47 protein-coding genes and 3 pseudogenes are annotated in these 57671 nt (G+C 69.5%); 27 read left to right on the forward strand and 23 right to left on the reverse strand.

The window, feature by feature from the left end; all coding sequences use genetic code 11:
- The 3 pseudogenes from IPN47_20460 to IPN47_20470 form a co-directional block, all read right to left on the reverse strand.
- Positions 1-980, reverse strand: a pseudogene (locus IPN47_20460) (MATE family efflux transporter).
- A gap of 12 nt (positions 981-992) precedes the next feature.
- Positions 993-1588, reverse strand: a pseudogene (locus IPN47_20465) (DUF2239 family protein).
- A gap of 96 nt (positions 1589-1684) precedes the next feature.
- Positions 1685-2590 (reverse strand): annotated as a pseudogene (locus tag IPN47_20470) (SDR family oxidoreductase).
- 263 nt (positions 2591-2853) lie between these two features.
- Here IPN47_20470 and IPN47_20475 point away from each other — a divergent pair.
- Together IPN47_20475 and IPN47_20480 are read left to right on the forward strand one after the other, a co-directional pair.
- A complete protein-coding gene (locus IPN47_20475; protein MBK9410372.1) occupies positions 2854-3963 on the forward strand; it encodes a carboxypeptidase regulatory-like domain-containing protein in 1110 nt (369 codons plus the stop codon).
- A gap of 159 nt (positions 3964-4122) precedes the next feature.
- Complete coding sequence (locus IPN47_20480) at positions 4123-5058, forward strand: TonB-dependent receptor (GenBank protein MBK9410373.1); 936 nt, start codon at positions 4123-4125, stop codon at positions 5056-5058.
- Between the two features lie 161 nt (positions 5059-5219).
- Here the strand turns inward: IPN47_20480 and IPN47_20485 are convergent, their stop codons facing one another.
- Positions 5220-6101, reverse strand: a complete 882-nt coding sequence (locus IPN47_20485; protein MBK9410374.1) for a phosphatase PAP2 family protein — start codon at positions 6099-6101, stop codon at positions 5220-5222.
- Positions 6102-6151: 50 nt separating this feature from the next.
- On the opposite strand from IPN47_20485, the gene IPN47_20490 reads away from it, so the two are divergent.
- Positions 6152-6958, forward strand: a complete 807-nt coding sequence (locus IPN47_20490) for a Cof-type HAD-IIB family hydrolase (protein MBK9410375.1) — start codon at positions 6152-6154, stop codon at positions 6956-6958.
- A 2-nt stretch (positions 6959-6960) separates the two neighbouring features.
- Entirely contained in the window at positions 6961-8421 is a 1461-nt protein-coding gene (locus tag IPN47_20495) for a glycosyl hydrolase (protein ID MBK9410376.1), read from the forward strand.
- 168 nt (positions 8422-8589) lie between these two features.
- On the opposite strand, the gene IPN47_20500 is transcribed toward IPN47_20495, so the two are convergent.
- Positions 8590-9162, reverse strand: a complete 573-nt coding sequence (locus IPN47_20500) for a hypothetical protein (protein ID MBK9410377.1) — start codon at positions 9160-9162, stop codon at positions 8590-8592.
- Positions 9163-9472: 310 nt separating this feature from the next.
- On the opposite strand from IPN47_20500, the gene sseA reads away from it, so the two are divergent.
- Both sseA and IPN47_20510 read left to right on the forward strand, forming a co-directional pair.
- Positions 9473-10339: a 3-mercaptopyruvate sulfurtransferase gene (gene sseA / locus IPN47_20505; GenBank protein MBK9410378.1), complete on the forward strand. Its 867-nt coding sequence runs from the start codon at positions 9473-9475 to the stop codon at positions 10337-10339.
- Positions 10340-10425: 86 nt separating this feature from the next.
- A complete protein-coding gene (locus IPN47_20510; protein MBK9410379.1) occupies positions 10426-11088 on the forward strand; it encodes a biliverdin-producing heme oxygenase in 663 nt (220 codons plus the stop codon).
- Here the strand turns inward: IPN47_20510 and IPN47_20515 are convergent.
- The 10 genes from IPN47_20515 to IPN47_20560 form a co-directional block, all read right to left on the reverse strand.
- Positions 11018-13204, reverse strand: coding sequence for a GAF domain-containing protein (locus tag IPN47_20515; protein ID MBK9410380.1), 2187 nt, complete (start codon positions 13202-13204; stop codon positions 11018-11020). The two genes, IPN47_20510 and IPN47_20515, sit on opposite strands and share 71 nt — an antisense overlap.
- A gap of 167 nt (positions 13205-13371) precedes the next feature.
- The gene (gene hisE / locus IPN47_20520) at positions 13372-14097 is read right to left on the reverse strand and encodes a phosphoribosyl-ATP diphosphatase (protein MBK9410381.1); all 726 of its coding nucleotides are present in this window, start codon (positions 14095-14097) and stop codon (positions 13372-13374) included.
- A gap of 14 nt (positions 14098-14111) precedes the next feature.
- Positions 14112-14888, reverse strand: coding sequence for a histidinol-phosphatase (hisN, locus tag IPN47_20525; GenBank protein ID MBK9410382.1), 777 nt, complete (start codon positions 14886-14888; stop codon positions 14112-14114).
- Entirely contained in the window at positions 14885-15670 is a 786-nt protein-coding gene (gene hisF, locus IPN47_20530) for an imidazole glycerol phosphate synthase subunit HisF (GenBank protein MBK9410383.1), read from the reverse strand. Before hisF ends, hisN begins: the two co-directional genes overlap by 4 nt.
- Positions 15670-16257, reverse strand: coding sequence for an imidazoleglycerol-phosphate dehydratase (locus tag IPN47_20535; protein MBK9410384.1), 588 nt, complete (start codon positions 16255-16257; stop codon positions 15670-15672). The genes hisF and IPN47_20535 overlap by 1 nt, the downstream gene beginning before the upstream one ends.
- Positions 16258-16332: 75 nt before the next feature.
- Positions 16333-17046, reverse strand: a complete 714-nt coding sequence (locus IPN47_20540) for a 1-(5-phosphoribosyl)-5-[(5-phosphoribosylamino)methylideneamino] imidazole-4-carboxamide isomerase (protein ID MBK9410385.1) — start codon at positions 17044-17046, stop codon at positions 16333-16335.
- Positions 17043-17657, reverse strand: coding sequence for an imidazole glycerol phosphate synthase subunit HisH (gene hisH, locus IPN47_20545; GenBank protein ID MBK9410386.1), 615 nt, complete (start codon positions 17655-17657; stop codon positions 17043-17045). Before hisH ends, IPN47_20540 begins: the two co-directional genes overlap by 4 nt.
- Positions 17650-18711: a histidinol-phosphate aminotransferase family protein gene (locus IPN47_20550; protein ID MBK9410387.1), complete on the reverse strand. Its 1062-nt coding sequence runs from the start codon at positions 18709-18711 to the stop codon at positions 17650-17652. Before IPN47_20550 ends, hisH begins: the two co-directional genes overlap by 8 nt.
- Positions 18712-18770: 59 nt before the next feature.
- Positions 18771-20108 (reverse strand): histidinol dehydrogenase, encoded by a 1338-nt coding sequence (gene hisD / locus IPN47_20555; protein ID MBK9410388.1) that lies wholly within the window; start codon positions 20106-20108, stop codon positions 18771-18773.
- Entirely contained in the window at positions 20105-20971 is an 867-nt protein-coding gene (locus IPN47_20560; protein MBK9410389.1) for an ATP phosphoribosyltransferase, read from the reverse strand. Before IPN47_20560 ends, hisD begins: the two co-directional genes overlap by 4 nt.
- Before the next feature lie 339 nt (positions 20972-21310).
- Here IPN47_20560 and IPN47_20565 point away from each other — a divergent pair, with 339 nt between their 5' ends.
- Genes IPN47_20565 through IPN47_20580 form a run of 4 tightly spaced genes read left to right on the forward strand, consistent with a single transcriptional unit; the run spans position 21311 to position 24661 of the window.
- A complete protein-coding gene (locus tag IPN47_20565; protein MBK9410390.1) occupies positions 21311-21835 on the forward strand; it encodes a hypothetical protein in 525 nt (174 codons plus the stop codon).
- A 21-nt stretch (positions 21836-21856) separates the two neighbouring features.
- Positions 21857-23566, forward strand: coding sequence for a hypothetical protein (locus IPN47_20570; protein ID MBK9410391.1), 1710 nt, complete (start codon positions 21857-21859; stop codon positions 23564-23566).
- 11 nt (positions 23567-23577) lie between these two features.
- Entirely contained in the window at positions 23578-24009 is a 432-nt protein-coding gene (locus tag IPN47_20575; protein MBK9410392.1) for a hypothetical protein, read from the forward strand.
- 40 nt (positions 24010-24049) lie between these two features.
- Positions 24050-24661 carry a bifunctional (p)ppGpp synthetase/guanosine-3',5'-bis(diphosphate) 3'-pyrophosphohydrolase gene (locus IPN47_20580; protein ID MBK9410393.1) on the forward strand — a complete coding sequence of 204 codons (612 nt, stop codon included), beginning with the start codon at positions 24050-24052 and terminating at the stop codon, positions 24659-24661.
- Between the two features lie 101 nt (positions 24662-24762).
- Here IPN47_20580 and ispG read toward each other — a convergent pair whose 3' ends face one another.
- The gene (gene ispG, locus IPN47_20585; GenBank protein ID MBK9410394.1) at positions 24763-25983 is read right to left on the reverse strand and encodes a flavodoxin-dependent (E)-4-hydroxy-3-methylbut-2-enyl-diphosphate synthase; all 1221 of its coding nucleotides are present in this window, start codon (positions 25981-25983) and stop codon (positions 24763-24765) included.
- An 84-nt stretch (positions 25984-26067) separates the two neighbouring features.
- On the opposite strand from ispG, the gene IPN47_20590 reads away from it, so the two are divergent.
- The 4 genes from IPN47_20590 (at position 26068) to IPN47_20605 (ending at position 30470) form a co-directional block, all read left to right on the forward strand.
- On the forward strand, positions 26068-26616 hold the full coding sequence (locus tag IPN47_20590) for a hypothetical protein (protein MBK9410395.1): 549 nt from the start codon (positions 26068-26070) through the stop codon (positions 26614-26616).
- Between the two features lie 258 nt (positions 26617-26874).
- A complete protein-coding gene (locus IPN47_20595; GenBank protein MBK9410396.1) occupies positions 26875-27084 on the forward strand; it encodes a cold-shock protein in 210 nt (69 codons plus the stop codon).
- Between the two features lie 221 nt (positions 27085-27305).
- Entirely contained in the window at positions 27306-27839 is a 534-nt protein-coding gene (locus IPN47_20600; protein MBK9410397.1) for a nuclear transport factor 2 family protein, read from the forward strand.
- Positions 27840-27941: 102 nt separating this feature from the next.
- Complete coding sequence (locus IPN47_20605; protein ID MBK9410398.1) at positions 27942-30470, forward strand: zinc-dependent metalloprotease; 2529 nt, start codon at positions 27942-27944, stop codon at positions 30468-30470.
- 116 nt (positions 30471-30586) lie between these two features.
- Here IPN47_20605 and gltS read toward each other — a convergent pair whose 3' ends face one another.
- The 3 genes from gltS to IPN47_20620 all read right to left on the reverse strand — a co-directional run bounded on the left by gltS (position 30587) and on the right by IPN47_20620 (position 36165).
- The gene (gene gltS, locus IPN47_20610) at positions 30587-31801 is read right to left on the reverse strand and encodes a sodium/glutamate symporter (GenBank protein ID MBK9410399.1); all 1215 of its coding nucleotides are present in this window, start codon (positions 31799-31801) and stop codon (positions 30587-30589) included.
- Positions 31802-31942: 141 nt separating this feature from the next.
- Positions 31943-35284: a S8 family serine peptidase gene (locus IPN47_20615; GenBank protein MBK9410400.1), complete on the reverse strand. Its 3342-nt coding sequence runs from the start codon at positions 35282-35284 to the stop codon at positions 31943-31945.
- A 317-nt stretch (positions 35285-35601) separates the two neighbouring features.
- Positions 35602-36165 carry a fasciclin domain-containing protein gene (locus IPN47_20620; protein ID MBK9410401.1) on the reverse strand — a complete coding sequence of 188 codons (564 nt, stop codon included), beginning with the start codon at positions 36163-36165 and terminating at the stop codon, positions 35602-35604.
- Positions 36166-36631: 466 nt separating this feature from the next.
- Here IPN47_20620 and IPN47_20625 point away from each other — a divergent pair, with 466 nt between their 5' ends.
- Together IPN47_20625 and IPN47_20630 are read left to right on the forward strand one after the other, a co-directional pair.
- Entirely contained in the window at positions 36632-37888 is a 1257-nt protein-coding gene (locus IPN47_20625; protein ID MBK9410402.1) for a hypothetical protein, read from the forward strand.
- 46 nt (positions 37889-37934) lie between these two features.
- A complete protein-coding gene (locus tag IPN47_20630; GenBank protein MBK9410403.1) occupies positions 37935-39524 on the forward strand; it encodes a PDZ domain-containing protein in 1590 nt (529 codons plus the stop codon).
- Positions 39525-39619: 95 nt separating this feature from the next.
- On the opposite strand, the gene argH is transcribed toward IPN47_20630, so the two are convergent.
- Together argH and argR are read right to left on the reverse strand one after the other, a co-directional pair.
- Entirely contained in the window at positions 39620-40981 is a 1362-nt protein-coding gene (argH, locus tag IPN47_20635) for an argininosuccinate lyase (protein MBK9410404.1), read from the reverse strand.
- Positions 40982-41405: 424 nt separating this feature from the next.
- Complete coding sequence (argR, locus tag IPN47_20640; protein ID MBK9410405.1) at positions 41406-41864, reverse strand: arginine repressor; 459 nt, start codon at positions 41862-41864, stop codon at positions 41406-41408.
- A gap of 208 nt (positions 41865-42072) precedes the next feature.
- Between argR and IPN47_20645 the strand changes: the two genes are divergently transcribed.
- The 3 genes from IPN47_20645 (at position 42073) to IPN47_20655 (ending at position 45145) form a co-directional block, all read left to right on the forward strand.
- Positions 42073-43032: an N-acetyl-gamma-glutamyl-phosphate reductase gene (locus IPN47_20645; GenBank protein MBK9410406.1), complete on the forward strand. Its 960-nt coding sequence runs from the start codon at positions 42073-42075 to the stop codon at positions 43030-43032.
- Entirely contained in the window at positions 43029-43832 is an 804-nt protein-coding gene (gene argB / locus IPN47_20650) for an acetylglutamate kinase (GenBank protein ID MBK9410407.1), read from the forward strand. Before IPN47_20645 ends, argB begins: the two co-directional genes overlap by 4 nt.
- 125 nt (positions 43833-43957) lie before the next feature.
- The gene (locus IPN47_20655; protein MBK9410408.1) at positions 43958-45145 is read left to right on the forward strand and encodes an acetylornithine transaminase; all 1188 of its coding nucleotides are present in this window, start codon (positions 43958-43960) and stop codon (positions 45143-45145) included.
- A gap of 106 nt (positions 45146-45251) precedes the next feature.
- Here IPN47_20655 and IPN47_20660 read toward each other — a convergent pair whose 3' ends face one another.
- A complete protein-coding gene (locus tag IPN47_20660; protein MBK9410409.1) occupies positions 45252-45896 on the reverse strand; it encodes a hypothetical protein in 645 nt (214 codons plus the stop codon).
- A gap of 151 nt (positions 45897-46047) precedes the next feature.
- On the opposite strand from IPN47_20660, the gene IPN47_20665 reads away from it, so the two are divergent.
- The 3 genes from IPN47_20665 to IPN47_20675 are packed head-to-tail and all read left to right on the forward strand — an operon-like array spanning position 46048 to position 50412.
- Positions 46048-47640 carry an alkaline phosphatase family protein gene (locus IPN47_20665; GenBank protein MBK9410410.1) on the forward strand — a complete coding sequence of 531 codons (1593 nt, stop codon included), beginning with the start codon at positions 46048-46050 and terminating at the stop codon, positions 47638-47640.
- Positions 47641-47642: 2 nt separating this feature from the next.
- Positions 47643-48263: a Smr/MutS family protein gene (locus IPN47_20670; protein ID MBK9410411.1), complete on the forward strand. Its 621-nt coding sequence runs from the start codon at positions 47643-47645 to the stop codon at positions 48261-48263.
- Between the two features lie 43 nt (positions 48264-48306).
- The gene (locus tag IPN47_20675) at positions 48307-50412 is read left to right on the forward strand and encodes a M20/M25/M40 family metallo-hydrolase (GenBank protein ID MBK9410412.1); all 2106 of its coding nucleotides are present in this window, start codon (positions 48307-48309) and stop codon (positions 50410-50412) included.
- A 91-nt stretch (positions 50413-50503) separates the two neighbouring features.
- Here the strand turns inward: IPN47_20675 and IPN47_20680 are convergent, their stop codons facing one another.
- The gene (locus IPN47_20680) at positions 50504-52687 is read right to left on the reverse strand and encodes a hypothetical protein (protein ID MBK9410413.1); all 2184 of its coding nucleotides are present in this window, start codon (positions 52685-52687) and stop codon (positions 50504-50506) included.
- A 255-nt stretch (positions 52688-52942) separates the two neighbouring features.
- Here IPN47_20680 and IPN47_20685 point away from each other — a divergent pair, with 255 nt between their 5' ends.
- The 5 genes from IPN47_20685 (at position 52943) to IPN47_20705 (ending at position 57607) form a co-directional block, all read left to right on the forward strand.
- Positions 52943-53386 carry a sulfurtransferase gene (locus IPN47_20685; GenBank protein MBK9410414.1) on the forward strand — a complete coding sequence of 148 codons (444 nt, stop codon included), beginning with the start codon at positions 52943-52945 and terminating at the stop codon, positions 53384-53386.
- 554 nt (positions 53387-53940) lie between these two features.
- On the forward strand, positions 53941-54513 hold the full coding sequence (locus tag IPN47_20690) for a hypothetical protein (protein ID MBK9410415.1): 573 nt from the start codon (positions 53941-53943) through the stop codon (positions 54511-54513).
- 31 nt (positions 54514-54544) lie between these two features.
- On the forward strand, positions 54545-55270 hold the full coding sequence (locus IPN47_20695; GenBank protein MBK9410416.1) for a hypothetical protein: 726 nt from the start codon (positions 54545-54547) through the stop codon (positions 55268-55270).
- A gap of 15 nt (positions 55271-55285) precedes the next feature.
- The gene (locus IPN47_20700) at positions 55286-55927 is read left to right on the forward strand and encodes a hypothetical protein (protein MBK9410417.1); all 642 of its coding nucleotides are present in this window, start codon (positions 55286-55288) and stop codon (positions 55925-55927) included.
- Positions 55928-56098: 171 nt separating this feature from the next.
- A complete protein-coding gene (locus IPN47_20705) occupies positions 56099-57607 on the forward strand; it encodes a hypothetical protein (protein MBK9410418.1) in 1509 nt (502 codons plus the stop codon).
- The last annotated feature ends 64 nt before the right edge of the window (positions 57608-57671 follow it).

Raw genomic sequence — 57671 nt, forward strand, 5'->3', positions numbered from 1 at the left:
AGCAGCATGATCGCGCTGCTCAGCTTGACCGATTCCACGAACGTGCGACGTGCGCGTTCCGGAGTGTCCTGCCGCGAAGTTCTGTCCGGCAATGGGGCGGCCGCGAAAGCGACCGCCATGCCCGGCAGGAGCACCGCCTCCAAGACCCGCGATCCGACGCCGTAGCCGGCCTGCGACGCCGCACCGAAGTCGCGGATGATCCAGTAGTTCACGGCCATCGACAGGAACATCAGGAAGAACTCGGCCCCAGCCGGAACGCCGATGCGGAGCAGGCGTCCCCGCACCTGAGGCGGGCGCAGCAACGTCCGGTTGAACGCGACCGACTTCTCCACCCGGCGAAAGTACGTGAAGAGGAGGGCGACCCCCACCACGACCGAGATGGTGCTCGCGAGTCCGGCACCCACCACGCCTAACGGGTGCCCCCGTCCCCATCCGGCAATGAGGACAGGGGCGAGCGCCGCGTTGAGCACGACGGTGAGCATCTGGACGACCATCATCGGCTTGGCGATCCCACTTCCGCGCAGCGCCGAGCCCATGGAGACCAGGGCGAACTGCATGGCGAGGGCAGGCAGGAAGCCGAACAGGTACGCGCGGTGCCGTTGCGCACCGTCTCCGCATCGGCACTGACCGTGCGCAGGTAAAGCGCCCGACAAGGGAAAGCCCGGCCGAGCGTGAGGGCGGCGGCGTGCCGCGAGCAGCACGCTCTGGTTGAAGACGAGGTTCGCGTCGGCGCGATCCTTCCGGCCGGCGGCGTGCGAGATGAGGACCATCGTCCCGACCCCCAGCACCTGCGTGAGGGCGATGACGATGAACTGGAGGTTGCCGGCAGCTGCAACACCGGCGATCGCGGCGTCGCCCAGTCGCCCGACGAAGTACAGGTCGATGAAGTAGTACGCCGTCTGGAAGACCATGCCGATGGCGAGTGGTGCCGCCATTCGTACGATGTGCGCCGGGATGGATCCCTGCGTGAGGTCGCGCATGCAGGGCGAGGACTAGAGAAAGGAGGCGTCGGCGAGATGGCGCGCGTGGTCGCGCAGGTCGCGAGGCCATGGGTCGGAGAGCGCAGCAGGCGTTCGCGGTCGCCGGCAAAGAGCGCGCGCGTGGCATCCTCGAAATGCGGCTGGTTGCCGAGCACGGCCGACATGAAGCGATACGCCGACTCCTGCGCGCGACGGACGCGGTCGCGCGAGACGCTCGCGCTTCGCGCCTGCTCCACCAGTCGACGGAGCGCCGCGGAGGCGCCTCCCGGTTGGGTGGCCAGCCAGTCCCAGTCGCGCGGCAGCATCGTCACCTCGCGCGCGACCACGCCCAGCTTGGGCCGGCCCGGTCCCTGCGGCGACTCGGTCGACTCGTCGTCGTCTCCGGGCGCCGGGGCGAGGGTCGCCGGCGCGGCGCCGACGGCGCGCGGGGTCGACGTCGACCGGCTCGCTGGTGACGGCGTCGAAGACGAGGACGGGGCCGCCCACGCCGCGTTCTGGGCGCCTGCACGGCGAGGGCGGCATTCGGCGAAGTCGCCCTGTACGCAATCAGTTGGTCGCCAGCAAAGGCGATGATCGGATTCGAAGTGCCGAGAGAGCATCGATCGCATCCACAGGCAAGGAGGTGCGATGATATTACCCGGATAAATCTCGAAGTCAATATCATCCGGGTTTTATTATCGGCGAGCGACGCCCAGCCCTCCTACTCAATTGCGAACGCGAAGCGTCGACCGTCCGCCGTCCACGCCAAAGATCTGGCCGGTGATCCAGTCGGCCTGATCTAGGCAGAAAGTCAGCGAGTGCGGCGACATCGTCGGGAGTGCCTAGCCGCTCCAAGGGGTGACTTCGCCAACGCCGTCGTCACCTGCTCGCTGCCGAGGAGTCGCTGCGCGAGTGGCGTCGCGGTGAGCGACGGGGCGATGGCGTTCACGCGGATGTCGGGCGCCAGCTCGGCGGCGAGCGAGAGCGCCAGTCCGTTGACGGCGGCCTGGCCATCCCAATGGAGGCGTGCATGGCAAAGGCCTGCGAGGCGGCAACGCTGGAGAAGAGGACGATCGACGTGCGGCCATCTCCCTTCCTGAGCGCGGCGAGCGCGCCCTGCACGGCGAGTGCGGCGCCGACCGCATTCACCTGGAAGTCGTGGAGAAAGTCATCGTTCGTGAGGCGCGCGAGTGGCCGGAGGTTGATGGTCCCGATGGCGTAGACCAGGTCCGTGGCAACACCTCGCCGGCCTCTGCCGACGCGCGTGCGGCGAGTGAGGGGTCGGTGACATCGCCAACGGTCCACGTGGCGCCCAACTCGGCGGCGAGCTCCTCGAGCGGTTCTTGGCGACGCCCCACGAGGTGCAGGCGATCCCCACGCGCATGCAGGCGTCGCGCGATGCACGAGCCAATACCGCCAGCGCCGCCGTAAATGAGTACAGTGCGAGACAACCAGACCTGCCAGCGAAGGGGAATGCCCACGTGCCTGACGAGGGCGCCGCGTTGACGCGCGGTTGCACCCGCCACACTACACGAGCGGGCGAACGCGTGAGCGCACGCTTCGGTTGCCGGCACGGCTACCACGATCCCGCTTGGACCGCACGGGGACGTCGCGGTGATGTGTGCGAACATGCCGCGCCACGAACGCGACCACGCGTCAGGCGGAACAGCGGTGCCGGTGGACGACGTTCAAGGGGAGCGCGTGCGATGCGTGGCACGCCGACCCATCCTCTCGCCGTCCGTACCTCGCCGTGCCATTCCAGACTCGCGCCGCGTTCGTCGCGGCGCTTTGTTCAGCGTCCCCTGGTTCCCGTGCGCCCCGCTCACGGCCAGGAACCCACGCCCGCCAGCCGTCCCGCCGAGCCGGGGTCATCTCGGGCCGCGCGTTCGATGCGGTGACTGAAGCGCCGCTCGCCGGGGTGACGATTCGTGTCATCGGGCAGGAGGCGGCCACGCAGTCGGATGACGCCGGGCGCTTCACGCTCGTGAACGTGCGTCCTGGCGTCGTGCAGCTCGAGGCGCGGCGCCTGGGCTACGCGCCGCTCATCAAGGCCGATGTCGCCGTCAGTGCGGGGAAGCCGGTGGTGGTGAGCCTCGCGCTCACGCGCCTGCAGGTGCAGCTGGAGGCGGTCACGGTGCGCCCCAGCGCCTTTCCGTCGCAGCCGCCAGCCGCAACCCCGGTCTCGAGCACGACGCTCTCGTCCGAGGAGCTGCGCCGCACGCCCGGGGCGTCGGAGGACGTGCTGCAAGCGCTGTCGATCGCCCCGGGGATCGCCACCACCACCGCCGGGCGCAACGACCTGTTCGTGCGTGGCGGCGCTGCGTACGAGAATCTCTTCGTCGTGGACAACATCGAGGTCCCGAACATCAACCATTTCGGGACCCAGGGGAACACCGGGGGGCCGCTCTCCCTCATCAACATCCGGTTCATCGACAACGCGACGCTCTCGGCAGGGGGCTTTGGCGTGCGCTACGGCGACCGCCTTTCGTCGGCGACGGTGCTCACGCTGCGCGAGGGGAACCGTGAGCGCGTATCGGGCGAGGTGAACCTCGCCGCGTCGCAGTATGGCGCCATCGTCGAGGGGCCACTCGGCAGCAAGGCGTCGTTCCTGTTCAACGTGCGGCAGAGCTATCTCGACCTGCTCTTCAAGGCGTTCGGACAGTCGTTCATCCCCCGCTATACCGACGCGGTCTTCAAGGCGACGTGGCGGCCGACCACACGTGACGCCATCTCGTTCCTGACCATCGGGGCCGTCGACCAGGTGTCGTTCACCAACGACGACGCCGATCAGCGCGTGGACAACTCGCGCATCCTGTCCCCCTCGCAGCGGCAGTATTTCTCCGGCCTCACGTGGAAGCGCCTGTTTGGACGTGGCGTGGCGACGACCACGCTGGGACGTACCTACACGCGCTATCGCACGGCGCAATTCGACTCGCTTGCGCCGCCGCAGAAGATCTTCGAGGCCAACACGGGCGAAGGGAGAATTCGTTGCGCAGCGACGTGACCTGGCAAGTGTCGCCCTCGCTCGGCTTCGATGCGGGGAACATCGCAAAGCTGGCCAGCGTGCTGCGCTACGACGTGACGATCCCGGGCGTCCTGCGGCGCGATGCGGGTGGGAACACGCGCCCGTTACGAGTGGACACGACATTCCGTGCCTTCCGCAATGCGACGTACGTGCAGGGGACGTGGCAGGCGACGCAGGCGTTGGCGGCTGTCGGGTGGGCTTCGCGGGGACTACTACGACTTCCTGTCGGAGTCGTTCGTGCTGTCGCCGAGGGCGAGCGCGACGTGGGCCGTTGATGCCGCCACCTCCGTGACGCTGTCGCTCGGCCGCTATCACCAGCCGCCGCCGTTCATCTGGCTCATCGGCGATCCGTCCAACGGTTCGACGCTTGCCCCGCTGCGCGCTGACCAGGCGGTGGTGGGGCTGCAGCGCGTGGTGGGGCGCGAATGGCGCTGGCAGCTCGAGGGGTTCGTGAAGCGCTACACCCAGTACGCGGCCCGCACCTTTCGCCCAAACGCCGTCCTGCAGCCGTCGGGATTCGACGACGTCTTCACCGACATCCCCTTTGGTCTCGAACCGGTCTCGTCTCGCGGTACGGGGCGCGTGTGGGGGGGCGAGGCGCTCGTGCAGAAGAAGCTCGGCCAGGTGCCGGTGTATGGCGTGGCGAGCGTGAGCTACAACCACACGTCGTTCACGGGGCTCGACGGGTCGTCAACGCGTGGTGCCTTCGACACGCCGATCGTTGCCAACGTCGTCGCCGGATGGCGTCCCAATGCGCGATGGGAGCTGAGCGGACGCATGCGCGCCGCGACCGGCCTTCCGGTCACGCCGTACATCGAGCGCGGCGGGGATGCCGGGACGCTCGACTTCACGCGCTACAATGCGGAGCGCCTCCCCTCGTTCTTCTCGGTGGATGCGCGTGTCGACCGACGCTGGCGCGTGGGGCGCACGCAGCTCGTGACCTTCATGGACATCCAGAACGTGAACGCGCGCGAGAACGTGACCGGGCTCCAGTGGGACCCGCGCGAGCAGCGCGTGGACCGCTCGGTGGGACTCAAGGTGCTGCCGACGATCGGGGTGAATTGGGAGTTCTAGTCGCCGTCGAGGGCCGTGCCTAACGCGCGCTGCCCGGCGCATGCCAAACCTCGCTCCCCGGTGGAAGGCGTCGTCATCCACCGGCCCCGATGCGGTGGGAGGATGCCAGCGGACGCGCAGCCGCATCGGCAGGCGGGAGGCTCCAGGGCGCGAGCGGCACGCTAACTGGGCGGCGCGCCTCGGGACGGGTTTAACGACAGGCCGAACTGCACGCCCCCCTCTGCCCCGGGAGCCACGCGCACGGGAAGCAGCCAGCGCTCCAGGCGGTTGCGGGGGTGCGCCCGCCCCCACCGTGCCACCACGCCGCCCGTCAGCGTGCCTAACGCGGCACCGGCCACGACGTCGCTCGCCCAGTGCTTGTCGTGGTAGATGCGCGAGAGCCCCACGAGGGTGGCCCCGGTGTACAACAGCGGCACGGCCACGCGCGCGCTTCCGGGCGCCGTGGCCCGCCACTCGGCGGAAAGCGCGCTCGCCGCGGCAAAGGCGGCCGACGTATGGCCGGACGGCATCGCGGTGTATCCCTCGCGGTGGCCGTGCCACCACTGGAAGTCGGAGGGGTCGCGCCCCTCGGAGACAAACGGACGCGCACGACCTGCGACATACTTCCCCAAGGTCGTGAGCGCCCCCGTGACGACGATCGCCTCGGTGACGCGGAGCCCTGCGGTGGCCAGCACCGGGCGATGCGCGACACGCCCGATGGCAAAGGCCGAAAGGCCACCGAGCAGGACACCGGGTTGCCCGGTGTACCGAAAGACCTCGGCGGTATTGCGCAGGGTCCGGTTGTCCTGCACCTCGCGCCGCTGGGCAGCACGGGCGACCCCTCGGTCGTTGTGGTACGCCACCGTGGCACCGAGGGCAAAGGCGCCGAGCATCGCGGCGTCGCGGCGACGGAAAAGCACGCCGTCAGATGCAATCCGGCGCGTGGAATCGCCACTGGCCTGTGCGACGAGCGGGGCGGGGAGCGAGAGCGCCAGCGCGGCGGCGAGCGCTACGCCCGACACCGGTGCGGCGCGGAGGGATCGAAGGGAGCCATGAACGGTCACCCCTGCACGATGCCACGCGTCGATCCCTCGCGCCATTAGCTTCCCTCCCCATGATCCGACTTCTCTGCGCCGACGTCGACGGCACCCTCGTTGGCGCCAACGGCGTCGTGCACCCCGATATCTGGCCCGCGGTCGACCGCGCGCGCGCCGCCGGCATTCGCCTGGCGCTCTGCTCCGGCCGCCCCGCATTCGGCATCACCCGCGACTACGCGGAGCGGTTGGCTCCCGATGGCTGGCACATCTTCCAGAACGGGGCGAGCGTGGTGCGCTTCCCCGACGGGCGCACGCACTCGGTTCGGCTCGATCCCACGCAGGTGCAGGCGCTGATCGCGCGAGCCCGCGCCACCGGGCGCACGCTCGAACTCTACAGCGATCTGGACTACGCCGTTGAAGAGGACTCCGAGAGCACGCGACAACACGCCGACCTGCTGGGAGTTGAGTTGACCCCGCGCCCGCTCGAGGCCTTCGACCAGGCGGTCGTGCGCGCGCAGTGGATGGTCCCGCGTGCGCTGCACGATGAGCTGCTGGCCGAGACCTACCCCGGGATCGAGATGTGGCCCTCGACGTCGCCGCTCATGCCCGACACGCTCTTTGTCGCCCTGCTCCCGATCGGGGTGAGCAAGGGGACGGGGGTGCAGGCGCTGGCCGAGGAGTATGGCGTGCCGCTCGAGGACATCATGTTCGTGGGCGATGCGTGGAACGACATCCCAGCGTTGCAGCTGGTGGGACACCCGGTGGCGATGGGCAACGCCGAACCGGAGGCGCTCGCCATCGCCCGCCACGTGGTGGGGCATGTCGACGACGGTGGACTGGCCGCCGCCCTCGACCTGGCGGTGCGGCTGCGGGAGGACGGGTGAGCGTGTCGCGTACGGCGGCGCTCGCCGCCAGCGGACGTCGCGCCATCGTGGCCGCGGTGCTGCTGGCGGCCTTCGGCTGCAGCGCCGCCGGCCGTCACACGACGGCGCCTGCCCTGGTGGAGTCGTGGCTGACGACCCCCGACCGCGCGCAGCTCCTCGCGCGCCAACCCGACATCACGTCCGCGGTGGAGCCGCCCGACACCCTCGGAACCGGGGCCACGCGCATCGAGGTCGACACGGCGCAGACCTTCCAGTCGATGGTCGGATTCGGTGCCGCCCTCACCGATGCCTCCGCCTGGCTCCTCCAGACGCGCCTGTCGCCAGCGCAGCGCGAGGCGCTCCTGCAGGAGCTCTTCTCTCCCGACAGCGGGATCGCCCTCGGCATGGTGCGCCTGACGGTCGGCGGCTCGGACTTCTCGCGAGCGCACTACACGTTCGATGACGTTGCGCCTGGCGAGCGTGACGATGCGCTCCGTCACTTCGACATCGCCCCGAACCGCGCCGATGTGATCCCCCTCATGCGGCGCGTGCGCGCCATCAACCCGGATCTCTGGGTGATGGCGACGCCGTGGAGTGCGCCGGCGTGGATGAAGAGCTCGGGGTCGCTGTACAAGGGGACGCTCCGCCCCGACGCCTATGCGGCGTACGCCGAGTACCTGCGACGCCTCGTCGACGCGTTCGCCGCCGAGGGGGTGCCGATCGCGCTGCTTAGCGTGCAGAACGAGCCGCATAACGAGCCGGCCGACTATCCCGGGATGCGCCTCACCGCGGACCAGCGTGCCGATTTCGTGGCGCACCACCTGGGGCCGCTCTTTGCCCTCCGTCAGCTCGCCACCCAGGTCGTCGACTGGGACCACAACTGGGATGCCCCCGAGTCGCCGCTGGGGGTGCTCGCCGACTCGCTGGCGCGCCGCTATGTCAGCGGCGTGGCGTGGCACTGCTACGCGGGAGACGTCGCGGCGCAGTCGCGGGTGCACGACGCGCATCCCGACAAGGACACCTGGTTCACCGAGTGTTCGGGAGGGGCGTGGGCGCCCAACTTCGGCGACAACCTGAAGTGGAACGTGCGCACGCTGATCGTCGGCGCCACGCGGCACTGGGCGCGCGGGGTGATGCTCTGGAACCTGGCGCTCGACGAGCGCCACGGCCCGCACGCCGGCGGCTGCAACGACTGCCGCGGCGTCGTCACGATCGACTCGGCCACCGGCGCGGTCACGCGCAACGAGGAGTACTACGCGCTTGCACACGCCTCGCGCTTCGTGCGCCCGGGCGCCGTGCGCATCGCCTCGTCCAGCGGCGTGAACGACATCGAGACGGTCGCCTTCCGCAATCGTGACGGCACGAAGGTGCTCATCGCCGCCAACTCGGCGGATGTGGCGCGCACGCTCGCGATCCAGGCAACGGGGGGGCGGTTCCCCGTCACGCTGCCGGCCGGTGCCGTGGCGACGTATCGCTGGCGCTGATGCGCCGGAGATCGTTCGCGGTGGCAGATGCGTGGTCGCAGATGCGCGGTCGCAGATGCGTGGTCGCAGATGCGTCGCCACGAATCGGAACGCAACGCGCCGTCGCCCGAACGGTGGACGGCGGCGCGCAGCTGCGAATGCACCCGCCTCGAGGCGGACGCACCCCGCCTAGTGTCCCGCGCCCTGCTTCGGAAAGACCGGGGCGAAGACGATGTACGGCGTCCGGGGGCGCTCTCCGGGCGGCAGCGCCGCGGGGGCCTGCGTCCCCGCGGGGCCGAGTCCGGTCACATACGCGTAGAGCGCCGAGAGGTCTTCGTCGGTCATGTGGTGCAAGCTCGGCCAGGGCATGGGTGGGAGCGAATTCCGCGTGCGCACCATCTTGATCCACTCCTTCTCGGGGAGTTCGCGCAGCTTCAGGCGCAGGTTGGCGGGATAGCTCGTCCCCCACGGCCCGTTGAATCCCATCGCGCCGCCCACCAGCAGCGACGAATCCGCGAGTTTGGCCCCCGGCTCGAGATAGCCCGGCGAGTGACAATCGTGGCATCCTCCGATGGCCACGAGGTACTTGCCGCGCGCGACCCGTGCGGCTGGCGCGCGGCCGGCCCCGTCGTGACTCGCGGCCGCCGACACGGTCGCCGCCTCGGCGTTGGCGGGGACGGAGGACGAGCAGGCGGTCGAGAGCGAAAGGGCGAGGATGGCGGCCAGCGAGGGCGCGGCGCGCAGGAAGGCAGCGTTTAGCATGACGAGGCTCCAGGAAGTGGTGTCGAGTGCATGCAAGCCTACACGCCGACAACCACCCGTTCCTGAGTCATTCGACCCATCGCCACAACGTGGGAGGGCGACCGTGTGCGGACGGCGCCACGCCATCGCCTCGCTCCGAAACACGTCCCCTCGGCGCTGCGGCACCGGGCCGCTGCGGCGCGCGCGGGCGACGGGGGGCGAGCGCGTTCGAGCGCGCTCGACACGCGGCGAGGGTTCATCGGCCCACGGCAGCGCGGCAGAGATGGGTCGGCAGACTGGCGATTGTCATGTTCCCGCCCATCTTCCTCGCATGCTGTCACGGTCGCTTCCGACTCCGCTGGTCTCCACCGCCTGGCTGGCCGAACACCTCGCCACTCCTGGGCTCAAGGTCGTCGACGCCAGCACCTATCTCGCCTCCGCGGGGCGAAACGCGCGCGCCGAGTACGACGCGCAGCACATCCCCGGCGCCGTCTTCGCCGACATCGACTGGCTGAGCGACGAGACCTCGGCGCTCCCGCACACCATTCCGCGTGCCGCGCAGTTTGCCGAGCGCATCGGATCGCTCGGGATCTCGAGCGACGACGCCGTGGTCGTCTACGACGGCTCGGGGCAGAACTTCAGCGCGCCTCGCCTGTGGTTCATGCTGCGGGCCTTCGGGCACGCGCGTGTCGCCGTGCTCGATGGCGGCTTGCGACGCTGGATGTTGGACGGGCACTCGGTCACCGCCGATGTGACCCCGCTCGCCCCCGCGCCGTTCACGGCGCGGCTCGACGCGGCCCGCCTGCGCGACGCGGCGGCGGTGTTCGCGAACATCGGCACGGGGGGCGAGCAGGTCGTTGATGCCCGGTCAGCCGGTCGCTTCGAGGGGACGGAACCTGAGCCGCGCGCCGGCGTGCGCGGTGGGCACATCCCCGGCAGCCGCAACATCCCCTACGCTCGGCTGGTACGCGAGGACGGGACCCTGCGCCCCGACGCTGAGCTACGCGCCATCGTGCACGAGGCGGGGGTCGACCTCACGCGCCCCGTCGTTTGCAGCTGCGGCTCCGGGGTGACGGCGTGCGCGGTCATCCTCGCGCTCGATGTCCTGGGCGCCACACACACGGCCGTGTACGACGGAAGCTGGACCGAATGGGGGGGACGCAGCGACACTCCGGTCGAAACCGGCCCCGCCCGTTAGGCGCGCTGCGCCCCTTCAGCGCGTCGCGCACTCCCAGCGCGTCACGCCCCGCCCCCGTCTCCCGCCACCGACCCCGCGACGTCACCATGCCCACCCCCCTGTCCCAACGCCTCCGCCACGAAACGGCGACGCTGCATCGCCAGGCCGAGCGCTCGGGGATCATGCTCGGGCTCCTGCGCGGGCGCCTGGACCGCGGGGACTACGTGCTGCTGCTGCGCGCGCTGCACGAGGTGTACACCGCCCTCGAATCGCGCCTCGACGCCACGGCGTCGTTTCCCGATGTCCGCCCGTTCTACGACCGGCGACTGCACCGCGTCGCGTCGCTCGCCGCCGACCTGTCGTTGCTGCATGGTGTCGGGTGGGAAGACGAAGTCGCGGCCGGCAATGCGGCGCGTGAGTACGCCGATCGCATCCTTTGCGCGACGCCATTGCAGCTGGTGGCGCATGCGTACGTCCGGTATCTGGGCGACCTGTCCGGCGGCAAGGCGTTGGGGCAGGTCGTCGCGCGCGCGCTTGCACTCCCCAACGGCGACGGGACCGCGTTCTATCGCTTCCCGGAGATCGCCGACGCCGAGCAGTACAAGGATCGATTTCGGGCGGCACTCGACGCCTGGCCGGTCTCCACCACCGAGGCCGACGGGGTGGTGCGCGAAGCGCAGGAGGCCTTCCGCCTGAACGTCAGGGTGTTCGAGGGGGTTGCGACGCGAACAGCACCATCTGACGCGCCACCTCTGCCGCCCGGCGCGTAAGCGACTCGATACTGCGCAGCGTGACCGGCTGAATCGCCTCCGCCACCGGACCGCTCAGGCTCATCACGGCGGTCCGGGCATTGGCCAGCACCGCGGCCATCATCTCGTCGAGCTCCGCGACCCCCGAGAGGCTGGCCAGCGTCCCGCCGGACGGTCCGGACTGCAGGGCCTCGCTCAGGCGCTCCCGCGCGGCCTCGGCGGCGCGGCGCGCACTCAGGTCGGTGAAGATGAGCATCGTGCCGAGGATGCCACCCTCCGGGCTGGGGACTGCGTCGGCACGCACCGCGAGGGCGATCGCCCCCTGCTCGCCCCGGACCGAGAGCTCGCCCACCCACGGTTGCAGCTCACGGCGCAACCGCCGCACCGCGTCGACGAGGTCGCCGGGATTCACGAAGTGCGCCGCCAACGACTCGAACGTCTCGGGCGAATGCGCCTCCATGCCGAGCAGTCGGCGCAGCGGCTGGTTGAGGAGGAGGATGTGGTCGCGCTCGTCGAGGATCACCATCGGTTCCCCCGAGCGCTCGACCATCCGGCTCACCGAGGCGAGCTGCCGCGCCACGATGAGGACCCGAATCGCTTGCACCTGCTGGATCGTGTCGAAGATCGACACCTGCAGCAGCTGCGCGATCGCCAGCTCCTGCTCGGTCCACGGGCGTGCGGTGTTGCGCACCTGTTCGGTCCACACCGCAAACGACCGCCGAGGCGACAGATGGTTCGGGTCGTCGCCGAGGACCGCCTTGTTGGGATTGCCCGCCCACCGCACAGTTTGCACCTGCTCGCGACGGAACCAGAGCAGGTAGTCCAGGCGCGTGGGAGTGATGCGCAGGGCAAGCACGCCGCTGGCCACGCCAGACAAACGGGCGAATGCTGGCTCCCGCTTGGTGAGCGCGGCGGACTGGAACAGGGGGCCCGACGAATGCTCGGCGATCCAGGCGGCGATGCGGCTCAAGTCCTCCGTGCCCGGGACCGCGCCGGTCGTCATCACCTGTCCCTCGTAGAGCAGAGCGCCCCCCGATGCGTTGAGCGTGCTCAGGAGCGAGCGCAGCACGCCGTACAGCGCCTCGTGCCAGTCGCCCGAGGCGGAGGCCGTGTCGACCATCTGCTTTTCGACGCGCGGCACCATGAGGATCGAGTGCGCCACCGCGCTGGCGTCGAGTGCGGCCAGGCGGGTCGAGAAGACGTCGGAGAGCAGTTCGCACGCCGCGCGCATCTCGTAGGGGAGCCGGCGCGGCGAGTAGTGATGGCACGAGATGAGCCCCCACAGCTGCCCGTCCTTCACCAGCGAGGCGACCAGCGTCCCGGTCACCCCCATGTTGCGCAGGTACTCGATATGGATCGGCGAGAGCGACCGGAGGTACGCCATCGACATGTCCAGGTCGGCGCCCGTCGTGGGAGACAGGCGCGGGAGCACCGGCACGGGGACGTACCCGGTGTCGGCCAGCACGCGGACGCGGTTGCGCAGGTACAGCTCGCGCGCCCGCTGCGGGATGTCGGAGGACGGGTAGTGCAACCCGAGGTACGGCTCCAGGGATTCTTCGCGTGCTTCGGCGACCACCTCACCGTGCCCGTCCGGGTCGAAGCGATAGACCATCACCCGATCGTAGCCGATGAGCGGGCGCAGCTCGCGCGCCAGCACCTGGCAGAGCCCTTCGACCGAACCGGCGGACGCGATGCGCGCGATGATGCCCTGCAGCTGGCGGGGAAGGGCGCCGGCGTCACGGTCGCCGGGCGGAAACTCGACACGTTCCAGTTCGAGCACGAGCCCGTGGGCCGGCACGCGGTGCAGCATCCCCTCCAACTCGATTGCCCCTGACGGCGCGTCGATCCGCGAGCGCAGCGGCAGGGGGCGCTCGACGAGATCGGACGAGAGCCCGTCGCGCACCGCGTACGCAAGCGCGGCACTCACGAGCTCGAGCGGCGTCCCCAGCAGCGCCGACATCGTCCCCCCGAGCAGGGTGGGGGCGTTGGCGCTGGCCTGCTCGATGACGAGCGAGCCCTCGGCCAGCACGAGAAGCACGCCGTGCGGCTGGATCGACCCCGCGAGATGGATGAGCTCCCGCTCGCAGTTCGTGAGGTCGGCGGTCCCGAAGGCGGGGTGACTGAGTGAATCGCTCATGCGGGCGCCTCGCTCACGAGGGGGGCTGTCACCGGGGTGGGACCAAGTGGGGCGGACGGCCGAGAGGGGCGAACGGCGAGGAAAAACTACACGGGTACCATGGGCGGGCTAGGGTAGGCGCACCGGTGTTGCGCACCCGGCACGTCGCGGTCGCCATCATCAGGACGTCATCGCGCACGCCCCTCGAGCACGCGCGCGACGTCGTCGACGCCCACGCCGATGGCCGCGAGCGCGACGAGTGTGTGATAGATGACGTCGCCCCCCTCTTCGGCGGCGCGCGCGCGGTCCTCGTCGGTGCACGCCACCGCGAGCTCGACCGCTTCCTCGCCCAGCTTCTTGAGACGCAGGTTACGGTCGGCGAGCAGTCGCTGCGTGTAGCTGGGTTTGGTCCCCTCGGGGAGCGGGAGTGCGGCCTGACGGGAGGCGATGGTGGCGGCGAGTCGGGAGAAGACGCCGTGCGCGGTGGAATCGATGGGGGTGGCAACGGAATGATGAGGGGCGGATGCGTCGAAAGCCCCAGATTCTGTTTTCGGGGGGGGCCCCCCACGCGCCGTCTCGTCTCCCCCCACTCCCATCCGCTCCAACGCCCCAAAACAACTCACCGCCCCCGTATGGCACGCCGGCCCGGCCGGTACCACCAACGCCAGCACGGCGTCGGCGTCGCAGTCCGCGTGCAGCGAGACGACCCGCTGCACGTTCCCGCTCGTGGCGCCCTTGTGCCAGAGCCCCCGCGACCGCGAGTGGTAGTGCATCTCCCCGGTCGCCAGCGTGCGCTCCAGCGCGTCGCGGTCCGCGCGCGCCACCATCAGCACGGCCTGCGATGCGGCGTCCTGGCAGACCACCGTGACGTAGCCGCCCCCTTTCGCGAAGTCGAGTGTCTCGAGATCCAGCATCGTCCTGATCCGTCCTATGGCTCCGGTACGCCTAACGCGTCGCGTAGTGGTCGCGACAGCACTGCATTGCTCGCCACCCCATCGCCGCCATCCACCTCGTGCCCGCCACGCCAATCGGTGTACACCCCGCCCGCCTCGCGAATGATCGGGATCAGCGACGCCGCATCCCACGGGCTCAGCCGGTCGTCCACCATCAACTCGGCCCGCCCAGTGGCGACCTGCACGTAGCCGTAACAGTCCCCCCACGTGCGGGCGACCGCGACCTGTGCGCCTAACGCCTTCCACCGCTCCGCCCGGTGCGGGTTGTAGGGGAAGCGTGCATCCGTCACGAGGATCGTCGCCTCATCGAGCGTCGAGACCTGCGACACCGCGCATCGCGCCCCGTTGTACCAGCATCCGCACCCGACCGCCGCGGCCACCATCTCCTCCACCGCGGGGCAGTAGATCGCGCCGGCGATGACGAGGTCGTCCTGCGCCACGGCGATCATCGTCCCCCACAGCGGCACGCCGCGCACGAACGTCTTGGTCCCGTCGATCGGGTCGATGAACCAGCGCCGCTTGCGCGTGTCGCCGCTGAAGCCGAACTCTTCGCCCAGCACCGCGTCTCCCGGAAAGCGCGCCGCGATCCACTCGCGCGCCGCCTCTTCCGCGCTCCGATCGGCGATCGTGACCGGGCTGCCATCGCCCTTCGTGTCGACGGCCAGCGACGACTTGAAGTACCGCAGCGCCACCGCACCGGCAATCCGGGCCACGTCGGTCACCGCCTCGAGCAGCACCGTTGGAGTCGTCATGCTGAACCGGCCCTCGCGGAGGCCATCGTGGACCGCACCGGGATTCCCGCCGCACCCATCGCCCCCTTGAGCGCGGCCACCGTGGTCACACCATCATGGAGAATCCCCGCGACCAGCGCCGCGTCCGCCCCGCCGGCAGTCAATGCCGCGCACACGTGGGTCGCGTTCCCCGCGCCGCCAGATGCAATCACCGGGACCGAGACCGCGTCGCTGATCGCTCGCGTCAACGCCAGGTCGTAACCGCTCCGTACCCCGTCGCGATCGATGCTGGTGAGCAGGATCTCGCCGGCCCCGCGGCGCTCGCACTCCTGCGCCCAGCCGATCGCCTCCAGCTGCGTGGGGACCTTCCCGCCCTTCACGAAGACACGATACGCCCCGTCGATCATCGCCGCGTCGATGCTGGCCACCACGCATTGGGCCCCGAACCGATGCGAGGCCTCGGCCAGCACCTCCGGACGCTCCACCGCCGCGCTGTTGAGGCTCACCTTGTCCGCCCCGGCGCGCAGCGCCCGCGCCACGTCGTCGGCCGACCGAATGCCCCCGCCGATGGTCAGCGGGATGAACAGGCGCTCCGCCGTGCGACGCGCCAGGTCGAGCAGCGTCGAGCGCTCCTCGGCGCTCGCCGAGATGTCGAGATAGACGATCTCGTCGGCCCCTTCCTGTTCGTAGCGCTCGGCGAGAACCACTGGGTCGCCCACGTCGCGCAGCGATTCGAAGTTCACCCCCTTCACCACACGCCCGCCCTTCACGTCGAGGCAGACGATGAGACGCCGAGTCAGCATCAGTGCGAACCCCGACCGGCGCCGCGTCGGGGCGATTCGGGCGCGTCGCCGTCCGTCCGGCGCAGCGACACGCTCCCCTTGGTGGAGAAGACCGCCCCACTGTCCACCAGCGCGTCGCGCATGGCGAGCCCCAGCGCCTTGAACGCCCCCTCGATGATGTGGTGGCGGTCCGTGCCCCGCAGCACCCGCAGGTGCAACGTGCTCCCCGCGTGCTCGGCAAAGGAGCGCATGAAGTGGTCGTACAGCGAACTCGGGACCGGCCCCTCGTAGTAGAAGCGCCCGCCGATGTCGATGGCGCATTCGACCAGCGCCTCGTCCATGGGGATTGTGCGGTGCCCATAGCGGGCCGCCGTGGCCGGCACGGCGTCCTTAAACGCCGCGCCTAACGCGATCGCCACGTCCTCGATGACGTGGTGGCGCAGGTCCCCGCGGGCCTGCACGGTGAGTCCCAGCCCCGCGTAGCGCGCCCACGTCAGCAGCATGTGGTCGAGGAAGGGGATGGACGTGTCGACCGCCACGTCGCCGCCCCCCAAGGTCAGCGTCACCCGGATGCTCGTTTCGCGCGTCTCGCGCTCGATGGTGCCCATGCGGTCCTCGTCAGGCGTGCGGTGTCGTATTGCGTGTCGCGTGGCGCGATGCGTCGCGCGACATGAGAAGGGAGACTAGACGGAGAACTCGTCGACAATGGCGCGGGGGTCGATCGCGCCGGTGTACAGCGCCATCCCGATCACGGCGCCGCTCACCCCGCGATCCTGCAGGGCGTGCAGGTCGCCGACACTCCCCACCCCGCCGGCGGCGTACACGGGGAACGCCGCGGCATCCACCACGTCCTCCATCAGCGGGAGGTCGGTCCCTTGAAGCTGCCCCTCGCGATGCACCGCCGTCACCAGCAGCGCCGCCAGCGGGAGGGTACTGACCTCCTCCACCATGTCCAGGATGTCGCGCGGGAGCGTGCGCTGCCATCCGCGCGTGACCACCTTCCGGTCGCGCACGTCGGCCGCCACGATGATCTCGCCCGGGTTGTCGTGAGCCAACTCGGCCAGCCAGTCCAGATCCTCGAGCGCCCGCGTCCCCACGATGGCGTAGCGCGCCCCCTCGTTGAGGATGTCGTCGACGGCGTCGGTGGTGCGTAGCCCGCCCCCCACCTGCACATCGGCCCCGCCCTCGCGCAGGATCTCGCGCACGATGGCCAGGTTGTTCCCCTTGCCTAACGCCGCATCCAGGTCCACCACGTGCAGGCGCGCGAAGCCGAGGCGCACCCACTCGCGCGCCACCGCGGCGGGATCGGCCAGGCGCACGCGTTCCTGGGCGTACTCCCCGCCTACCAGCTGCACGCACGCCCCCTCCCGGAGGTCGACGGCCGGAATCGCGATCATGCGAGCATCTCCCGAAGGAAGGCATGGACGAACGCCACGCCGGCGCTCGACGATTTCTCAGGATGAAACTGCACCCCCACCGTACGCCCCACTCGAACGGACGCGGGGAACCGATCTCCTTCGTGCGTGCTCCACGACGTCACGCAGGCGAGATCCGTGGGACGGCAGATGAACGAGTTGGCGTAGTACACGTCCCGCAGCCCCGACTCGGCAAACAAGGGATCGCGCGCGTCGTCGGCGGCGTTCCAGCCAATCTGCGGCAACCGCTCGGCGCGAATGCGCTCCACACGACCCGGAATCACCCCCAGGCCAGCGCCGGGCCCCTCGTCGGACGTCTCGAGCAGCAGCTGCATGCCCAGGCAGATCCCGAGGCACGGGAGCCCGGCCGCGAGTGCCGCACGCATCGCCACGCGTCCAGGCGCCAGGCGCTCGGCGGCGGGCGTGAAGGCGCCAACGCCCGGGAGCAGCAAGACATCGGTCTCGATCGCGCGCGCCGGGTCCACCTCGATCACCGGTGCCGTGCCGAACGACGCGACGGCCTTGGCCAGCGAGTGCAGGTTCCCCGCGCCATAGTCGAAGATCGTGATACGGGAGTGACGCGACTCAGGCATCGGCTCGCTCCCCGGCGTTGAAGGGGCGCGCCTCATGCGGAAGGATCGCCAGCAGCGCATCCAGCACCCGCTGCATCACCGCCCAGTCGGCGATGCTGATCCGCAGCGCGTCGCCGATCCCCGGGAGCCCCACGAAGTGCCGGACCAGGATGCCACGCTCGCGCAGCGCCGCATGCGCGGCGCGCGAGTCCCCGACCGGGAGCAGGACGAAGTTCGCCGCACTGGGCAGCGGAGCGAACCCCGCGCCACGCAGCGCGGCGATGAACCGCTCGCGCGCGGCCACGATGCGCGCGACGCCATCCGTGACCCACGCGAGGTCCTCGGTGACGGCCGCGAGTGCGGCCCGCTCGCCTAACGCCGTGACCGTGAACGGTCCGCGCGCCTTTTCCAGCTCGGCGATGAGTGGCCGCGCCCCTACGGCGAATCCCACGCGCATCCCCGCCAGCCCGAACGCCTTCGAGAAGGTGCGGAAGACGAGCGAGCGTCCATGTGCCGGCGCCTCACGCGCCAGGTTGCTGCCGGCAAACTCGGCGTACGCCTCGTCGACGAAGGTGAGCCCGCGCGCCTCGCGCAACACCTGCTGCAGTGCAGCGGCGGCCATCGGGAGTCCGGTCGGGTTGTTGGGGGTGCAGACGTACGTGATGGGCGCCTGTGCCGCCACCAGCGCGTCGGCGTCGGCGTCGAAGCGCGCGGTGAGCGGAACAGGAACAGGCGTGAGCGAGTTGCTCGTCGCGAAGACCTTGGCCATCACGAACGTCGGATCCATGTAGGCCACGCGATCACCGGGTTCCCCCAGCGCCCGAAAGGCGCAGCTCATGATCTCGTCGGACCCACACCCCACCATGATCTCGTCAGGCGACACCCCCACGTAGGCCGCGATCCCCTCGCGCAGCGCGCGCGAGTAGGTGCTGGGATAGTGGGCCAGGCGGTCGCCGACTCCCGCGGCGATCGCCCGCAGTGCAGCTGGCGGCGCGCCGAAGGGCGACGTGTTGTCGGCGAGCGTGATCTCGCACGGCGTGGGATCGACGTCGTAGGCGCGGAGCCCCTGATACACGGCGCGCGGTGTCCACGCGCGCGGCGCTGCTCCGGCGCGCGGCGCTTCTCCGGCGCCGCTCACGCCCCGCCCCCGGGGATGCCGGCCGAGATGCTCCACGCCCGCGCGGCTCGGGCATGTCCGTCCAGCCCCTCGGCGTCGGCAAAGTTGCCCACGTCGGTGGCCAGCCGCGCCGCCGCGTCGGGGGTCACGCGCTGGTACGTCGTCCACCGGATGAAGTCGAGCGTCGACAGCCCGGAGTACGACCGCGCCAGCCCGTTGGTCGGGAGCGTGTGGTTCGCTCCGGTCATATAGTCGCCAAACGATACAGAAGCGGTCGTCCCCACGAAGATGGTCCCCGCGTTGCGCAGGTCACCGAGGATGGCGTCGGGCGCGGCCACCGCCAGCAGCAAGTGCTCGGGGGCGTAGGCGTTGGAGAGCGCGACCGCCGCCCCCAACGTGTCGACCGAGATCACGCCGCCGTTGGCCTCCAACGCCTGCTTGATGATGCTCGCCCGCCCATAGCCGCCAACCATCGTCTCCAGCGCCGTCTCGATCTTCGCCGCCACGTCATCGCCCACGGCCACCGCCACGACGCAGGCCAGCGGATCGTGCTCGGCCTGCGCCAGGATCTCGCGCGCCACCTGCGCGGTGTCGCACGAACTGTCGGCGATCACCAGCAGCTCGCTCGGCCCCGCCGGCGAGTCGATCGCGCACGCCTTCGCCACCTGCACCTTGGCTTCCGTCACCCAGGCGTTCCCCGGGCCGACGATACGATCGACGCGCGGGACGCTCTCCGTCCCGTACGCCATGGCCGCGATGGCCCCAGCCCCACCTAACGCGAACACCCGGTCCACCTTGGCGATCGCGCACGCCGCTAGCACCGCCGCCGAGGGGAGCCCGTTGCGCCCAGGCGGGGAGCAGAGGATCACCTCGCCCACGCCGGCCACGCGCGCCGGGATCGCGCCCATCAGCACCGAGGAGGGATACGCGGCGCGCCCACCCGGAGCGTACACCCCGACCGTGCCTAACGGGTCCGGCCGGCGCCCGATCGTGATGCCGGGCTCCGTCTCCACCTCGGTAAGCACCGGGAGGAAGGCACGGTGTGCCGCCTCGATGTTGCGCGCCGAGCGCTCCATGGCCGCGCGCACCTTGGGGTCGATCGACTCCAGCGCCTTGTGCCACTCGGCCTTGGGAACATCGAGCCGCTTGAGCGAGACGAGGTCGTACTCGCGCGCCAGCGACTTGAGGACGGTGTCCCCCTGGTGGCGCACCGCGTCGATCGTCGCGCTCACCGTGTCGCGCAACACGTCGTCGTCGGCGGTCGAGCGGTCGATCAGCCCCTTGAGTCCGTCGGCACCTAACGACGACGCGGCGCCGCGAAAGCGCAGCTTGAGTGTGCTCTTGGTCTCGCTCACGGCATCAGCCTCTCGATTCGAGTCACCAGGATCCCCTCGGCCCCAAGCGTCTTGAGCGAGGCGATGGTGCGATAGATGGTCGCGGCGGGCACCACGGCGTGCACCGCCACATGGCTCCCCCCGTTCATGATGTCGATCACCGTCGGTCCATTGAGCCCCGGGATCACTTCCTTCACCTGCGGCAGCGCTTCCCGCGGTACGTTGGCCATCAGGTACCGCTGGCCGCGCGCCCGCAGCACCGACTCGAGCGCTGACGTCAGCTCCGACAATGCCTGCCCCTTGGCCGGGTTCCGCTCCGCGGCCCCCGGCGCGGCGATCAGGCGGGCCGTCGACAGCATGACCGTCTGCACTTCGCGCAGCCCGTTCACCTTGAGCGTCGAACCGGTCGACGTCAGGTCGACGACGACGTCGGCGATGCCAAGGTGCGGCGCGATCTCGGCCGCCCCGCTCACGGGGACGACCTCCACGTCGACCGAGTGCTGCTTGAAGAAGGCACGCGTGATCCGCGGAAAGACCGTCGCCACGCGCGACCCGCGCGCCAGATCGGAGACCGCCCGCGTCGGCGACTCATCACGCACCGCCACCACGAGGCGACACTTCCCGAAGCCGAGGTCGAGTCGGGAGTCGAGCGGCCGCTCCGACTCGCAGACCAGGTCCCACCCCGTCACCCCAGCGTCGGCGGCCCCGTCGGCCACGAACTCGGGGATGTCCTGCGCCCGAACGAAAATCGCTTCGAACTCACCGCCGAGCGACGCGGTCAGGGCACGCTCGCCGGAGGCACGGACCTCGAGACCGGCGTCATTGAAGAGCTCGCGCGCTTCTTCGGCGAGCCGCCCCTTATTGGGCAAGGCAATCTTGAGCATGGTGCGGAGGCGGGTCCTGCGTGAAGGATGGTCGAGCGGCGATCGAACAGCGGGGCGGGCGGCCGATCAGCTGGCACACCACAGGGTCGAACAAACAAAAAGGCCCGTCCATGGTGGACGGGCCTCGGCACTCATTCGCTTGCCGCTGGCGTTGTGGCTGCCAACTACCGCACGCGAACTACGCCCAGACCCGTCGGGGTATGGCCGTGATGCGCGTGATGGTGGTGGGTCACCGAGCGAAGCATGGCGCGGAACGTAGCCTTAGTGACCGAGGTCGTCAACTCGATCGTCCCCTACACGCGACATTTCGCGAGTCCTAGCTTGCAGCCCATGACACCCATGCGACCCTTCATCCACCTGACGCTCGCTCTCCCGCTCGCGTACTCGCTCGTCGCCTGCGGAGGGCGCGAGACCAACGAAGCCGATAGCGTCCTCGCCGCCACCCCGAGCGCTTCTGCGCCGGTCGCCGATTCCGGCGCCGTCGCCACCCCAGCGGCACCGATGCCCGCGGTGAACGCTGCCCCCATCACCGGCACCATCATCGAGGTGAAGATGATCGGCGACGCCAAGGGGTACCGCTTCGAGCCGGCGAGCATCGCCGCCAGGCCGGGCGATGGCGTGAAGTTCGTCGTCGTCTCGGGCGGCCCGCACGAAGTTGCCTTCGATCTCGACGTCGTACCGGCCGAGACCAAGCCCCAGCTGATCGCCAACATGCCGAACGGGGCCAACGGCCGTTCACCGCTCCTCTCGGTCGCGCAGGAAACGTGGACGCTCTCGCTCGGCGGGCTCAGGCCGGGCAAGTACCCCTTCGTCTCGACACCGCGCCTCCCGCAAGGGATGAAGGGCGAGATCCAGATCCAGTAGCCCTCGAGACGCCCCCTCAGGATGCCGCCGACCGGCACCTATTCGCGCGCCGCACTGGCGACCCGCCGCTTCCGCTTCATTCCACGGGCGGCGTGGCTGGGGGCGCGCGCCCGCAACGTCTTGCAGCGCCCCTGGCGTCTGCTGGTCATCGGGACCGCGGTCTTCGTCGGCGTCCTGCTCTCGTATCTCTTTCTTCCGGCGGGGGCGCAGGGCGTCCTCAACCTCCTTCGCCCCGACCGAATCGAGTGGCGTGACACGACGCTCCTGCTGACGAGGGAAAGCGCTGCTCGGGCCAGATTGGCCTCCGCAGATAGCTCACTGGCCAGTTTGCGTGCTACGCGTGCCGCGTTGGTGGCGGCAATGTCGCCGCCAGTAGCCACGGCCGAACAGTCGGCCGCCGGTGACTCGATCGCGACGAGGGCCGCGGCGCTCAGCGCCCTGCTGCAGCGTGCAGAGAGCGCCCCGCTCCCCGAGACCTTTCGCGCGCTGGCCAACACGCCGGTCCTGCGCGGCGACCCGCGCGTCCGCGCCCTGCTCGACTCGCTGAACGACGTCGAGCGGGAACGCGACGACCTCGGCGCAGGGGCCACGGTCGATCCGGTCTTCGTGGCACTCACGACGCAGGCCAACGAGCTGGGACGACGCATCATCATCGTCGGCCAGTCACGACTTGCCGCCCTGACCCGCGAGCAGCTGGCGCTGGTCACTCCTGTGGCGCCGACCGCTGCTGACTCTGCGGCGGTCACTCTCCCCGATTCGCAGGCGACCCTCGCGGTCCGTCGGTCGGCGTGGGTGGCGTACGAAGCGGCGCGGCGGACGCTCACCAATGCTCGGGCGGCCAACGCACGCGCCGACTCGGTCGCCTCGCGCGAACGGGCGCGCAACCAATTGGCACCCATCCCGATCCTCGTGGCCGGGGCGCTCATCATCGCCGCTGCGGTCACCTTCGCCCTCGCCATGTTCGACGAAATGCGAAGTCCGCGAGTGGCAGATGCGGTCGAGGCCGAGCGGCTCACCTCCCTTCGCGTGCTGGGGGTGGCCAGGCTGCGTGCCCTCCCGGCGGAGCGCAGCCGCCGTGCGGCCGATCGGCAAGTCCCTGCACTGCTCGATCCAACCTTCGACGCCTACCGGGTGCTCGCCTGGCACCTGTCGTCGCAGTGGCCGAAGGATGGCATCGTGACGGTCACCGGTGACAACTCGACGGTCGCTGCGGCGGTGGCCGCCAACCTCGCCGCCGTCCTGGCCAACGATGCACGCGTCACCTTGCTGGTCGACGCCGATCTGGCCGAGGAGCCGGTGCGGGCGCTCTTCTCCCTCCCCCGGTCGCCTGGGTTGGTCGCCGTGGTGGAAAACCGTCGGAAGTGGTCGGAGGTGCTCGTGCCGGTGCCCGTGGGGCGCGGGCGTACGATGGACGTACTCCCGGCCGGGGGGCGCGAGGCGCCGCTCGGTCCCGCCGAGTCGCAGGCGCTGGTCACGGAGGTGCAACGCGCCGCACGACGGCACGATGCGACGATCGTCGTGACGACCCTGGCGGGTGCCAAACGATTTCGTGCGGGCGATGACGTGGTGGTCTGCGCCACGCAGACGCGCACGCGACTCGCGACGCTCGCGCGAACGGTCGCGTCGATGATCGACGAAGGGGCCCGCGTGCGCGGCGTGGTCCTGTGGGACGGCCCGCTCCCGGCAGCGCCCAAGGCGCCGCGATCGGCCTCCGCCCCCGCGGCGGCCTAGGCACGGACAGCATGTTTGCCGATACGCTGCTCGCCGCCGAGCGCGGGCACTTGCTGCGGCTGGCGCTGTGGGGCGCCATGAGTGTGGTGGCCGGCAGCGCGATCCTGGCGCTGCTTTCGGCGCGGCGCGTGCGGTCGCCACTGCTGCAGCATTTCGCCATCCAGACCGCCGCGTGGGGAGCGGTCGACCTCGCGATCTGCGCCGCCGCGTGGCGCGGACTCACGCTCCGTGACCTGACCGGTGCCGTTGCCCTCGATCGGTTCCTCTGGTTCAACATCGGGCTCGATGTGGGGTACGTGGCCGTCGGGGTGACGCTGGCCGTCGTCGGCTGGCGGCTCACCCGATCGCTGGCGCTGATCGGCGCCGGAATCGGGGTCATCGTGCAGGGGATTGCACTCGCGCTGCTCGACCTCGTCCTCGCATCGCTCATCACCCGCGGCTAGCTTTCCGCCCCCCGTTGCACGCTTCCCCGGTCGACCCAGCATGACAGTCATCGGCTACTCCGACCGCATCAATCACGCGCTGGCCTTCGCTGCCAAGCACCACGACCAGCAGGTGCGAAAAGGGACGCGCCTTCCCTACCTCACGCACCCCGCCAACGTGGCGCTCATCCTCACGCGCTACGGCCAGGAGGACGAGACGGTGATCGCCGGGATCCTCCACGACGTCATCGAGGATACGGTGCGGGAGGCCTACTCGCGCGAGATGCTGGTGTCGCGCATCCGCGAGAAGTTCGGCGAGGAGGTGCTGGACACGGTGCTGCAGGTGACGCATCGCCATGCCGACGACGATGGGGTCGAACTCTCGCCCGCCGACCGCAAGGCCGACTACCTCGAGCGGCTGGCGGAGGCGTCGACTCGCGCCCGCTGGGTCTGTGCCGCCGACAAGCTCCACAACGCGGCCACCATCGTCGCCGACGTGCGGCGCACGGTCGAGCCGGACTCGGTGTGGGGGCGCTTCAAGGCAGGGAAGGAAGGAACGGTGCGCTGGTACCGCGACGTCCACGACCGGCTCACGTCGTTAGGCTTCGAGGCGCCGATCATGGGCGAACTCGCGCGCGTGGTCACGGAGCTGGAGGAGTTGGCACGGCAGTAAGGGAGTGCGTCGGCACGACGGGCGCGTTGGCAGAACAGGCACGACGGGAAAGGGCGCCACTCGCGTAGCGCCCCGTCGCCCACTCCGCCCCCCGCGTGTCGCTAGCTCGTCGTGGCGTAGCGCCCAGCCACGTAGTGCTCCAGGATGACCAGGAACTCCTCGACGATGCGCTCTCCCTTGAGCGTCGTCATCAGCTTCCCATCCACGTAGACCGGCGCTTTCGGATCCTCGAACGTCCCCGGGAGCGAGATCCCGATGTTGGCGTGCTTCGACTCGCCGGGACCGTTCACCACGCACCCCATCACGGCGACCTTCATCTCTTCCACGCCGGGGCGCGTCGCGCGCCAGACGGGCATCTGCTCGCGCAGGTACGTCTGGATGTCCTCGGCCATGTGCTGGAAGAAGGTCGAGGTCGTGCGCCCGCAGCCCGGGCACGCCGTGACCTGCGGGGTGAACGAGCGCAGCCCTAACGATTGCAGGATCTGCTGCGCCACCTGCACCTCTTCGGTGCGGTCGCCATTGGGCTTGGGCGTGAGCGAGACGCGGATCGTGTCGCCAATCCCTTCCTCCAGCAGGATCGAGAGCCCCGCCGTGCTGGCGATGATCCCCTTGCTCCCCAGCCCCGCCTCGGTCAGCCCCAGGTGCAACGGGTAGTCACACCGCTTCGCCAGGCGGCGATACGTCTCCACGAGGTCTTGCACCTGCGAGACCTTGGCCGAGATGATGATCTGGTCGTGGCGCAGCCCGACCTCCTCGGCCAGCGCCGCCGATCGGAGGGCGCTCTCGAGCATCGCGTCGATGTAGACATCGCGCGCGTCGCGCGGCTCGGCGGCGACGGCGTTCGCGTCCATCATCTCGGTCAGGAGGTCCTGGTCCAGCGACCCCCAGTTCACCCCGATACGGACCGGCTTGTCGTTGGCCACCGCGACCTCGACGATGGACCGGAAGTTCTCGTCGCGTCGCTTGCTCCCGACGTTGCCCGGATTGATGCGGTACTTCGCCAGAGCCTGCGCGCATGCCGGGTACTTCGTGAGCAAGAGGTGCCCGTTGTAGTGAAAGTCGCCGACGATCGGGACGTTCACTCCCAGGTCGTGCAGTCGGCTGACCATCTCGGGGACCGCCTGGGCGGCCTCGTCGTTGTTGACCGTGACACGGACGATCTGCGACCCGGCCCGAGCCAAGGCGGCGACCTGCGCCGCCGTCCCGGCAGCGTCGGCGGTATCAGTGTTGGTCATGGATTGCACCACCACCGGATGTGGAGCGCCCACGAGCACGCCACCTATCGAGGCAACGACGGTCCTTCTGCGCGCAGCAAATGTCACTCTGTATGATCCTCCCGGGACGGCACTAAGTTAAAGCGCGACGCCCTGCTCGTCTCCCGTCTCCCTCCTCCCGTCTCCAGAACCATGGCCGACCCCGAAATCCCCGACCGCGGTTACAACACCAAGGACGTGGCGGAAGTCGCGGCCCCGAAACGGAAGAGTTTCGCTCGCCGCCACTGGGGCAAGCTGGCCCTGGCTGCCATCCTCGGCATCCCCTCGGCGGTTCAGCTGGCCCGTTCGTATGCCGCCCTCGCCTTCACCTACTCCACCGGCGACCGGATAGGCTACGTCCAGAAGCTCTCCCGGAAGGGGTGGGTCTGTAAGACGTGGGAAGGAGAGCTGCAGATCTCCAACATTCCGGGGAGCGCTCCGGTGCTCTTCTACTTCACGGTCCGCGACGACTCGATTGCGGCGGCGATCCAGGGGGCCGAAGGGAAGCAGGTCGCGCTCACCTTCGACCAGCACCCCGGCATTCCGCTCTCCTGCTTCGGCGATACCGAGTACTTCGTCACTGGCGTCCGCGCGATCAACCCGCAGCCTGGGTACCCCGGCACCTCCGTGACCCCGGCGCCCCCCACGCTCCCCGTCCCGGTCGTCCCTCCGTCGGCTACAACGCCCGTCCCAGTCCCCTAAGAAAGGCAGAAGTACGGTGCGGCATTTCGCGGCCGCATCGCGGCGCGTAACCCCTGCGCCAACACATACAGCATTGTTCAGCTAGCCGGGCAGTCCTATATTCTGCGCGCTCGAACGCGCCCTTGGGCCTTTGGGTTCGGGGCGCGTTGTTCTTCCGGTGCGGAAGGAAGACGCTCGTCGAGCGGAATGTCCGCTGCATGGCTTTTGCCTGGGTCGGCGTCTCTGCGCTTCCCGGCAAGCTTACCTCAGGAGTGCAGTATGCGTACGACCGGCAAGGTGAAGTGGTTCAACGACGCGAAGGGGTTCGGCTTCATCACCCCCGACAACGGCTCCAAGGACTGTTTCGTGCACTACAGCTCCATCCAGGGCTCGGGCTTCAAGTCCCTGGCCGAGGGTGACGCTGTGGAGTTCGAGATCACGCAGGGTGAAAAGGGCCCTGCGGCCGAGGGCGTCGTCAAGATCAGCTAGTCGTAGGAACCACCCAGCCTAACGGCAGGGCGAAGGCCAGCAGGGCGTCCCGCGAGGGGCGCCCTGTTTCGTTCCTGGGCCACCACTCGCAGCTTCGGCGTACTCCCGCCACGGCTCGTCCCCCCCAACCCGCGGTTCGACGCGCCGGACTCGCCGCCTCCCCCTCGTCGCCCTAACGTTGGGCAACCGTTGCCGGTCGCCCCGATACGCCGAGGACCTCCATGATTCGCTCTCGCTCATTGGCCCAGCGCGCTCCGGTGCTGCGCCGCGTGCCGTACGCCGCCCTGCTCGCCGGGCTCGTGCTCGCCCCGGCAGTTGTGCCTCGCGCGGCCTCGCTCCAGGCGCAGTCGACCGCTCCTCGCCCCGCCGACCCCGCCGCTGATCGCGAAGCGGTGCGCCGAGCGGCCCTCGACTACATCGAAGGCTTCTACGAGGGCGATTCCACCAAGCACGTGCGCTCCATCCGCCCGGAGTTCTACAAGTACGGCTTCTACTTCGACCCCGACTCGGCGCGCTACCGCGGGATGCAGATGACCTGGCCCCGCGCCCTCGCCTTCTCGCGGCGGGTGCGCGAGAGCCGCAATCCGGCCCCGGCGACCGCGCCAAAGGAGGTCCAGATCTTCGAGGTCAACGACCAGACGGCCAGCGCCAAGGTGCGCGCCTACTGGGGGACCGACTATCTGCTGCTCGGCAAGTTCGATGGCAGGTGGATGATCTCGCACGTCCTCTGGCAGTCGCCGCCGCCGCAGCCCTGACAGCAGCCGGGCGTCGCGTCCCAGCGCGCCGCACGAGAGATTGTGGTCGGCTGAGCGCCAGGCGATCCCTGGTGCGCCCTCCCCACCCTCATCCGCATCGCCATGCGACGTTCTGTCGTGCGCACGCTCGCGCCGCTTGCCTTCGCGCTCCCCGCGTTGCTCCCGGCCCAGCAGCAGACGCCTCCGCCCACGGCCCCGCCTAACGCGGCACCAGGACAGGCCGGCCAACCGCCGGCCCGCCGCGGCCCGCGCCCGTACGCCCAGGTCATCACCGACAAGGCGGTGACCGATGCCGGCGGGATCACCGTGCATCGCGTCGATGAGCGCTGGTTCTTCGAGGTCCCCGATTCGCTCGCCGGGCGCGACCTCCTCTTCGTGACGCGCATTGCCGGCGTCCCGGCTGGCTTCGACGGCTTCATCTCGGCTGGGACGTCGCTCGGGGAGCGCGTGGTGCGCTGGGAGCGGCAGGGCGACCGCGTGCTGCTGCGCACCGTGGGCTTCGATGCGGTCGCCGATGATTCGCTCCCCATCGCGCTCTCGGTCGCCAGCAACAACGTCGGACCGATCCTCGCCGCCTTCCCCATCGCCGCCTTCACGCGCGATAGCGCGTCCACCGTGGTCGATGTCACCGATTTCTTCACCGGCGACACACCGGTGCTGAGCGGGCTCTCGGCGGCGCAGCGCCGCACGTATGCGGTGCGGCGCCTCGACCCGGCGCGTTCGTTCATCAACGTCGTGCGCTCCTTTCCGCAGAACGTCGAGGTGCGCCACACGCAGACGTTCGATGCCGGGGAGCCGCCGTCGGAGCGAGAGGCCGGGACCATCTCCCTCGAGATGCGCCAGTCGTTCGTCGTCCTCCCCAAGATGCCGATGCGTCCTCGCTATGCCGACGCGCGCGTGGGCTTCTTCTCGGTGTCACGGGTGAACTACGGCCTCGATGAGCAGAAGGCGGCGTCCCAGACCTTCATTCGTCGCTGGCGCCTGGAGCCCAAGGATCCGGCGGCGTACGCGCGCGGTGAACTGGTCGAGCCCGTGAAGCCGATCGTGTACTATCTCGATCCGGCGACCCCCACCAAGTGGCGCCGCTACGTGCGCGAAGGGGTCGAAGCCTGGCAGAAGGCCTTCGAGAAGGCCGGCTTCAAGAACGCGATCATCGCCAAGGATCCGCCCAGCAAGGCCGAGGACCCGGAGTGGGACCCGGAGGATATCCGCTACTCGGTGGTGCGCTGGGCTGCTTCGCTCGTGCGCAACGCCGTGGGACCGAGCACCAGCGACCCGCGCACCGGTGAGATCATCGAGAGCGACATTACCTGGTACCACAACCACATGCGCTCGTATCGCAATCGGTTGATGGTGGAGACTGGCGTCGCCAATCCCGCGGCCCGCTCGCTGGAGATCCCCGAGGAACTGATGGGGGAGACGATGCGGCAGGTGATCACGCACGAAGTCGGGCACGCGATCGGGCTCCCGCACAACATGATTGCGTCGAGCTCCTTCCCGGTCGACTCGTTGCGCAAGCCGTCGTTTGCCTCGGTCTATGGCGTCTCGGCGACCATCATGGACTATGCGCGGCAGAACTACGTAGCCCAGCCCGGCGACGGGCTCGCCCCCAAGGACTTCGTGCGCCGCCTTGGCCCCTTCGACGACTTCGTGATCAACTGGGGGTATCGCGCGCTGCCGCAGGCGGCCACGCCGGAGGCCGAGCGCCCGATCCTCAACGGATGGGTCATCAACCAGAGTGGTCCCTTCCCGTATCGCTACAGCGAACAGTTCCTGAGCGGGATCGATCCGCGTTCGCAGACCGAGGACGTGGGGGACGATCCGGTGAAGGCGACGGGCTACGCCATCGCCAACATGAAGAAGCTCGTCCCGCAACTCACCGCGTGGACGACCAAGCCCGGCGAAGACTATGAGGACCTGGCCGAGCTGTACGGAGAAACGTTAGGCATGTGGGGGCTGTACATGGGGCACGTGACGTCGGTCATCGGCGGCATGACGATCGACGCGAAGACGGCGGAGCAGGCGGGCGCGGTGTATTCGCCGGTATCGAAGGCGCGGCAGAAAGCCGCCCTCAACTTCCTGGCCGAACAGGTGGTTCGCACGCCGGGCTGGTTGGCGCCGCAGGACATCGTGTCGAAGATCGGCCCGGGGACGGGAGGGGCGTCGCTCGCCGTGCGGCAATCGAACGTGATCGCGCAGCTGCTCGACGCGCGACGGCTCGATCGCCTGGCGATCGGCGAACAGCTCGACGCCGCGAACGCCTATCCGGTGAGTGAGTACCTTGGCGACCTGCGGCGGGCGGTGTGGAGCGCGCCGGCGCTCCCGCTCGACGCCAATCGCCGTCAGCTGCAGCGCGTGTACCTCGAACGGTTGGAGGCGTTGCTCGCGCCGCCGCCGGCGCCGGCGGCCAACCCGTTCGGCGGCGGCGGTGCCGGTCGCGCACTCCCCGCGCTGCTGGTCGCGCCGAACGTGCGTCGCACCGACCTGTCGGCGCTGGCGCGCGCCGAACTGCGCGCGGTGCGTGAGACGGCGCGCGCGAGCGTGGCCACGGCAGCCGGCGTAAGCCGCGCGCACTGGCAAGACGTGGCCGACCGGGTGGAGGAGATCCTGGAGAAGCAGAAGGGGAGGTAAGGCCCCGGCGCCCGGGCTTCGCTGACACCACAACGCCCCCTCTCGGGTGAGAGGGGGCGTTTCGGTTATCCCGCACCTGGCGAAGCGCCCGTAACGCGGGCGCGCCAGTTCCCGCCTCACTTCCCCACGTTCAGGAATGCCGTGATGATCACCGCGTTGCTGAAGTCGATGAAGAACGCTCCCACCATCGGCAACACCAGAAAGGCCCGCGGCGCCGCGCCGAAGCGCTCCACGAGCGAGTTCATGTTGGCCACCGCGTTCGGCGTGGCGCCGAGTCCGAAGCCGCAGTGCCCCCCGGCCATCACGGCCGCGTCGTAGTCGCGCCCCATCAGGCGGAAGGTCACGAACATCGCGAACGCGGCCATCATCGCCACCTGTACCATCAGGATGGCCAGCATCGGGAGGGCGAGGTCGAAGAGCTCCCACAGGCGCAACGACATGAGCGCCATTGTGAGGAAGAGCGCGAGCGCGATCGTTCCCAGGTCGTCGATGGTGCGCGTGGCGATGCGCACGACGCCCGTTCCCTCGAACAGGTTGCGCGCCACGGCCGCCACGAGCATCGCGCCGATGTACGCTGGAAGCGTGACGTACTGCGCGGCCCACTTGGAGACCACGCTACCCAGTGCCATGCACCCGAGGATGACGGTAATCATCTGCAGCATCACATAGGCGGTCGGTGCCTCCCCCACCGTCTCCGTGTCGATCTCGGCGTCGAGCGACGACGCCTCGGCCTCTCGCGACGTGGCGGCGCTCCCCGCATCGGCCACACCGCCGGAGCGCAGCTTGAAGCGCTGAATCAGTCGCGTCCCCACCGGTCCGCCGATGATACCTCCCGAGACCAGCCCGAAGGTGGCGGCCGCCATCGCGAGCGCGACGGCGCCCGGCAGTTGGCCCTGTTCCTCCAGCAACTTGCCGAATGCTGCCCCCGTCCCGTGCCCGCCGGTCATGGTGATGGAGCCGGCAATGAGCCCGAGCCGGGGGTCCACGCCTAACAAGCTGGCGAGCGTCATCCCCACGCCGTTCTGCAGTGCCGCGAGCACCGAGGCGGCGATCCAGAAGACGAGCACCTGCGGCCCACCGCGCTTGAGCAACGCGAGCGAGGCGCCGAGCCCGATGGTGGTGAAGAAGGCGATCATGAACGGCGTCTGCAGCGTTGTATCGAACTCGAAGGCCAACATGCCAGACTGTCGCAGCGCGAGTGCCAGCATGGCGAACGTGAAGCCGCCGATGACCGGCGCCGGAATGTTGAAGCGATCGAGCACCCCGACGCGTCGCCGGATGCCGTAGCCGACAAAGAGGATCACCGCAGCCAACGCCACGGTCTGGATCATGTCGAGCTTGAGAGACGTCACGACGGAGCTGGGAGTGAGGATGAGGTGGACGCCGCGCGACGCGATGTCGTCGAGCCTGGTGAGGTACGCGGCAGTGGCACGTTCACGTTGAGTGCGGTTGAAGCGCGAGGTGCGCCAGCCCTATCGCCTCACCTTCCCACGCCCGTCCGGCGTCGCGCGCTCGCGCTCCCCGCCCAATTCGCGCACCGTCAGCAGGAACGCGTCGCCTCCCTTGGGCTGCACCTGAATCGCGACGGCCGGATACGCGCTACGTCCGGCTGGGAGCGCGGCCTGCCACGCATTCGCCCGCGCACTCCACGGTCCTCCCTTCGCACGCTCGGACGGCTGGTCGGTGACCGCCACGTATCCGAAGGCCGGGTTGAACAGTACATCCTGATAGTCGAAGGCCACGGCCCCCGAGGGAAGCCCGGTGTGGTCCACCACCGCCTTCCACTTCCCGGCCGCCGGTGCCAACACCCGAACAGACTCGTCGCCCGATGCGTCGCCATCGGCACGAGCAGCGACGCACTCCTTCCCCGTGCAGTCGAAGAGATACAGATCAAGGTCACCATCATTGGCCGCTCGAACACGCGCGGTGAGCAGCGTGGTGCCGGCGGGCACATCGATGTCGTACACACGCTGCTCGCGTGAGGTGAGGTTGCCGCGATCGCGGCGCGCGCCCCCCATTGGGAGCCCCACCGCGCCCCCCGGGAAGGGAGCAAAGCTGTTGGTCATCGAGACATCGACGGCGCTGCTGCCACCGTTGTTGCCATCGCTGCTACCGTTGCCGCGCAACGCGGTCGCGATCGCCTCGGCGCCTAACGCCGAGACCGTGACCGTCACGGCGGTGGGCGGGACGGCGGAATCGACCTTGGCCTGCTGCCAATCGAACGTGCGTGTGTCTTCCACGTCCTGCAAGCGCACCTCCCAAACTCCCGCCGCCGGCTCGCTCACCCAGTACGTCATGTTGCCTGGTGCGGGCGCCGCCGCCGGGCCTTGTCCGATCCCGGTGATGTTGCGCGTGTCGGGACGCGTAATGGCCACGCTGGGGCGTCGCTTGGGTGCGTTCACCTCCACGCGCAGCGCCGAGATGCCGGCGGGGACGCGATAGTAGAGGTGCGTCATTCCTGGTCGCGGGATCTCCACCTTCTGCTGCACCGTGTAGCCGCTGTCGCTCGCCAGCACGTGCGCGGCGACGACAGTGGCCTGCGTGCGAAACTCCACCCCCGGTGCCCCGACGTAGTCGAGCGTGAGGATTGCTGAATGCACGCCGGGCGTGGCAGGGGCAATGCGCACCGGCATGTCGACCGGGCGGTTCAGCGGGAGCGTGATGGTCGACGCCGACGAGAACGTTGCGCCGTCATTCCCGAGCCAGCCTAACGTGAACGAGAGCGGTGCGCGCGGTCCGCCGGTCCGGGTGAGGGTGATCGTGCGCGTCCCCGTGTCGCCTGCCGCCCATCCCTCGCGCTCGAAGATCCCCACCCCCATGTGTGGCTCGGCCAGCAAGTGGCTCGTCGCGTGACGAACGGGGGCACGCGAGGTGATCGCGATCGCGCTGCGCGACGTGTCCATCGCCAGCAACGCTTCCCACGCCCCGGCGATGTTCACCACGCCGTTCCCCTGCTTGTAGGAGGGCAGATGCGCGATCCACCGCCCGGACGTGATCAGCGCCTGCCGCAGGCGATATGCGTCGTAGGCGACGCCGCGCTGCTTGGCCGCGCTGATGAGGAGCGCCACCGCACCGGCCGTCGTTGGCGTCGCGGTCGAGGTGCCGCCGGCAATGTTGTAGCCCGGGGGGAGCTGCATCAGCCCGGGGATCGCGGTTCCTTCGATGAAGCCGCGCCCCGTGCTCACGTAGTTGGAGGGGGCGATGATGTCCGGCTTCGCCGCACCGTTCCCCATCGGCCCGTACCCGCCGGTGATGAGGAGGTTGTCATCGTTCTGCACCCGCACGCCGTGGTTGGCCATGAAGTTGGCCTTGCTCTCGTGTGCCCCCACCGAGATCGCCCCGGGCGCCAACGCGTAGTCGTCGATGGCGCCTAGCATCGCGTAGTTGTGCGTCGGGATCACAATGGGCTTCTTGTACTTCGCAATGAGCCGCCCATAGATGACTGTCGGGACCAGGCGACCATCGAAGAGCAGGTAGTTACGGGCGATGAGCGAGCTCTGTTCGAGGAAGACGACGTCGACGTCGGGATGCTTGACCGCGATGATCACTGCCTCCGTTTGCCCGTATGCGGACCCGCCTTCGGCGACGTTCACGAGCTGCGCCCCGGGCGCCACGCCGTCGAATCGTCCGCTGGTTCCGCGACTCGCCACCGCCGCGCCCACCACCAGCGAGGCGTGGCTCGCCACGCCGAAGTTGAGCGACACAAGCTTGCGTCCGCGATCGATCTGCACCGCGTAGCTCACGCTCTCGCGAATCGGCGTCGCTGGGTTGTCTCGTCCGAGCACCCCGAACTCGGGGCGCGTGGCGTAGTCGGTGAAGGCCTTCTCGTCGCGAAAGTCCCGGTCCTGGTCGGTGTCGAGCCAGACGTCGTTGCTTGCCTCGTTCCACAGCACGGCAAACAGACGGCTCGATCCCTTGGGGTTACCGTCGCGGTTCAGGTCCTTGTCGATCCCGGCCCGATTGAGCGAGTCGAAGACCGCCTCATCCACGATGGCGATGCGATAGGTCCCGGACGCCGGCGCCGTGAAGGCAGAGTCTTTGTAGGTAAACGCGCCAATGGATGACGCCACGACCGAGTCCTTCATGCGCAGCCACTGTCCATCCTCCTCGTCGTCGATGTCGACCGCATTCCGGTAGCCAATGATCTTGCGCGTTGGCTTGCCGTCGAGCGTCGTGGCCAGCTGAAGCTCGGGGAGCAGGGCGTCGAGGCTCTGATCGATGATGGCGATCGTCGTCCCGCGGCCGTCGAACGTCGGGTTGGCCCGACGCCAGTCCAGCGCTCCCATGTCACTCAGCGGGTCGTAGCGATCGGTGAGCGGCGTCTCGGGGAGCGTCGGGGGCCAGCGCTTCTTCGTCGTGTCGAGCGCCGTCCATGGCCTCCCATATGGGGGGACGAATGGGAGCGTGGATGGCGACGACTCGTTTCGCGCCTGCGCCGGTGTCGCGTCGGCCAGGCCGAAGGCGCGTCCCAGGCGCGAGATCGAGACATCGACGCTATGCACGAGTGGATCGCGCACGAGACGCTCGACGCTGTCCACCCGCACATGCACGCGCAGGTAGTCCACGTCGTCGTCGCGATAGCGCACCGTCCCGCCCAGCCCAGCGACGAGTGCGGCAGCCTTGGCGTTGGCGCCGGGCATCGACGCCACGACCAGGGTGACGCTGGAGTCGCCACGGGCGCGCGCCGCCGCGATCTCGCCGCGCGCATCCTTGAACAGGAAGGGGCGCCGCGGTGGGTCGCCGCGCTGCTGCGCCGTGAGCGCCGACGCGCCCAGCAGGAGGGCCGGAAGGAGGCAGAGCGGCGAGGCACGCATAGGTCACCTGGGTCCTGGGAGTGCGCGAATCTCGGGGGCGGGGCACGCCCTGTCGAGAGGCGCTGAGTCGCGCGACAGCGTTAGGCAGCGGTCTGATACCTCACGGGGTCGACTCACCCATCCGGCGCGCCGCCGCGGCTCGTACGAGATCGGTGCGGGGACGTGCCCACGACGATCACGGGCACCCGTCTGCCCACACCACGCTCCCGCATCCTCGCCCAGTGCTCGCGGCGTGCGGGAGAAGCCGCTGACCACGACCGCATCTGCTGCGCGACCGGCGCCCCTCGCCCGACACTGGGCGCTCCTGTGCCTGGTCGCTATTTGGCTGCCGGCACGATCACCCCATCCACGACGTGCACCATCCCGTTGGAGCCGCGTACCGAGCCGACAATCTTGGCGCCGTCAATCGTGATGTCGGTTCCCGTCTTCTTGATGGTCACCGAGCCGCCATCGGCCATGCTGAGTGACATGCCGTCGGTGAGGTCTGCCGCGTCCCACACCGACGTCGTCACGTGGTGCTGCAGGATCCCGCGCAGCTTGTCGACGTTCTCTGGCTTCAGCAGGTCATCGACCGTCCCCTTGGGGAGTTTGTCGAACGCGGCGTTGGTCGGGGCGAAGACGGTGAACGGACCGGCGTTGGCGAGCGCGTTCACCAAGTCGGCTGCCTTGAGCGCCGCGACGAGCGTGGTGTGGTCCGGCGATCCGACGGCGATCTTGACCACGTCCTTCTGGGATTCGTTGTCCTCGACATTGGCCTGACCGACGGAGGGGGAAGCGTCCGGCGTTGCCGGCGCCGGAACGGCGCCGTCGTCGGAACCCGAGGCGCACGCGAGCGGGAGAGTCGCGACGAGAAGGAGCGACAGGAGGGAGCGGGGGCGCATAAGACCGAGCCTGTGAGCAGGAATGCCGCAGAAGTCGTACAGCTTTATGTGGGCGCATGCATGTGCTCTGCGACGCGCGCAGGAAGTCAGGGAGCGACCGGTGCGCGTGTCGTCGGTTTGCCACGAGGCAGGCCGGGTGAATCCCCCGCGCGATGGTGGGCGACGTTGGCGCGACGACGTTGCATGATGCGTCCGGTACCACCGAGCACGCGGTTCCCTCGCGATGCACGCGATGCACGCGATGCACGCGATCGACGCCGTGACCGTGATCACGCCGCCGGCGCGTCGCCTGTCGCTCGGGCTCGCTTGAGCCCACCGGATAACGTCCACCGCGCGGTGCAACGTCTCCCGAGTGGCGCCCCTTCCCGCTCCGGATAGCTTGTGTTCGCGGGCGACGAGCGCTGGGAGCCGAACGCAAACCGTGGGGACGGGGGGTGAAAGGATGATGGAATGCGAGCGGCAGGTCGTGCGTCGCGCGGCCGTGGTGACGGCGACCATGGTGCGGCTGGCGGTAGTTGTCGTGGTGGCACTGGTGGTGGCCACATCTGTCCTGGTGCGCGACGCCCATGCGCAGCGGATGGGAGCGGAGCCCAAGCTCAAGCGGGAGGCGATCGTCCCCGACAGCAATGATGCGCTCGCGCTGTATCGCGTCGGCATGCAGGTCATCGAGCGCGATCCAGCCAAGGCCGCCGATGCGTTCTACTGGGCGGCACGCGTCAATCCTGCCGCTGCCGAGCCGTTGTACGGGCGTTATGCCGCCCTGATCCTGCGCGACCCCACCCTCTTGCGCCGCCGGCTGCAACAGACCGACCGCAACCCCTCGAAGGAGCTGCGCCAGCTCGACTCGCTCCTGCTGCGCGCCCTCACCATCAACCCGTTCCTCTATCGTCGCTTCGACCAGACGATCCTGCGCACGGCCCTGAAGCAGTCGGTGACGCAAGCGGCCGGTGGCCCAGGCGAGGTGAACTCGTCCGAGCTCGACTACGCCATCACCAACTACCTCAACCGGGCCGGCCATTGGATGCAGGGGTGGATGGCGTACTCGGAGGGGCGATTTCCCGACGCGCTCGCGCTCTATGCCAGCGCGGCCAAAACCACCCGGCAGAAGGCGTCGATTCGCATTGATCGGGCGCGCATCTTCGGGATGACCGGCGTCGTCGACAGCGCGGTTGCCGAGCTGCAGGCGGCGCTCACGGAGTTGCGCGCCTCGGACGAGAAGGACCGGGTGGTGGTCTACAACTCGAAGGCCATGCTCGAGCATTCCATCGGGACGCTCCTGGAGGGGAAGGACGACATTGCCGGCGCCCGCGAGGCCTACGGGCGCGCGCTGCAGGAAGACCTCGCGTTCTACCCGGCGCACCTGCGCATCGGGCTCCTCGCGTTAGGCCAGCGAGACACGACCACCGCCATCAGTGAACTCGAGGTCGCCGCCCAGGTCGCCGCCGACGATCCGTACGTGCACTACACCCTGGGCTTCACCTTGGCCTACGCGCAACAACTCGACCGCGCCGTTGAAGCGCTCACCAAGGCGAGCACGCTCGAGCCGCTGTACGCCATGCCGCACGCGATGCTGGGCCGCGTGTGGGAAGCCAAGCGCGACGCCGTGAAGGCCGCCGCGGCGTACGACGCCTACCTCGCCCGGGCAAGCCAGAGCGACCCGCAGCGGGCCGAGATACAGCAGCGACTCGATGACGTGAAGGCATTCCTCAAGGGGCAGGACTAGCGAGATGGGATGGCGCGTCCGGCGCACGTCGCAACACGCCCTCCGTGTGGCGTCTGCCGCAGCCCTCGCCGCACTCATGGTCGTGGTAATGGTCGCGGTCGCGCCCGTCGCGCGTGCGCAGGACTCCACGCGCGCCGTCACCCGGCCACGTACCGCGTATGAGGACCTGCAGCTCTTCTCGCAGGTGCTGAACCAGCTGCGCGTCAACCATCCCGACTCCCTCGACACGCACGTGCTCATCATGGCCGCCATCCGCGGCATGGTGCGCGCCGCCGATCCCCACTCGTACGTGATGCCGGCGGTACGCCTGGCCCCGGCGCTGGCAGAATTGCAGCGCAAGGGGAAGCTCACCCCACTTCCGATCGCCTTCACCTTCGTGGGTGGCAGCCCGGTGATCGCGAGCGTCGCCCCCGGGACAAAAGCGGCGCAGCAGGATGTGGTCATCGGCGACGAACTCGTGGCCGTAAACGGCACGCCGGTCACCGCCGAGAGCGCAGAGGAGCTGGAGCTGGCGTTGAGCGGCGCGCCGGGGAGCGCGGCCGCGCTCACGCTCGATCGCATGCGCGCCGACGGGACTCGCGCACGGGTGGAGCGGCGAGTCATTCGGCAGCATGTCGATGACGCGACAGCCGTGCCCGTCGCCATCATGCTCGACGGCACCACCGGCTACGTGCGGGTGACCACCTTCGCCAACACCGCGGTGGCCGACGATCTGCACGACGCGTTGGGGCGGCTCGAGGGAAAGGGGATGCAGCGCCTGATCCTCGACCTGCGTGACAACGGCGGCGGCATCGTCCAGCAAGCGGCCCGCGTGGCCGGTGAGTTCCTCCCGACGGATGCCGTCGTCTATTCCTCCAGCGGGCGCAAGAAGGAAGTGATCGACACCGGGCGCGTGAAGCGGTCGTTCTGGAGGTCGGAGCGCCGCTACCCCATCGTGGTGATGGTGGATCAGGGGACCGCGAGCGCCGCGGAGCTGGTGGCTGGCGCCCTGCAGGACCACGACCGGGCACTCATTGTCGGGCGCGCGACCTTCGGCAAGGCGCTGCTGATGCAGGGGCTCCCGCTCACCGACGGCTCGATGATCATGCTCGTGGTGGGACAGGTGCGCACCCCGTGCGGGCGACTCATCCAGCGGGCGTATCGCAGCATCACGTCGCGCGACTACTACCGTCTGGCGGGTGAGGCCCGCGATACCGCCGGACGTCCGTCGTGCAAGACCGACCGTGGACGCGTGGTGTACGGCGGCGGAGGGATCTATCCCGACGTACTCCTCCCGCAGCCAGACGCCGCGCCGGTCTGGGTGGCCAGGCTCAACGAAGCGGACGTCTGGCTCGAATGGCTCGCAGGCTACCTCCCCAGCGACGGTTCGCGCCTCACGACGCTCGACGCCTTCGTCGCCGACGAGACGCCGAGTGCATCGGCAATCGCGCTCTTTCGGGCCCTCGCCAGCAAGCACCTGATCGAGATCCCGGCCGACGCCGACGCCACGCTCTGGCGGCTGATGCGTCGCGTGGTGGCGGGGGCCAAATGGGGCGAGGGCGGTGCCCTCACGCTGCGGGCCCGAGGTGATGCGCAGGTGCGTGCCGCGTGGGAGAGCTTTGCGCGAGCGGCGGAGCTGCGTGGGCCGGGGCAGTAGTCACCCGCTCCAACCCAAACGCCGACCGGCCACCCCAACTGGAGTGGCCGGTTTCCGTTCATCGGCGTAGGCGAGCCGGGGCGACTTGTCCCGAACTACACGGCCAACGCTCGCCGCGCCCGCTCGATCTGCGCCGTGACCGCGCGAGGCCCCGTCCCGCCTTCCACCTCGCGACGCTGCAGCGAACGCTCCGGCGACAGCGCGTCGACGACGTCGTCGCCGAAGGCCGCGTGGGCCGCCGCAAAGGCGGAACGCGGCAGTGCGTGGAGTTCGAGCCCCGTCGCCTCGGACTCGCGCACGAGCGCGCCGACCGCCTTGTGTGCCTCGCGGAAGGCGATCCCCTTCTCCACCAGGTAGTCGGCCAGGTCGGTCGCCATCATGCCGCTCGACACCGCCGCGCGCATGCGCGCCGCGTCGAACGTGAGTTCGCTCACCGCACCGGCCACGGCGGGGAGCACCAGCAGCATGGTGTCCACGGCGCCGAACATGGCCCGCTTGTCGTCCTGCAGGTCCTTGTTGTAGCCGCTGGGTAGTCCCTTGAGCGTCCCCAGCACGGACACCAGGTCGCCCAGCAGGCGCCCGGCCGATCCGCGTGCAATCTCCAGCGCATCCGGGTTTCGCTTCTGCGGCATCATGCTCGACCCGGTGCTGTAGCCATCGCCGAACTTCACGAAGGCGAACTCGCTCGAGCCGTACAGGATCAGGTCCTCGGACAGCTTCGACAGATGCGTGGCGATCAGCGAGCAGACGAAGACGATTTCCGCCACGAAGTCGCGGTCGGCGACGGCATCGATGGAGTTGGGTGACACCGCCTCGAAGCCCAACGCCTCCTTGAGGAAGGTGCGCGGCACCGGGAAGGCGCAGCCCGCAACCGCCCCCGAGCCTAACGGCAGGGTGGCGGTGTGGCGTGCGGCCGAAGCCAGCCGCTGCCGGTCGCGCTCCAGCGGCCAGAAGTGCGAGAGCATCCAGTGTGCTCCCGAGACCGGGATGGCGCGCTGCATGTGCGTGTACGCGGGGAGGATCGTCTCCTGGAGCGACTCCGCCTGCGTGAGGAAGACCTGTTGCACCTCACGAATGGCGGCGTCGAGGCGCTGGCAGGCATCCATCGCCCAAAGCCGCGATGCCGTGGCGACCTGGTCGTTGCGCGAGCGCCCGGTATGGAGCTTGGACGCCGGCGCCCCCGCCTCCTCGTGCAGGAGGCGGTCGATCATCGTGTGGATGTCCTCGTCCGAGTCGACAGGGGGCTCGCCAGCCGCAAGACGGACCGCGACCCGGTCGAGCCCCACGCCGATGGCGTCGCTCTCGTCTGTGGTCAGGACGCCGGCACGGTTGAGCGCCACGGCCCACGCCTTGGAGAGCTGCACGTCGAAGGGCCAGAGCCGGAAATCGACCCCGATGGAGCGGTTGACCGCATCCATGATGGCGGCCGACTTGGCGTTGAAGCGCCCCCCCCACAAACGGTGCCCTCCGCCAGCTGCAGCGCTGGCCCCGCGGTCCCCGGCCGGTGTCGGCGCGCCCGGGGCGTCGTTCGTTCGCTCGGTCACGACGCGCGATGGATCAGGATTGCGGGCCGGCAGCGCCCGTCGCCACCCCCTGCCCGGCGATCACGTTGCTCCCCTCGTACGCGCGATGCGTTGGTCGAAACTTCGAGCCCGCCAGAGTAGGCAAGGGCGATGGTCAACATGTGTATGCCCCGAAAAACCGGATAATCAGTCAGTAGCGCTGCATAATCTACCAGCGCGAGAAAGGGAGTCAATCGGGCCAGGCTCCGCCGACGGTGGCGATGAGCGGAGGCGACACGACCCGCGGGCGCAGCACACGGTGCAGGAGGCCACGTTATGCGTTGCGTCTGGCAGAAAGCCGGCTCGCTCACGACGCGCGTCAGCCGGGGGCCGACAGCTTCTCAATGCGCTTGTGTAGTCGCTCGCGCGCGTCGCGGGAGCGGCAGATCACGAGCACGGTGTTCTCCCCGCCAATCGTCCCCACGACCTCGCTCCACCCGGCCGAGTCGATCGCCTCTGCCACGGGCTGCGCACCGCCGTAGATGGTCTTCACGACCAGCAACTCTCCGACGCCGTCCACCGAGTCGCAGAACTGCGGGAGCACATCCTCCACGAGCGTACGCTCGTCCTCGCCGGCCAACGACTCCGGGGATGCGTAGCGCGGGCCGTCGACCGTGGGAATGCGGACCAGTCGCATTTCGCGCAGGTCGCGCGAGAGCGTGGACTGGGTCACCTCCCACCCGCGCTCCTTCAGGAGCTGCCGCAGCTCCTCCTGGCTCCCCACGGGTTGGGCGGAGACGAGCTCACGAATGGCCGCGTGACGATCGCGTTTATTCACGGAAGTCGTAGTAAGAGAAGTGCTCGGCAGACTTTAGCACGCGCCGCCGCGCCCAACCACCCCTCCGGAGACAAGACGGGTCATCGGGACGACGGGAGACGGGATTCCAATCCGTGCGCGCCATAGGCGGCCGCGCCGCCTACGGACTCGCCCGCCCGTTTTCGGCAGAGAGATTGACACCGGCGTTGTGCGTAAGTATGCATTATGCGTGCATAGAATTCCCGTTGGTGTCTTCGGGGCGAGTGGGTATGCCGGGCGAGAGCTCTGCAGCCTCATCAATGCCCATCCCCAGCTCGAACTGGTGTACGCGACTGCGAACTCGCAGCGCGGCGAACGCGCATGGCTTGGCGGGCGCGACGTCTCGTTCGTCGCCCCCGACGATGCCCCCATCCGTCAGGCCGAACTGGTCTTCAGCGCCCTCCCGCACGGTGCGTCCGCGTCGTGGATCGCGCGCGCGCGCGCGGAAGGGGTGCGAGCGATCGACCTCTCGAGCGACCTCCGCCCGGGACATGGCGCCCACCACGTCCCGTATGGGCTCACGGAGGTCGCGCGCGAACAGCTGCGCGGCGCCGAGGTGATCGCCAATCCTGGCTGCTATCCCACGGCGATCCTGCTTTCGCTGGTTCCACTCCTCGAGCGCGGTCTCATCAGGACCGGGTCGACGATCGTGGTCGACGCGGCGAGCGGGGTGACCGGAGCGGGGAATTCCCCGAAGCCGGAACTCCTCTTTGGCGAGGTCACGGAGAACTATCGCGCCTACGGTGTGGGCAACGACCACCGGCATCTCCCGGAGATGCGCGCGCTCGTGAACAGCTACGAGCGCGACGTGGATCTCCTGTTCACGCCGCATCTCCTGCCCGTGGCCCGTGGGATCCTGGCCACGGTGACGGTGCAGCTCAACGAGGAGATCGACCAACCGCTCGCCATCTGGCACGAGCACTACGCCGGCGAACGCTTCATCGAGATCACCGACCAGCTCCCGACGCTGCGTGAGGTCGTGCATCGCAACGTCGTGCGCATCACGGTCCGCAAGACCGTGGGGCTTCGCACCCCGACGCTCGTCCTGCTCTCGGCCATCGACAACCTCATGAAGGGGGCCGCGGGGCAGGCGCTGCAGAACGCCAACGTGTCGCTCGGACTCCCCGAGGGGATGGGGCTCCCGCTGTGACCACCGCCGCGCAGGCCGCCCCACCGCGCGCCGCCCCCACGCGCGTCATCAAGATTGGCGGGCGGGCGCAGGGCGACCCGGCCCTCCCCGCGGCGATCGCCGGCGCCGTCAGCGCCGGGGCGCGCGTCGTCGTCGTGCACGGTGGCGGCGACGAGGTGACGCAGCTGCAACGCCAGATGGGACTGGAGCCCACTTTCCACAACGGGCGTCGCGTCACCACCGAGGGCGACCTCATGCTGGTGCGCATGGTCCTCTCCGGCACGGTGAACAAGCGCCTCGTGGGAGCCTTCGCCGCGGCGGGGGTCAAGGCGGTCGGCGTCTCGGGAGAAGATGGTGGGCTCCTCACCTGTCGCCTGTTCGGCGAGGGGATCCTGGGGGCAGTGGGCGAGCCGCAGGCGGTGAATCCGGCGCTCCTCACTACACTCCTCGATGCGGGGTACACCCCTGTCGTCTCGCCACTGGGGCGCTTTGCCGATGGTAGCGGGTGCAACGTCAACGGCGACGACGCGGCGGCCGCCATCGCCGCCGCGTTAGGCGCCGACGAACTCCTCCTCGTGGCGGACGTCCCCGGTGTGCTCGACGCCGCAGGCGAGCGCATTCCACAGCTGGACGGCGAGGGGATGACGGCGCTCATCGCCAGCGGCGTGGCCAAGGGGGGCATGACCCCCAAGCTCGAATCGGCCCGCCTGACGCTCGAACGCGGCGTCGCCCGCGTTCGCATCGGGGACTTCGCCGCCATCGCCGATCCCTCGGCCGGCACCACGCTTCTCCTCGCCACCGCCGTCCGACGACCGCGGTAGGGTGGCCGAGGGAGGCCGGTGTGGCACGGGGTGGCGCGATGCGCACCCATGACACCCTCCCCCCCACGCCACGTCTGCGCCCCTCGCCGTACCGCCCTTCCGCCTTCCTCTCCTCTGAGGTCCAGATGTCCGCCACCGTCGCCTCGCACCCTGTGACTGACTCGCTGCTCCCGGTATACAAGCGCGCCCCGATGGAGTTCGTGCGCGGCGAAGGGGTCGATCTCATCGACGCCGATGGCAAGCGATACCTCGACTTCACCAGCGGGATCGCGGTGAACGCGTTGGGCTATGGCGACGTGGCCCTCGTGGAGGTCATGAAGCGCGCCGCCGAAGGGTTGATTCACACGTCGAACCTCTTCCGCACGGCACCGGGTGAGCAGCTGGCGGACAAGCTGGTCGCGTCGTCCTTCGCCGACCGCGTCTTCTTCTGCAATTCGGGGGCGGAGGCGAACGAAGGGGCCTTCAAGTTCGCGCGACGCTGGGCGCGCAACATCGGCGGGCCGGCCAAGCATGAGATCTTCTCGTTGCGCGGTGCCTTCCACGGGCGCCTCTTCGCCAGCGTCGCCGCCACGGATCGCCCGCAGTACCGGATGCCCTTCCGTCCGTTGGCCGGGGGGATCTCGATTCTCGAACGCGACCTCGACGACCTCGACATCTCGCTCAGTTCCGAGACGACGGCCGCGCTGATCCTCGAGCCGATCCAGGGCGAAGGCGGCGTGCGCGTCCTCGAGCCCGAGTTCGTACGCGCGGTGCGCCAGCTGACGACGGAACGCCGCATCGCGCTGATCTTCGACGAGATCCAGTGCGGGCTGGGACGCACCGGTCACCTCTTCGCCTACGAACGTCTGGGCGTCACGCCCGACCTGCTCACGTTGGCCAAGCCGATCGCCGCCGGGCTCCCCATGGGGGCAATCCTCGCGACCGAGGACGTCGCGTCGGCGATGCAGCCCGGCGACCACGGGACGACCTTCGGGGGGGGGCCCTTCGTGGCGTCGGTGGCGTCGCACGTCTTCGATCGCCTCTCCGATCCGCAGATGCTCTCGCATGTGCGCGAGTCGGGGACCTGGTTCGCCGACCAGCTGCACGGTATCGCGTCCCGCACACAGAAGATCCGCGCGATCCGCGGGGCGGGGCTCATGTGGGGCTTCGACGCCGTCGATCCGGCGGCCGAGATCATCGGTCGCGCGCGCGAAGCGGGACTCCTCCTGGTGTCGGCGGGAGAGCACACGATCCGCATCCTCCCGCCGTTGGTCATCACACGTGACGAGCTCGGGCGCGGCCTGGCCGTGCTCGAGCAGGTACTCAGCGCCTAACGCACGCGGCCGCTACCTGCGGCATTCGGCGACACCACGGGGCGCGGCCACAACGGCTGCGCCCCGTGCTGCGTCTCGTGGCGCATTGGCACTCCACGCCACACGGCTAGAAGACGACGCCGATCGCGAGCGGGATGGTCCGCACGCCGCTGAACGCCACGCGTTCCTCGTCGAGGGAGAGCGCATGCAGGCGCGCCTCCACGAACGCTTCCACTCGGCCGACGCGGAAGCGCACCCCTGCTCCGCCGTTGTAGGCGAGGGCCGTCTGGTTCACGTCGCGGTCACGCGAGGCGGCGAGGGTGTTGATGCGCGTCGCACCGACCCCGCCCACCAGGTACGCCCCGCGCGCCAGCGGGAGCTCCAGGTTGGCCAGCAACGAGAGCAGCGTCGAGGCACCGACTGCGTCGCTTCCATCGCCCGGCACGACGCGCGCTCCCGCCGTGCGCGACATCGCCAGCGCCGCCGGACTCATGGCCAGCGGAACGACCGTCCCCACCCCATCCTTGAGGCCGAAGCGACCGACGCCCAGTTCGGGGCGCAGGCGCACCCCCTCGCCCGCGAGGCGAATGAGGAGCGACACGGCGCCATGCACGCCGACGGTGTGGTCATCCCCGAAGGCGCCCGCAGGAATCGCGGCGCCACCAGAGGCGACGACCGCCATCGGGCGCGCGGGTGCCTGCGACCACGAGCGGGTGGGCAGCGCTGCAAGCACGAGCACGGCTGCGGCGACGGAGGGCAATGGACGACGCATGGGGCGGGCGGTGCGAGCCGAAGAGGTGGCGATCTCGATACAGTCTCAACGCGCGCCGGTGTGTCGCGCGTTGCAGAATGTACGGGACCCCGGCCGGACCGCACCACGGCGCGGGTGTAGATTCCCGTCGATCCTCACTCCCCGATTGTTGATGCGCCGCTCTCTCCTCGCGTTCACGGTTGCACCGCTCGTCCTCACGGCGTGTGGCGCGTCGGCGCAACCGCGCGCCACGCTCCCGCGCACGCGGCTGGTGGTCCACCTGTCGGTGGACCAGCTGCGCCCGGACTACCTCGACCTCTACCGCGCGCAGTTCACGGGTGGACTGGCCAGGCTCCTCAAGAGTGGCGCGTACTTTCCCAACGGATTCCAGGACCACGGCATCACCGAGACCGCGCCCGGGCATTCGACGATGATGTCGGGGCGGTTTCCCCGCAGCACGGGCATCGTGGCGAACGACGCCGGGGTGCTCGACATCCAGTTTCCGCTCATCGGTACGACCGGTGACCCGGCCTCTCCGTACCGCTTCCGTGGCACGGTGCTCGGCGACTGGATGCGCTTTGCGAATCCGCGGGCGCGACTGCTCTCCGTGTCGCGCAAGGATCGTGCGGCGATCCTGCCGTTAGGCAGGGCGAAAGGGGAGGCCTACTGGTACGCGCCGAAGAGCGCGATGTTCACCACCAGTCGCTGGTACGCCGACACGCTCCCCTCGTGGGTCCAGCAGTTCAACGCGCGTCGCCTGCCGCAATCGTATGCGGGGAAGACCTGGGAGCTGCTCCTCCCCGCCACGTCGTACGCCGAGGCCGACTCCGTGGCCGTCGAGTCGCATGGAAAGGGCTTCACCTTCCCGCATCGCGTCCCCGACGACGCGGGCGCCCTCGGGGAAGCACTGAAGGACTTTCCCATGATGGACGACATCACGTTGCAGCTGGCGCTGGAGGGCGTCCGGGTGCGTGAGTTGGGCGCCGACTCCTCGCGCACGGACTTTCTCGCCGTCTCGCTGTCCACCACCGATGCGGTCGGGCACAAGTACGGCCCCGATTCCCGCGAGTTGCACGACCACCTGCTCCGCGTCGATCGTTACCTCGGCACCTTTCTCGACTCCCTGTTCAGGCTGCGCGATTCGTCCTCGATCACCTTCTCGCTCACGGCCGACCACGGCGTGGCACCCTTCCCGGACGCATCCCTCGTCAGCAGGTACCGGAGTGCACCGGCGGGGCGGGTGATGCTCGCGTCCATCGTACGTCCCCTCTACGAGTCGCTCGCCAAGGCCGGGGTGGAAAGCGCCGGCTACCAGTGGGACGCTGGTGTCCTCTACCTGGACCCGGTCCACTTTGCACGCGCGCGCGTGAATCGCGACTCCGTGGCGCGTGCCTTTGCCCGTCGCGTGGCCAGCACCCCCGGCGTGATGCGCGCCGACGTCTACGCCGACCTCGTGAAGCGCGGAGCCGGTGCCGACGACATCACGCGTCGCTGGTTGCACATGTTTCCTGCCGACGTCCCGGTGGCGGTCGTCGTGACCCTCAAGCCGTTCTGGTACCTCGGGGCGGTGCAGGAGGCGAGTCACGGCACGCCGCACGACTACGACAGCCGCGTCCCCGTCCTCTTTTCCGGAGCGGGGGTGAAGCCCGGACGCTACGAGGACACGGTGCGTGTCGTCGACATTGCCCCCACGCTGGCGGCGATCCTCTCGCTACGCGCCATGGAAGTGCTCGATGGGCGTGTCCTGACGCGAGTGCTTCGTTAGGCGTGCGACGTCGCCCCGCCGTCCAGCAGGCCTTCGACGAGGCACGCTTCGGGACCACGCGCATCCTCAACGTGCGCGACGCGCTGTTGACGGGTGCCGAGGCCGTGCGCCGCGCCGACGGATGGCTGCGAGCCAAGCAGGTGGAGGTGGCCGATGAGGTGCTGATCATCACCGGGCGCGGCAACGGCAGCGTCGGGCAGATCGCGGTGGTGCGCGAAGAGGTGCGCACGCTCCTCAATCGCCTGCGGCGTGCCGGCGTGGTCGCCGAGATTCGTGAGCACACCCCCGGCTCGTTCGCCGTGCGACTGGCGCCGCTGCGCGCGCTCTTCGAGGCGCCGCCGCGCACGCGCGACGGACACGAGGGGCGGCAGCGCCACCCCACGCCCCCCAATCCGCAGTCGCTGGCCGGGTTGAGTGCCGAGACGCTCGATGCCCTGCGGCAGCTCGCGATGCTGTCATTGCACTCGTTAGGAATCCCGGCGCCTGAGGCTCGGTTCGTCCAGTCCGAGATGGAACGCGAGTTCTCGCTCCTCGCCCGCGCGATCGGCGGGCCGCTCGACGAAGCCGCGCTCCGTGCCGCCGTCACGCGCGCCCTGCACGAGTACGAAGAAGCGGACAGTTGATCCCGCCGGTGCGCGCCTGCCACCCCTCCCCGACCCACCCCACATGACCATCCGTCGTCTCTTCGTCGCGCTCGCGCTGCTCGCAGCCCCGCTGGGGGCGCAGGGCGTCACTGGCTTCACGCGTGCCAATGGCGACCGCCAGCGGCAACTCGAGCGAGCCGCGGTCGCCGTGCCGGCCCCCGAGCGCGCCGCGACCCACTCGCGCGCGCTGTCGTCCGAGCCGCATGTCGCCGGGACACCGGCGCAGGCACGCACGCGCGACTACGTGATCGAGCAGATGAAACGACTCGGACTCGAGACGGAAGTTCGCGCCTACGACATCTGGATGCCGCACCCCACCAGCGTGCGCGCCTGGCGTGTCGACGGGGCGGCGCAGGAGCTCGACCTGCGTGAAGGACCGATCGCCGGCGACACGACGTTAGGCACCCTCGGGGAGGTGCCGCCCATCAACGGGTACGCCGGCAGCGGCGACGTCACGGGCGAGGTCGTCTTCGTGAACTATGGGCTCATCGAGGACTACGCGCAGCTCGAGGCGATGGGGGTCTCGGTGCGCGGGAAGATCGCCGTCGCCCGCTACGGGCGCTCGTTTCGCGGGATCAAGGCGCGCGAGGCGGAAAAGAACGGCGCCCTGGCGCTGGTCATCTACTCCGACCCGCAGGACGACGGCTATGCGCGCGGCGATGTCTATCCCGAGGGCCCCATGCGCCCGCCGCAAGGGATCCAGCGCGGCGGCGTGGCCAACGGCAACGGCGATCCCACCACGCCCGGATGGGCTAGCGTGGCCGGCGCCCGGCGCATTGCACCTGCCGAGGCCAACGTGCCGCACATCCCGGTCGTCCCGATCGGATACGGCAACGCGGCGCTCCTGCTCAAGGACCTGCGCGGGACGTCGATCCCCGCCGCATGGCAGGGCGGGCTGCCGTTCCGCTATCACGTGGGGCCGGGACCCGTGAGGGCGCGCATCGCCATCACGACCGACACCGCCACGCGCCCCCTCAAGACCATCTGGAACACGTACGGGATCATCCGCGGTCGCGAGCTGCCCGACGAAATGGTGATCATCGGTGGGCACCGCGACTCGTGGGGGCCTGGGGCCGCCGACAATGTGAGCGGAACCGTGAGTATCCTCGAGGCCGCGCGTGCGGTGCAGGAACAGGTGCAGCGCGGCCAACACCCGCGGCGCACCATCGTCTTCGCCACGTGGGACGCCGAGGAGTGGGGGCTGATCGGTTCCACGGAGTACGTGGAGGACGATTCGCTGCGCCTGATGCGTGGTGCGGTCGCCTACCTCAACCAGGACGTGTCCGCGCAGGGGAGTGCGTTCGGTGGAGGGGGATCCCCAAGCATGCGCAGCATGCTGCGCGATGTGGCGCGCCAGATCGACGATCCTCGTGGTGGCAGCGTCTATGCACGCTGGCGCACCGCCGCCAACCTCGCGAGCGACACACTCGAACCGCCCATGGGCGATCCGGGGGGCGGCTCGGATTTCGCCGGCTTCTACAACCACCTGGGCATTCCCCACGCAGACTGGGGTTTTGGTGGCGGCGGCGGTGTGTATCACTCGATGTTCGACTCCTTCGCATGGATGAGCCGCTTCGGCGATCCGGGCTTCACCTACCATGCGATGGCCGCGCGCGTGGGCGCAGCGATGCTCCTGCGACTCGCCAACGCCGACGTGCTCCCGTACGACTACGTGGAGTATGCGCGCACCATGCGCCGCTACCTGCCGGCACTCGATCGGGCCATTGCGGCTGCCGGCGGAGGCGTGGACGTCGCGTCGCTCGCCGCGGCCGTCGCCCAGATGGAAACGTCGGCACGGGCCTTCGCGAAGGCGCGCGATGCCGCGCTCGCCGGGACGCCGGCCCCCGCGGCCCTTCGCTCGGCCAACGGCGCACTCCTTGGCGTGGAGCGCGCGCTCACGCGTCCAGAGGGGCTGCGGTCGCGCCCGTGGTTTCGGAACCTCATCTATGCCGCCGATGAGGACAACGGCTACGCGACGATCGTCTTTCCGTCGGTGAACGAGGCGCTCCGCCGACGAGACCAGGCACTGGCGCGTACCGAGATGGCGGACCTCGCCGCCCGCTTCGGTGCCGCCAGCCGCAAGCTGGACGAAGCGCGGGCCGCACTGGAGGGCGCGACGGGGAAGTAGCAGGATCTTCACGGCCACACGCCGTGGCGACGTGGTGGCGGAGGGCCTCCGCACCTGCCCGGGGCGAGCCAGTAGGCTCGCCCCGCGTTGTTTACCAGGGAGCTGTGGGCGCTCGCCGAAAGACGACGGCTAGTGCGACGAGGAGCAGCACGACCACAAGCGTCGCCGCGATGAAGAACGTCAACGAGCCCATGAGGCGCGGTTCGCGGCGCGCGGGGACCTCGCGTGCCAGCACTCGGCTGGGGCGTTGCGCCTGCAGGCGCACGCGCGCGAGCACCTCCCGGTGCGGGTCGTCGCGCTGTGGGGCATCGCGCTGTGGGGGCGCCGCTGCGTGAGGCGGCATCGCGGTCAGCCCCGCTGTGGGCGCTTCTGCCACATCGGTCTCGACCGCGGGTGCTCCATGGCCGGGTGTGCCGCCCGCGATCGTTGCGACCGGTGGGGCGACGCTCGTTTCTTCAGCGGGAAAATCCGTTGGCGCGTCGGCGATCGCAACGAGGACCGGCCCGACCCCCACGACGCCGATGGGGTCCACGTCGAGGGGTAAGCGCGAGGGTTCCACGGCTACGGCGAGTTCGGTCGACGCGCGTGCGGGAAGAGTGGGAATCGGCTCGACCACTACGTCCAGCGCGCGTTCCACCTCCAGATCGGGCATCGGCGTGCGCTCGTCTCCAAGCCGGCCTCCAACTGGCGTGTGCCGAATGTAGGCGCGCGGCAGCACCTTCCCTTCTCCGACGGTCGCCCGTGGATGCTGCCCGGAGCGTGAGAGATGGAACCAGTGCGGCGCGCTGCGCCGAGAGCGAGCCGCTGCGTCTTCGGGCTCTGGTACCGCCGACGCTTCCGCAGCTACGGGAATGTCAGCTGGCGCGTCGGTCGCTGGCGCGTCGGGTGGTAACGCGTCGGCCATGGAGGCGATGAGCGCGGCAACCGGTGCGGCAACCGGCATGGAAACGGTCCCGGCCACGATCGGCACTTCCGTCCTGCTACCGCCGGCACTTGGGCGCTCGCCTCGCGCGATGTCTGGCTCCGGTTGTGTCGGACGGAGCACCGGGGCGTCACCACGCAGGACGGCGGCGGTCGCCGCGGTCGGTGGCACGGCGGCCCGCAGGACTGGTCCTTCCCCGAGGTCCGCCAGGCCGGCGCCTACGCCTCGCGGCATTGGCAGTGGCGCCGGCATTGGCGTCGACGCGTGCCCTCGAGTGACCGCGGGCGCTGCTGCGATCGGCGGAGCCTGCCCCTCTGCCAGGGCCGATGTCTGCGCCATTGCGGCTGGCGGAGTGACCGCGATCCGTCGACGTTCGGCGCGTTGGCGCGCCTCGGCGATGGGGGACGCGCCGGGAAGCCGAATCGACTCGATGCGTCCTTCGCGCTCGATCGTGCGCTCGCTGGTGCGCTCGCTGGTGCCCTCGCTCGCACGTTCGTTCGCGCGTTCTGACCTCATCGCCGGCGGTGGCGGCTCGAGGGGGGCCATGTCGAGCGGCACCTCGACGTCGAGATCGAGAATCGGCGTGGGGGCGCGTGGCGGTTCGTACTGCAGGATCTCGTCCTGCCCCGACGGCCCCCAGTGCTCGCCGGTCGCCGCGCCGCCGCAGCAGGTGCAGCCGAGACGCGATGACAGATCGATGAGGATGTTCTCGCGACTGAGCAGGTGCTCGGCGAGTTCGGTCGAGAACTCCTCGTCGGTGATCGTCACGAGGCGCCGCTCGGGGGCGCGCGTCTCCAGGGCCTTGGGCGCCGGACAACCGCCGGGCAACGAGAAGAACCGGCGACGATCGGGAGGAATAACCGAGTCGAACACCGCGGGCTGCCTGGCGAGCGAGATCCCGCGGTTCACGAGGAGGCGAAGAAAGTCCTGCGCCGAGACCCGGGTGTCGATCGACAGATCACGCGCGCCGGGGCAGCCGCCGATCATCGTGATGCGCAGCGCGACGTCCGGCTGCAGTGCGCGCAGATAGCGCGCCGTGGCGACGGACGGTGCCACGAGCGAGATCATGTACGGCGCCAGTTCACTACCCGCGGAAAGCAGGCGCGCGCGGAGCGACGGACAGGCGCAATAGATCGCCGGAACGCTCCCGCGCGCCGCGATCACTCGCAAGGCATGTTCCGCCAACGCCTCCTCACCCCAGCTGACGGGCACGACCAAGTCGTACCCACACGCGAGAATCGCGTGGGCCAGTTGCAGGGGACGCGCGGGGAGCGCAGCGAGGACGGCGTCGTTGCCGACGATCGCGACCTCGTACGGTCGCGTCGGGCTGTCGGCCGTGGGGCGGGGCGACATCGAGGCGGGAGGGAGCTGCTAGACGAGCTCAGCGATTGCTGAAAGCAATGAGAAAATGCAGAGCCTGTCCAGACAAGTCGCCCGGTATATTCTGCCCAGCTCGCCAGCAGGAGCGGGCGGGAATCCCCATCGAGTGTGAGAGCGTGGGAGTCGGTGTGCCCCGATCGTGAGGGGCGGGCCACGGGGGCAAGTGTGACAAGAGCATGTAACGTAACGCTTTACGAGGAACTTCTCTCCTTCCGTTTGCAACCCGCGATGCGCGATCCAATCAATCCGTCCGGCCAGAACACGCCGGGCGCAGAGAAGTCACCAATCTCTTCGGGCGCCTCCGCCGACGGTGCGGGGGATTCGTCCGCGCCATCCACCACGGGATGGACCGGGGTACGCCCGTTGCACCCGGCGGTCCTCGCCTCGCGGCTTGCCGATGGCGAAAGGATCACAATCGTCGACGTTCGCGAACCGTGGGAATGGGAGACGGCGCGCCTCGACGGCGCGCGCCACATTCCGCTTGGCGAGTTTGCCCAGGCGATTGGGTCGCTCGAGCGCGAGGACGAGATCGTGGTCTACTGTCATCACGGCGTTCGCTCGCTTGCCGCTGCCAGGTACCTGGCCGACCAGGGCTTCACGCGGCTCTGGAACCTGTCGGGAGGAATCGATCGCTACTCGCGCGAGGTCGACCCGGCCATCCCGCAGTACTGAGTCAGGGGGCACCGGTCGGCTCGGCGTTCCGGGTCGCCCCTCTGGGCGCGCGGCACGCGGGGCGTGCCTCCTCCCCTCCTTGTCCGTCACGCGGTCGGCGCGGGCCGACCACGGCTCTCACGCCGGGCGCGCAGGCGGATCGCCGCAAAACGCGCGACCCGTTGGGTGGCGGCCAACCTCCCTCGCCGGAGGGCGGGCGGGCGGGCGAGTATCGGCATGACCTGCGGCGCACTGAAGCGTCTGTATTGCAGCAGGTTAGGGTCCTCACATCGAGATGCATCGGCGAACTGTCGCGATTATTGACGCTGATGGCTCGGCGCCGTGCCCTTCTCCGGCCGAACGATCTGCTGCGTGGCACTTTGCCACACTCGGTTCGCATCAAGCTGCAGACTGTCAACAATCTTTACGGTGTTCAAAGTGGTGACGGGCGTCTCGTTCTGCTCGTCGAATCGGCGGATACACGCAAGGTCCGGGTTGGCAACACGCTGCCCCACTCCTTCCGACTCACGCGGATTCGCACGCCCCGTTTTCCACTTCATGCCGAGGTAGTTCGCATGCTCTCGTTCCGCAGCATTCGCCGCGCCGCCCTGCTCCTGGCCGCCACCGCCGGCGTCGCGCAGGCGCAGTCCGGGCTTCTCTCCAACACCGCCACGGTCACGATCAACGCGACCAAGCAGGCGGCGCTGTCGATCGCCATCAATTCCGGCGGTACGCAGACCATGGCCAGCCTGGCCGACAATGTGGTCAACACCTTCGCCTCGCCGGTCAACATCACCACGACGTGGGACATCAATCCGTCCGCGTCGAGCGTCACGCTCGTGGGCTACTTCAGCAATCCGACGCAGGCGCTGGCCAACGGCACCGACTACATCGCGTCCTCGCTCGTGAAGGGGCGACTTGGGACGAGCGGCGCCTTCAATCCCTTCACCGGCGCTGTGGTGAGCGGCGGGGCGAGCTCGGTCGGTGTCGCGGGTGGTACGCTGTCGCTCTTCTCCCAGGCCATCACCGGCACGAACAAGAAGTCGTCGCGCACCGATGACCTCTACCTGCAGATCGACCTCACGGGCCAGAGCGTCACGGCCGGGACGTACGCGGGGACGTTGAACCTGCGCGCCATCACGCAGTAGCCAGCGGCGCTTCCTTCCCCGTCGACCGACCATGCGGCGATCCCTGCCTCTCGTCACCCTCCGCCGCGCCGCGCTCGCCGTGCTCGTTGCGGGGGCCGTGGCCGCCCCGTCAGGTGCACAGACCGTGCGCCCGGCGGTCGTCGAGTATGCGGTGCAGGGGCGGGGGAAGTTCGAGCTCGTGAACGAGACGCTCTTCCCCCTCACGGTCGTGCTCGAACCCCGCGGGTTCCGCGTGGACGAGCAGGGCACGCTCTCCGACCTCCCGTTCGACTCGAGCAACGTGGAGGTGCGCCTCTCGGCGATGTCGTTCAAGATCCCGCCGTTAGGCACGTACACCGTTTCGTACGAAGCCAAGGCCAGGCGACTCCCCGCCTGGTTCATGGTCCTCTCGGCCATGACCGGGGCGCGCACGACGAGCGGACTCAACGTTCGCCTCGAACTGCCGCATGTCGTCTATCTGCTCCAAAAGGATCCGCTCCGCAAGGAAGCAGTCGCGGTGCGCGGTTTCGACTTCGACAGCGCCGGCCACAAGGCCGTGCTCGAGCTGGAGAACACGAGCCCTTCGCTGGGACGGGTGCTCGGGTCCGAGCTGAGCGTCGATGGCAAGCGGGCCACGCCCTTCGGTGGCTTCCCCCTGTTCCCGCAGAGCAAGCGCCGGGTCGAGGTGCCGTGGGATGGCGCCGAGCACCCGGACCGCGTCGTGCTTCGCTTTGCGCACTTCACGGTCGAGGAGCGCCGCGCGGGCGCTTCGCGTTAGGCGCGAGACGGCGGCATGACGCGCGTGCCGTTCGTGAGCCGGCGGTGGCGCCCGCGCCGATGGGGGATGGCCGTGCTGAGCGTCCTGGCGGCGGGCCCGCTGCACGCGCAGGTGAGCACCATCGCCACCACGCCGCCCACGCTCTCACCGGTCGGGATCTGGCAGAGTTCGGCCAACGCGCCCGCCGGTGGGCCGAGCGCGATGGCGAACACCCTGAGCCTGCGCATCAACACCGGGGCAACGCAGATCCTCACCGCCCTGGTGGACAACACCATCAATCGCTTCCCCACGCCGGTCAGCATCACCACCCAGTGGGACCTGGCCACGCTGATCACGGCCGTCGACCTCGTGGGCTACTTCTCCTCGCCCACGGCGGCGCTCAGCGCCCCGGGCTCGGACATCCCGTCGAGCCGCGTCCAGGCGCGCATGTCGAGCGGTCGGCCCACCGCGTTCACGTCGTTCACCGGCGCGCCGGTCGGCGGTGTCGGAACGCCTGGGGCGACGTTGCACCTGTTCCGCCAGCTGGTCATCGCGCCGTTCAACGGCGTGGGCCAGCGGACGGACGACCTCGAGTTGCAGCTGGACCTTCGCGGCCTTCCCAACCTGCCGTCCGGGACGTATCGCGGCACGCTCACGCTGCGCGCGCTGGCGTACTAACGATGCCGCCGACCCCGCGTCGTCACCCTCGCGCCCTCCTCGTGATGCCGGGCCGCGTGCCGGTGCGCGTGCTGGGCCTGGCCCTGGGCCTCGCGTTGGCGACGCGCCCTGCGGCGGCGCAGGTCTTCCAGCTGCAGGGGGGCGGGTCGTCGCTCTTCGAGGGATACGGCGGTGTGCTCCAGCGTCTGGGGCAACGGGTACGAAGGGTCGCTGGGGATCGGGTACCTCGACGGGATCCGCCTCGGGTGGTCGGCCCGTCGCCTCCTCGCCGGGCGCGACACGCTGCGACTCGGCAACGATGCCCTCCCCTTTCACCTCGAGACCGACGTCTTCGGCGGCGGGAGCGCGATCCTCGCACAGGGGGCGTCGCTGCAGCGCCGCCGCGGGCGCACCACCCTCCAGGCCTTTGGCGGCGCCAGCGCGAATGCGGTCGCGGCGCCGTACTTCGCCTCCAACACGCCGTCCCGGGCCATGGCCTATGTGCGCGCGCAGTACGACGTGCGCCGCAACCTGTCGGTCATGGGGCACGCCGTGGCCACCAATCGGCAGACGGTCCTCGGATCGGTCCGCTGGGTACCAGCGTTAGGCGTGACGACCGGTGCGACCGCGGGCATCGGCAGTGACGCGCCCTATGCCGCCGCCTCACTCGACGCGCGCACGTCGCGCCTCGACGTCAGGGCGGTCTACGCGGCCATGGGCAACGGCTTCCGGCGCGCCTCGGCCCCGATGCCGCTCCAGAGCGAGCTGGAACGCGAGAACATCCTCCTGACGTGGCGCGCGCTCCCCGCCCTCACGCTCTCGGCCGGACGCCAGCACTTTCGACAGGACTCCGCCTTTCGCGGCCTGCCGCAGCGGGCGGAGCTGAACCAGGTCTCGGCCAACGCCACGCTGTTCGGCACGACGGTGTCATCGGGGTGGTACTTCTCGCGCGCGGGCGGGATGCGCAACCTCAGTTCATCGCTCAGTGCCCGCCGAGATCTCAGCCCCCGGATGCAGGGCGAATTCTACCTCCTGCGCGTCCTCGAGCCGGAGCCCTCGCGCATCACGACGCCGGTGCTCCTCCTTCGCGAGAGCATCACCCCCAAGCTGTCGCTCCTGCAGGTCATCACGCGGGAGCGTGGGCGAACCTCGGTGAGCTTCGGCGGCACGGTCAATACGGGCCTCACCTCGGTGTCGCTCGACTACCAGGTGGCCCACTCGCCCTACCTCACGACGAACCCGTTCGTCCAGTCGATCGGCCTCAACGCCCGGGTGCAGGTCGGCAGCTACGCACTCACGTTAGGCAGCTTCGTGACGCCGGATGGCAAGGTGCACTACTCGGCGCAAGGGAGCACGTTCTTTTATCGGGGCCTCACCAATCTCGCTGGGCCGCTCGCCGGCAACGCGGGCGGGCGCGTGGACCGCTTCGTCATCACGGGACGTGTGGTCGACGAGGCCGGTGCGCCCGTCGAGGGGGCGGCGGTGGAGATCGGATCCGAGGTGCTCTACACCGACTCGCGCGGCCGCTTCTTTCACCGGCGCCCAGTGACCAAAGCGCTCCCGGTGCGCGTCGTCCTCGATGACTTCCTCGTGGCTGGGAAGTTCGAGGTGGTCCAGGCTCCACGCATGGCGACACCGACGCGCGACGAGCGAGCCAGCGCCCTCACCATCGTCGTTCGCCGCGTCACGTCGCGGCCGTGATGCGCCGCCCGGTACGTCACCGCGGGCGATCCCCGCGGGCGATCACTCGCGAGCGGCGGTACAC

The sequence above is a fragment of the Gemmatimonadota bacterium genome (assembly GCA_016719105.1).
In the GTDB taxonomy this organism is placed as follows: Bacteria; Gemmatimonadota; Gemmatimonadetes; order Gemmatimonadales; family Gemmatimonadaceae; genus SCN-70-22.

Coding starts and splice junctions, on each gene's coding strand:
- IPN47_20480 (MBK9410373.1), top strand. CDS start 4,123: ATGCGACGTACGTGCAGGGGACGTGGCAGGCGACGCAGGCGTTGGCGG.
- IPN47_20665 (MBK9410410.1), top strand. CDS start 46,048: ATGCGCCGCTCTCTCCTCGCGTTCACGGTTGCACCGCTCGTCCTCACG.
- IPN47_20570 (MBK9410391.1), top strand. CDS start 21,857: ATGCCGCCGACCGGCACCTATTCGCGCGCCGCACTGGCGACCCGCCGC.
- IPN47_20490 (MBK9410375.1), top strand. CDS start 6,152: ATGATCCGACTTCTCTGCGCCGACGTCGACGGCACCCTCGTTGGCGCC.
- IPN47_20700 (MBK9410417.1), top strand. CDS start 55,286: ATGACGCGCGTGCCGTTCGTGAGCCGGCGGTGGCGCCCGCGCCGATGG.
- hisN (MBK9410382.1), bottom strand. CDS start 14,888: ATGACGACTCCAACGGTGCTGCTCGAGGCGGTGACCGACGTGGCCCGG.
- IPN47_20500 (MBK9410377.1), bottom strand. CDS start 9,162: ATGCTAAACGCTGCCTTCCTGCGCGCCGCGCCCTCGCTGGCCGCCATC.
- IPN47_20680 (MBK9410413.1), bottom strand. CDS start 52,687: ATGTCGCCCCGCCCCACGGCCGACAGCCCGACGCGACCGTACGAGGTC.
- IPN47_20515 (MBK9410380.1), bottom strand. CDS start 13,204: ATGAGCGATTCACTCAGTCACCCCGCCTTCGGGACCGCCGACCTCACG.
- IPN47_20590 (MBK9410395.1), top strand. CDS start 26,068: ATGGCCGACCCCGAAATCCCCGACCGCGGTTACAACACCAAGGACGTG.
- IPN47_20655 (MBK9410408.1), top strand. CDS start 43,958: ATGTCCGCCACCGTCGCCTCGCACCCTGTGACTGACTCGCTGCTCCCG.
- IPN47_20595 (MBK9410396.1), top strand. CDS start 26,875: ATGCGTACGACCGGCAAGGTGAAGTGGTTCAACGACGCGAAGGGGTTC.
- IPN47_20605 (MBK9410398.1), top strand. CDS start 27,942: ATGCGACGTTCTGTCGTGCGCACGCTCGCGCCGCTTGCCTTCGCGCTC.
- hisE (MBK9410381.1), bottom strand. CDS start 14,097: ATGCTGGATCTCGAGACACTCGACTTCGCGAAAGGGGGCGGCTACGTC.
- IPN47_20580 (MBK9410393.1), top strand. CDS start 24,050: ATGACAGTCATCGGCTACTCCGACCGCATCAATCACGCGCTGGCCTTC.
- IPN47_20565 (MBK9410390.1), top strand. CDS start 21,311: ATGCGACCCTTCATCCACCTGACGCTCGCTCTCCCGCTCGCGTACTCG.
- IPN47_20675 (MBK9410412.1), top strand. CDS start 48,307: ATGACCATCCGTCGTCTCTTCGTCGCGCTCGCGCTGCTCGCAGCCCCG.
- IPN47_20620 (MBK9410401.1), bottom strand. CDS start 36,165: ATGCGCCCCCGCTCCCTCCTGTCGCTCCTTCTCGTCGCGACTCTCCCG.
- IPN47_20575 (MBK9410392.1), top strand. CDS start 23,578: ATGTTTGCCGATACGCTGCTCGCCGCCGAGCGCGGGCACTTGCTGCGG.
- gltS (MBK9410399.1), bottom strand. CDS start 31,801: ATGATCCAGACCGTGGCGTTGGCTGCGGTGATCCTCTTTGTCGGCTAC.
- hisF (MBK9410383.1), bottom strand. CDS start 15,670: ATGCTGACTCGGCGTCTCATCGTCTGCCTCGACGTGAAGGGCGGGCGT.
- IPN47_20600 (MBK9410397.1), top strand. CDS start 27,306: ATGATTCGCTCTCGCTCATTGGCCCAGCGCGCTCCGGTGCTGCGCCGC.
- IPN47_20690 (MBK9410415.1), top strand. CDS start 53,941: ATGCTCTCGTTCCGCAGCATTCGCCGCGCCGCCCTGCTCCTGGCCGCC.
- IPN47_20535 (MBK9410384.1), bottom strand. CDS start 16,257: ATGGGCACCATCGAGCGCGAGACGCGCGAAACGAGCATCCGGGTGACG.
- hisH (MBK9410386.1), bottom strand. CDS start 17,657: ATGCCTGAGTCGCGTCACTCCCGTATCACGATCTTCGACTATGGCGCG.
- IPN47_20660 (MBK9410409.1), bottom strand. CDS start 45,896: ATGCGTCGTCCATTGCCCTCCGTCGCCGCAGCCGTGCTCGTGCTTGCA.
- IPN47_20510 (MBK9410379.1), top strand. CDS start 10,426: ATGCCCACCCCCCTGTCCCAACGCCTCCGCCACGAAACGGCGACGCTG.
- IPN47_20695 (MBK9410416.1), top strand. CDS start 54,545: ATGCGGCGATCCCTGCCTCTCGTCACCCTCCGCCGCGCCGCGCTCGCC.
- IPN47_20560 (MBK9410389.1), bottom strand. CDS start 20,971: ATGCTCAAGATTGCCTTGCCCAATAAGGGGCGGCTCGCCGAAGAAGCG.
- IPN47_20685 (MBK9410414.1), top strand. CDS start 52,943: ATGCGCGATCCAATCAATCCGTCCGGCCAGAACACGCCGGGCGCAGAG.
- IPN47_20540 (MBK9410385.1), bottom strand. CDS start 17,046: ATGATCGCGATTCCGGCCGTCGACCTCCGGGAGGGGGCGTGCGTGCAG.
- IPN47_20615 (MBK9410400.1), bottom strand. CDS start 35,284: ATGCGTGCCTCGCCGCTCTGCCTCCTTCCGGCCCTCCTGCTGGGCGCG.
- sseA (MBK9410378.1), top strand. CDS start 9,473: ATGCTGTCACGGTCGCTTCCGACTCCGCTGGTCTCCACCGCCTGGCTG.